This window comes from Culturomica sp. (assembly GCF_003524185.1).
GTDB classification, from domain to species: domain Bacteria; phylum Bacteroidota; class Bacteroidia; order Bacteroidales; family Marinifilaceae; genus Culturomica; species Culturomica massiliensis.
Genome location: NZ_DOED01000019.1, coordinates 1 through 52,639, shown reverse-complemented (window position 1 = coordinate 52,639; position 52,639 = coordinate 1). Strand labels below are relative to the sequence as shown.

The 52,639-nt window shown below is 41.9% G+C and carries 40 protein-coding genes, 1 tRNA gene and 1 pseudogene; 18 read left to right on the top strand and 24 right to left on the bottom strand.

Annotated elements, in window-relative coordinates; translation table 11 throughout:
• Positions 1–462: 462 nt before the first annotated feature.
• The 3 genes from hisS (at position 463) to DD657_RS07650 (ending at position 9,384) form a co-directional block, all read left to right on the top strand.
• Positions 463–1,824: a histidine--tRNA ligase gene (gene hisS, locus DD657_RS07660; RefSeq protein ID WP_021986753.1), complete on the top strand. Its 1,362-nt coding sequence runs from the start codon at positions 463–465 to the stop codon at positions 1,822–1,824.
• Positions 1,825–1,950: 126 nt separating this feature from the next.
• On the top strand, positions 1,951–3,447 hold the full coding sequence (gene hutH, locus DD657_RS07655) for a histidine ammonia-lyase (RefSeq protein WP_021986754.1): 1,497 nt from the start codon (positions 1,951–1,953) through the stop codon (positions 3,445–3,447).
• Between the two features lie 252 nt (positions 3,448–3,699).
• Complete coding sequence (locus DD657_RS07650) at positions 3,700–9,384, top strand: alpha-2-macroglobulin family protein (RefSeq protein ID WP_287049430.1); 5,685 nt, start codon at positions 3,700–3,702, stop codon at positions 9,382–9,384.
• Between the two features lie 71 nt (positions 9,385–9,455).
• Here DD657_RS07650 and DD657_RS07645 read toward each other — a convergent pair whose 3' ends face one another.
• The 6 genes from DD657_RS07645 to alaS all read right to left on the bottom strand — a co-directional run bounded on the left by DD657_RS07645 (position 9,456) and on the right by alaS (position 18,671).
• Complete coding sequence (locus DD657_RS07645; RefSeq protein ID WP_021986756.1) at positions 9,456–10,148, bottom strand: response regulator transcription factor; 693 nt, start codon at positions 10,146–10,148, stop codon at positions 9,456–9,458.
• Positions 10,149–10,207: 59 nt separating this feature from the next.
• Positions 10,208–11,776 (bottom strand): sensor histidine kinase, encoded by a 1,569-nt coding sequence (locus DD657_RS07640; RefSeq protein ID WP_068688485.1) that lies wholly within the window; start codon positions 11,774–11,776, stop codon positions 10,208–10,210.
• A gap of 199 nt (positions 11,777–11,975) precedes the next feature.
• On the bottom strand, positions 11,976–12,659 hold the full coding sequence (locus DD657_RS07635; RefSeq protein ID WP_118773609.1) for a DUF4369 domain-containing protein: 684 nt from the start codon (positions 12,657–12,659) through the stop codon (positions 11,976–11,978).
• An 89-nt stretch (positions 12,660–12,748) separates the two neighbouring features.
• Positions 12,749–14,083: a TlpA family protein disulfide reductase gene (locus DD657_RS07630; protein WP_021986759.1), complete on the bottom strand. Its 1,335-nt coding sequence runs from the start codon at positions 14,081–14,083 to the stop codon at positions 12,749–12,751.
• A gap of 125 nt (positions 14,084–14,208) precedes the next feature.
• Entirely contained in the window at positions 14,209–15,930 is a 1,722-nt protein-coding gene (locus tag DD657_RS07625) for a tetratricopeptide repeat protein (protein WP_021986760.1), read from the bottom strand.
• 107 nt (positions 15,931–16,037) lie between these two features.
• A complete protein-coding gene (gene alaS / locus DD657_RS07620) occupies positions 16,038–18,671 on the bottom strand; it encodes an alanine--tRNA ligase (RefSeq protein ID WP_068688481.1) in 2,634 nt (877 codons plus the stop codon).
• Between the two features lie 129 nt (positions 18,672–18,800).
• On the opposite strand from alaS, the gene DD657_RS07615 reads away from it, so the two are divergent.
• The 6 genes from DD657_RS07615 (at position 18,801) to DD657_RS07590 (ending at position 26,363) form a co-directional block, all read left to right on the top strand.
• Positions 18,801–19,775 carry a M23 family metallopeptidase gene (locus DD657_RS07615; protein ID WP_021986762.1) on the top strand — a complete coding sequence of 325 codons (975 nt, stop codon included), beginning with the start codon at positions 18,801–18,803 and terminating at the stop codon, positions 19,773–19,775.
• A gap of 71 nt (positions 19,776–19,846) precedes the next feature.
• Complete coding sequence (locus DD657_RS07610) at positions 19,847–20,182, top strand: MerR family transcriptional regulator (RefSeq protein ID WP_021986763.1); 336 nt, start codon at positions 19,847–19,849, stop codon at positions 20,180–20,182.
• 144 nt (positions 20,183–20,326) lie between these two features.
• A complete protein-coding gene (locus DD657_RS07605) occupies positions 20,327–21,421 on the top strand; it encodes a Nif3-like dinuclear metal center hexameric protein (protein ID WP_287049426.1) in 1,095 nt (364 codons plus the stop codon).
• 3 nt (positions 21,422–21,424) lie between these two features.
• Positions 21,425–22,267, top strand: a complete 843-nt coding sequence (locus tag DD657_RS07600) for a zinc ribbon domain-containing protein (protein WP_021986765.1) — start codon at positions 21,425–21,427, stop codon at positions 22,265–22,267.
• Positions 22,268–22,384: 117 nt separating this feature from the next.
• Positions 22,385–25,006 (top strand): valine--tRNA ligase, encoded by a 2,622-nt coding sequence (locus DD657_RS07595; RefSeq protein WP_287049424.1) that lies wholly within the window; start codon positions 22,385–22,387, stop codon positions 25,004–25,006.
• Between the two features lie 124 nt (positions 25,007–25,130).
• Positions 25,131–26,363: a PDZ domain-containing protein gene (locus DD657_RS07590; protein ID WP_287049422.1), complete on the top strand. Its 1,233-nt coding sequence runs from the start codon at positions 25,131–25,133 to the stop codon at positions 26,361–26,363.
• 95 nt (positions 26,364–26,458) lie between these two features.
• On the opposite strand, the gene DD657_RS07585 is transcribed toward DD657_RS07590, so the two are convergent.
• On the bottom strand, positions 26,459–26,962 hold the full coding sequence (locus tag DD657_RS07585; RefSeq protein WP_021986768.1) for a TlpA family protein disulfide reductase: 504 nt from the start codon (positions 26,960–26,962) through the stop codon (positions 26,459–26,461).
• 176 nt (positions 26,963–27,138) lie between these two features.
• Here DD657_RS07585 and DD657_RS07580 point away from each other — a divergent pair, with 176 nt between their 5' ends.
• A complete protein-coding gene (locus DD657_RS07580; RefSeq protein WP_227461825.1) occupies positions 27,139–28,446 on the top strand; it encodes a uracil-xanthine permease family protein in 1,308 nt (435 codons plus the stop codon).
• Position 28,447: 1 nt separating this feature from the next.
• Here DD657_RS07580 and DD657_RS07575 read toward each other — a convergent pair whose 3' ends face one another.
• Positions 28,448–28,756 carry an MGMT family protein gene (locus tag DD657_RS07575; RefSeq protein ID WP_021986770.1) on the bottom strand — a complete coding sequence of 103 codons (309 nt, stop codon included), beginning with the start codon at positions 28,754–28,756 and terminating at the stop codon, positions 28,448–28,450.
• A 162-nt stretch (positions 28,757–28,918) separates the two neighbouring features.
• Between DD657_RS07575 and DD657_RS07570 the strand changes: the two genes are divergently transcribed.
• The gene (locus DD657_RS07570) at positions 28,919–29,395 is read left to right on the top strand and encodes a methylated-DNA--[protein]-cysteine S-methyltransferase (protein WP_021986771.1); all 477 of its coding nucleotides are present in this window, start codon (positions 28,919–28,921) and stop codon (positions 29,393–29,395) included.
• 198 nt (positions 29,396–29,593) lie between these two features.
• On the opposite strand, the gene DD657_RS07565 is transcribed toward DD657_RS07570, so the two are convergent.
• The 14 genes from DD657_RS07565 to lpxB form a co-directional block, all read right to left on the bottom strand.
• Complete coding sequence (locus DD657_RS07565; protein WP_287049415.1) at positions 29,594–31,189, bottom strand: tetratricopeptide repeat protein; 1,596 nt, start codon at positions 31,187–31,189, stop codon at positions 29,594–29,596.
• An 88-nt stretch (positions 31,190–31,277) separates the two neighbouring features.
• Positions 31,278–32,222 (bottom strand): PstS family phosphate ABC transporter substrate-binding protein, encoded by a 945-nt coding sequence (locus DD657_RS07560; protein WP_287049435.1) that lies wholly within the window; start codon positions 32,220–32,222, stop codon positions 31,278–31,280.
• Positions 32,223–32,232: 10 nt separating this feature from the next.
• Positions 32,233–33,069: an energy transducer TonB gene (locus tag DD657_RS07555; protein WP_021986774.1), complete on the bottom strand. Its 837-nt coding sequence runs from the start codon at positions 33,067–33,069 to the stop codon at positions 32,233–32,235.
• Positions 33,070–33,076: 7 nt separating this feature from the next.
• Entirely contained in the window at positions 33,077–33,739 is a 663-nt protein-coding gene (locus DD657_RS07550; protein WP_287049412.1) for an ExbD/TolR family protein, read from the bottom strand.
• A 16-nt stretch (positions 33,740–33,755) separates the two neighbouring features.
• Entirely contained in the window at positions 33,756–34,361 is a 606-nt protein-coding gene (locus DD657_RS07545) for an ExbD/TolR family protein (RefSeq protein WP_021986776.1), read from the bottom strand.
• A gap of 20 nt (positions 34,362–34,381) precedes the next feature.
• Positions 34,382–35,191: a MotA/TolQ/ExbB proton channel family protein gene (locus tag DD657_RS07540; protein ID WP_068688471.1), complete on the bottom strand. Its 810-nt coding sequence runs from the start codon at positions 35,189–35,191 to the stop codon at positions 34,382–34,384.
• A gap of 232 nt (positions 35,192–35,423) precedes the next feature.
• Positions 35,424–35,810, bottom strand: a complete 387-nt coding sequence (locus tag DD657_RS07535; RefSeq protein ID WP_021986778.1) for a hypothetical protein — start codon at positions 35,808–35,810, stop codon at positions 35,424–35,426.
• Between the two features lie 136 nt (positions 35,811–35,946).
• Entirely contained in the window at positions 35,947–38,430 is a 2,484-nt protein-coding gene (locus DD657_RS07530) for a TonB-dependent receptor (RefSeq protein ID WP_118773617.1), read from the bottom strand.
• 491 nt (positions 38,431–38,921) lie between these two features.
• Positions 38,922–39,929 (bottom strand): AI-2E family transporter, encoded by a 1,008-nt coding sequence (locus tag DD657_RS07525; RefSeq protein ID WP_021986780.1) that lies wholly within the window; start codon positions 39,927–39,929, stop codon positions 38,922–38,924.
• Positions 39,930–39,933: 4 nt separating this feature from the next.
• Entirely contained in the window at positions 39,934–40,191 is a 258-nt protein-coding gene (locus DD657_RS07520) for a DUF6582 domain-containing protein (RefSeq protein WP_021986781.1), read from the bottom strand.
• Between the two features lie 106 nt (positions 40,192–40,297).
• Positions 40,298–41,494, bottom strand: a complete 1,197-nt coding sequence (locus DD657_RS07515) for a DUF4272 domain-containing protein (protein WP_118773645.1) — start codon at positions 41,492–41,494, stop codon at positions 40,298–40,300.
• Between the two features lie 72 nt (positions 41,495–41,566).
• A complete protein-coding gene (locus DD657_RS07510) occupies positions 41,567–42,217 on the bottom strand; it encodes an NAD(P)-dependent oxidoreductase (protein WP_287049401.1) in 651 nt (216 codons plus the stop codon).
• An 81-nt stretch (positions 42,218–42,298) separates the two neighbouring features.
• The gene (locus DD657_RS07505) at positions 42,299–43,054 is read right to left on the bottom strand and encodes a tRNA 2-thiocytidine biosynthesis TtcA family protein (RefSeq protein WP_021986784.1); all 756 of its coding nucleotides are present in this window, start codon (positions 43,052–43,054) and stop codon (positions 42,299–42,301) included.
• A gap of 66 nt (positions 43,055–43,120) precedes the next feature.
• Complete coding sequence (gene lpxB, locus DD657_RS07500; RefSeq protein ID WP_118773620.1) at positions 43,121–44,257, bottom strand: lipid-A-disaccharide synthase; 1,137 nt, start codon at positions 44,255–44,257, stop codon at positions 43,121–43,123.
• A 198-nt stretch (positions 44,258–44,455) separates the two neighbouring features.
• Between lpxB and mtaB the strand changes: the two genes are divergently transcribed.
• The 7 genes from mtaB to DD657_RS07465 all read left to right on the top strand — a co-directional run bounded on the left by mtaB (position 44,456) and on the right by DD657_RS07465 (position 51,109).
• Complete coding sequence (gene mtaB, locus DD657_RS07495; RefSeq protein ID WP_287049395.1) at positions 44,456–45,739, top strand: tRNA (N(6)-L-threonylcarbamoyladenosine(37)-C(2))-methylthiotransferase MtaB; 1,284 nt, start codon at positions 44,456–44,458, stop codon at positions 45,737–45,739.
• A gap of 432 nt (positions 45,740–46,171) precedes the next feature.
• Complete coding sequence (locus DD657_RS07490; protein WP_021986787.1) at positions 46,172–47,194, top strand: GDP-mannose 4,6-dehydratase; 1,023 nt, start codon at positions 46,172–46,174, stop codon at positions 47,192–47,194.
• A gap of 191 nt (positions 47,195–47,385) precedes the next feature.
• Positions 47,386–48,723 carry a Na+/H+ antiporter NhaA gene (gene nhaA / locus DD657_RS07485; protein ID WP_021986788.1) on the top strand — a complete coding sequence of 446 codons (1,338 nt, stop codon included), beginning with the start codon at positions 47,386–47,388 and terminating at the stop codon, positions 48,721–48,723.
• Between the two features lie 69 nt (positions 48,724–48,792).
• Positions 48,793–48,877, top strand: a tRNA-Ser gene (locus tag DD657_RS07480).
• A 326-nt stretch (positions 48,878–49,203) separates the two neighbouring features.
• On the top strand, positions 49,204–50,409 hold the full coding sequence (gene mef(En2), locus DD657_RS07475) for a macrolide efflux MFS transporter Mef(En2) (protein ID WP_005786079.1): 1,206 nt from the start codon (positions 49,204–49,206) through the stop codon (positions 50,407–50,409).
• Between the two features lie 24 nt (positions 50,410–50,433).
• A complete protein-coding gene (gene lnu(AN2) / locus DD657_RS07470) occupies positions 50,434–50,946 on the top strand; it encodes a lincosamide nucleotidyltransferase Lnu(AN2) (RefSeq protein ID WP_004308783.1) in 513 nt (170 codons plus the stop codon).
• A 10-nt stretch (positions 50,947–50,956) separates the two neighbouring features.
• Positions 50,957–51,109 (top strand): GNAT family N-acetyltransferase, encoded by a 153-nt coding sequence (locus DD657_RS07465; RefSeq protein ID WP_005786088.1) that lies wholly within the window; start codon positions 50,957–50,959, stop codon positions 51,107–51,109.
• A gap of 284 nt (positions 51,110–51,393) precedes the next feature.
• On the opposite strand, the gene DD657_RS07460 is transcribed toward DD657_RS07465, so the two are convergent.
• Positions 51,394–51,747, bottom strand: a complete 354-nt coding sequence (locus tag DD657_RS07460) for a nuclear transport factor 2 family protein (RefSeq protein WP_004308780.1) — start codon at positions 51,745–51,747, stop codon at positions 51,394–51,396.
• Positions 51,748–51,835: 88 nt separating this feature from the next.
• Positions 51,836–52,639 (bottom strand): annotated as a pseudogene (locus DD657_RS07455) (mobilization protein); the annotation flags it as partial.

Sequence of the window (52,639 nt, the reverse complement as noted above, 5' to 3'; positions counted from 1 at the left end):
TTTTACCAATTTTTTATGGAAAATTTTCTTTTTATTTTTAAGTTATTGATTTACAATACACCCAAAAAACCACCTGAAAACAATCAGGCAAATAAATAACCGGCAAATTTAAATTTCAGACAATCTTTACGACAAGAATATTCTGAATACATAGAAAAATCGGTTTTTTAAACCATCATTCTTTGATTTACGTTCTTCAAATTTTTCCAAATTGTCCTGCTACTATAATAAACGGTCATTACTAATATCATAAAAAATAAAGCTTTACATCATGACAACTTCTCAGTTCTATTAGAAAGACCGCAGTCAAAAAAGATATCGTTATCGATAGATGTAACCGGTCACGTTACGATAAAGTAACACGACAGGAATATTTTCCGGAATTTCATAAACACCCATCGTTCACAAACACTAAAAAAACAGTATATTTGCGGAAATCAAAAACAACTGATAGCAATAAGTATGGCACAATCACCTTCTATCCCCAAAGGGACAAGAGACTATTCACCGGAAATAATGGTGAAACGGAATTACATATTCGACACGATTAAAAGTGTTTTCAAATTATACGGTTACATGCCTCTGGAAACTCCGGCAATGGAAAATTTATCTACATTGATGGGAAAATACGGAGACGAAGGAGACAAACTATTATTTAAGATATTAAATTCCGGAAATTTCATAGCGGATATTTCTGACGAAACATTACTAGACAGAAACATTCCCCAATTGACCCATAAAATTTCTGAAAAAGGTCTTCGCTACGATCTGACTGTTCCCTTTGCACGATTTGTTGTCCAGCATCAATCGGAAATTGCATTTCCTTTCAAAAGATATCAGATCCAGCCGGTATGGAGAGCCGACAGACCGCAGAAAGGACGTTACCGGGAATTTTATCAATGTGATGTCGATGTAGTAGGGAGCGATTCTTTATTAAATGAGGTCGAATTGGTCCAAATTGTAAACGAAGTATACAAGCGACTGAAAATCAATGTACGACTCTTAATCAACAATCGAAAAATTTTGGCAGGTATCGCCGATATAATCGGTTATCCCGACAAACTCACCGATATTACAGTAGCTATCGATAAAATGGATAAGATCGGGAGAGAAGCTGTCAATCAGGAATTGCGGGAAAGAGGTATCGATGAAGAAGGTATTGCTAAATTGCAACCGATACTGGATCTAAAAGGCAGTAACGAAGAAAAACTGGCACAGCTTCAGACCGTACTGAATGAAAGCGAAACGGGACTGAAAGGAATTGAAGAATTGAGTTTGGTATTCGATTATTTGAAAACATTGAATATTTCCATCGATATCAAATTAGACCTGACTTTAGCCAGAGGATTGAGTTATTATACAGGAGCCATTTTTGAGGTAAAAGCACTGGATGCTGAAATCGGAAGTATTACGGGAGGCGGACGCTACGATGATTTGACGGGCATATTCGGTTTAAAGAATGTTTCCGGCGTAGGAATCTCTTTCGGGGCAGACCGGATTTTCGACGTTATGAACCAACTCGATTTATTCCCGGCAGACACAAAAGCAACCACACAGATTCTCTTTGTCAACTTCGGAACAAAAGAAGAAAAATTCTGCTTATCCTTGCTCCAGTCCTTACGTCAGCAAGGTATAAATGCAGAATTATATCCGGATGCTGCAAAAATGAAAAAGCAGATGACGTATGCAGATAAAAAGGGAATACCTTTCGTAGCATTGGTCGGCGAAAACGAAATACAATCCGGTACAGTAGCTTTAAAAAATATGCAGACCGGCGAACAAGAAAATGTAAAAGTCGAAGAATTAGCACATAAAATATGTTGATCCATAAAAAAGAACACAGACCTTTAAAAAGTCACGGATACGATTCCCGCTGTCCGTGACCTTGAATATCTTTTCATTCCGCGTTTTATCAATTTTTAATTATCAATCATCTATTTTTCAATTACTATGATACATTATATATCTCCCGTTCCGCTAACGTTTGAGACGATAGAAAACATTTTAAACAAAGGATATAAATTAGCTTTATCCGAAGAAAGCAAACAATTAATCAATGATTGCAAAGCCTATCTGGATGAAAAAATTGCAAGATCGGAAAAACCGCTATACGGCATCACGACCGGATTCGGCTCACTTTGCAAAATCAGCATTTCTCCGGAAGATCTCAGTCAGTTACAGGCTAATCTGGTCATGTCCCATGCTTGCAGTGTCGGTGAACCCATTCACAAAGACATCATTCGTTTGATGTTATTATTAAAAGCCCATGCATTGTCTTTGGGTAAATCGGGAGTACAACTCGCCACCGTCGAGCGGATCATCGATATGTACAATCACGATGTACTTCCGGTTGTCCGCGAATTGGGATCTTTGGGGGCATCCGGCGATTTGGCTCCTTTGGCCAATTTATTTCTACCGCTTATCAACGAGGGGACTGTTTATTACAAAGGAAAAATTCAGGATGCCAAAGAAGTTAATGAAAAATTAGGATGGAGCCCGATTGCTTTAGGAGCAAAAGAAGGTCTGGCATTACTTAACGGGACCCAATTTATGAGTTCCCATGCAGTATATGCATTATTGAAAGCTTTCAAAATTGTAAAATATGCCGATATTATCGGAGCGATCTCACTGGATGCTTACGACGGACGTATCGACCCCTTCTTACCGCAAATCCATGAAGCACGTCCTCATCCGGGACAAATTGAAACGGCAAGGAACATCCGGGCATTATTAAAAGATTCTGAATTTCAACAGAAACCCAAAGTACGTGTGCAGGATCCCTACTCTTTCCGCTGTATGCCTCAAGTACACGGCGCCTGTAAAGATACGGTCATGTATGTCGCTTCCGTCGTTGAACGGGAGATAAACTCCGTAACCGACAATCCGACCATATTCGTCGAGGACGATATGATCGTTTCCGGCGGTAATTTCCACGGAGAACCCCTGGCACTGGTACTGGACTTTTTAAGCATTGCACTGGCCGAATTAGGAAGTATTTCAGAACGCCGTACTTACCGCCTGATTTCGGGCGACCGGGGACATTTACCGGAATTTCTGGTAGCTAATCCGGGATTAAATTCCGGATTTATGATCCCGCAATACGCTGCTGCTGCCATCGTCAGCAAAAATAAACAACTTTGTACTCCTTGCTCTGTCGATTCAATTCCTTCCTCCAACGAACAGGAAGACCACGTCAGTATGGGAGGAAACGCAGCGACCAAAACGGTAAAAGTATGTGAAAACGTAGAACGTATCCTGGCTATAGAATTACTGAATGCAGCACAGGCTATCGATTTGCAGCGTCCGGGCAAAACCTCACCCTACCTGGAAGAGTTTTTAAAAGAATTCCGGACCATTGTGCCTTTCAACCAGGAAGACCGGGTTATGTATAAAGATATCGATGCAGCAACCGCATTTTTACAAGAAGGAGAATTCCATACAAACTAAATATTAAACATACATTCAATAAAAACCGTCTGACGATCTTTTCAGACGGTTTTTTCATTTTATATTATACCCATAATCCTCCCTTACAAAAAAAGAATTGCAAATCACAAATCAAAAGTAATTGAACAAATCTGTAAGCCAGTCATGACAAAAATGCCGAAGAAGTCAACGGACTTATAAAAATAATTCCATAACTTTATGGAATTCGTGTCAATTATACATCTATGCAATAAGGAAACAAAAATACAGATCATGAAAACATTACTCACTCTGATTTTTTTATCAGCTTTTTTGGGAAGCTTCGCCCAGGACAAATGGGAAACCTTATGTAAAGAAAAACCGCAAACAGCATTACAAGAAGCCCGGAAATTATTTGAAAAAGCCCGGAAAACCGATAACAGCCCGGAAATGCTTCAGGCTCTTATCATACAAATCCGGTGTCAAACGGCCATTGACAGGGATTCTATGCCCGCACTGATTCAAAAAACAGAAAACATACTACAAAACAGCAACAATCCGGAGGAACAGAGTATCCTCCATTCCTTGTTAGCCGATCTTTACTTGAATTATTACAATTACAACCGTTATCAAATCAATCAACGTACTCCGCTAGCCGATTTTATTCCTGAACATATAAATGAATGGAGCCGGAATTTATTCTATGATCAGATCAGCCGGCATGCCCTGGATGCGCTTCAACCCCAAAGCTTATTGAAACAAACGCCGGCAACAGCTTATAAACCCATACTTCTCCTGGGAAAAGATTCCCGCTCACTACGTCCGACATTACTGGACTTTATCGGTTACAGAAGCATCGACCAACTAAAACAACTGGAAAATTCTTCGACAATTTCCCAAACGGCGGTAGACAGTCTGTTGGTAGCCCTACCGTTTTTTTTACAACAGCCCCTCCCCGGTTCACTTTCCGGCTATACACTCAACATATTGAAAATATATCAACGTCTGCTTCACGCCGGCATGTCTTCCTCCAATCCAGAAGCTTTACTATGTGCTGAACTAAGCCGATTACATTACATAAAAAACTTATCTTACGGAAATGACAGTCTCTATCTGGAACGATTACAGGAACTAGTTACTCAATACGACAACCAGCCTTTAATAGTCGAGGCTATTGCTCAAATTGCACAAACTAAATTAATTGACCGAAACAACACCGATACTGAAACAGTCTATCCGGAAATAATCGCTCTTTGTCAAAAGTACATCCGGAAATATCCGACTTACGCCCGTATTAATTTACTGAAACAAATTATCCAAACCATTAACCGTCCAGAATTGTCCGTTCAATACAACGACTATATTTACCCGGGCCAATCTTTAGTGTTACAAGCATCTTATTACCGGGCCAAAGAAATACAACTCGATATCTATCGTATAAAAGAAACGACAGAAGCCTATTACAAAACGGGAAACGATTCATCCTCGGTCAACAAACAACTCTTTTTCAGTAAAAAATACACATTACCTTCCCGGTATGTAAAAAGAGATACGACTTTTCGTATTCCCATTTCCCAAAGCGGACTTTATGAAATCGTACTGCGAAGCCCTAACAGTAAAAAAATAGTTAACACATTCATTTGTAATAGCTTATTCACAGTCTCACAAAAAGACAACCAAAAAATAACATTCATCGTCAGAGATCGCATGAGCGGAGCTCCGGTGTCCGACGCCCGCATCCGTATTTTCGCCCCTATTTCCGGAAAATACAGAAATTACAGGCAAATCACGGAAATCCGTACAAACAAACAGGGACAAGCCGTTTATAACAGCAGCAAATCACAGATTAACTACGAAGTCATCAATGACCGAAATCCGAATGGTCCTATATCTTCCGAATATTATTACACACCCCAACCCAATAAGGCCAGCTATTATACCGACATTTTTACCGATCGTCCCATATACCGGCCGGGGCAAACAGTCTCATTTTACGGTATTGCCTGGACCCGGACGCCGGACAGTACATATATCGAACCCAACCGGTCGTATGAAGTGACATTATCGGATCCCAACCGGCAAATCATCAACAAATGCACGGTAAAAACCAACGAATGGGGTTCTTTCAACGGCTCATTTACCATTCCACCCCAAACATTAAACGGAGAATTCCGCTTGAATATAGCAGGAAAAGGATATGCCTATATTACCGTGGCTGAATACAAACGTCCACAACTGGAACTCATTCTCCACCCGCAAAAAGATTCCTATGCCTTCGGAGAACAAATCCGACTAACCGGTAAAGTCAAAACCTATTCCGGAGTATCGTTACAGAATATTCCCATCAGTTATGAAATTACGTTACAATCATTCTATCCCCGGCCGAATGCCTCCGAAACCGTTATTACGGGAGAAACACAATCTGATCCGGAAGGTAATTTTTCATTCAGCTTTCAAGCTCAAAAACCGGTATCCTCGTACTATATGAACTCCTATTATTACAATATAAAACTAACAGCAACCGACACCAAAGGGGAAAGCCAGGAAATCATCCAACGTCTTCCGATTCAGGATGCTTTCTATAAATTGACTATACTCGGCAAGACTTACGTCAACAAACAAGACAAAAATCACTTCTATATCCAGGCTGTTAATGCTGCAAACGAAAAAATCTCCCGGACGATTTCATACAGCATAAGTAAATTACAGCCACTGACATCCTTAAAACAATCCTATAATCCGGACAGTGCCCGTATAGAGAAAACCTTATATCGAGGGGAATTAAACACCTTAACCGATTCTCTATACGTCGATTTTTCTTCGTGGCAATCAGGAGCCTATATACTTATTGCCCAAGAAAAGACACGTGAAAAAGACACCGTTACAACTAAAAAAATCTTCTATCTTTATTCTGCTCAGGACGCCAAACCTCCTTACCTGACCTACGAATGGCTGGTTAAAAACACATTCACCGCCCGTCCGGGGGAGGATATAGAAATTAACTTCGGTACTTCTGCCCGAAACGTATATTTATTGTATGAGTTATATACCGATAAAGGTCTGATCACACAAAAGCAAACCGTACTTTCCGACACGATCCTGCGTTTAAAGATTCCGTATGAAAAAACTTACGGCAGTAACTTTTGTGTCAATTTATCTTTTGTAAAAGACGATCAATTTTTCAACAACAATGTCCGTATATACAAATCAATAGAAGATAAAAAATTAGACATACACACACAGGTTTTCAGGGATAAGCTGATCCCCGGGCAATCCGAAACCTGGGAATTTTCGATCCGGAATACACAAGGACAAGGAGAAATCGCTGAAATTGCAGCCGTTATGTATGACCTTTCACTGGAAAAATTCAAATTTCATGCCTGGGATTTCCAACCCGACTTTTATTTTCGTACCAATTGTCCGGCATGGGCTTACAAGTCAAATCATAACTCCGTTGCCTGGTTCAGCTTCCCCTATCGCCCGGACAAATATCCGGATTTTGTCTTCGACCGCCTGAATTACTACGGTTATGATTTCCATCCCCTCATAGTATACTCCGTAGAAAATATGCTTGCCGTAAAGCAAGAAGTTTATATTACGGAGTATGCCAGCGACATGGAAGCATCTCCCGCCCCAATCAGGGAAAATTCAGCAAACCTCAAAACCCGGCAAAAAAATGCCGGTCACGGACAACAGGAGGACGCCTCCTCTTCCGATGATTATACCCGGGAAAATTTTGCAGAAACGGCCTTTTTCTATCCTCACCTGGTCAGCACCGACAGCGGTACGGTAAAACTTCATTTCACCGTACCGGAAACCCTGACCCGCTGGAAATTCATCGCTCTTGCCCACACCAAAGACCTGGCCTACGGTAAGATTGAAAAAGAAATCACGACACAAAAAGAACTTTCTGTCATGCCCAATATTCCACGCTTCTTCCGAAACGGCGACCAGACTGTCCTAAAAGCGACCATTAATAATCTCAGTTCCGGAACCTTACAGGGAGAAGCGATTCTGGAACTGTTCAATCCAACCGACAATACCGTCGTGCTGCAACGCAAAACCGATTTCCGGACAGAAGCGGGGAAAAGCAGTACCGTCGATTTTGAATTCGCTATTCCACAAAACACCAGTATACTCGGTTGCCGGATAATTGCGCGTACACCTGATTTCAGTGACGGCGAACAACATCTCATACCGGTATTGCCGGACCGCATTCTGTTAACAGATGCACTAGCCTTTTATGCAACAGAAAAAGGCAAACACCGGTTTGAAATGCAACCGGCCTCCAAAACCAAGCAAGACTACCGTTTGACGTTAGAAGTTACGGCAAACCCACTTTGGTATGCAGTACAAGCCCTCCCCCGGTTACAGGAAGCGCAAAACGACAACATCACCGATCTGGCCGCTGCCTTTTATACCAACACAATCGGTCATTCCATTGTAAAATCGAATCCGGCAATTGCCACAGCCTTGAAAACCTGGAAGATGACAGCTTCTTCCAATACGTTATTATCTAAACTGGAACAAAACAGCGAATTGAAATCCATACTCCTTGAAGCAACGCCTTGGGTTTTGGATGCTCAAAACGAAACAGAGCGTATACAGTCTCTCTCTCAACTCTTTGACCTCAATCGCCTAAATGATTTACAGAACCGTTCACTTCAAAAAATGGCCGATCTACAAAACGAAGAAGGTGGCTGGAGTTGGTTTAAAGGAATGCCCGCAAGCCATTTTATGACTTACAATGTCCTGACCATTATGGCCAAAGCCAGCCTTTCGGGACAACGGGAAGCCGGTGAGAAAGAAAAGTTCATGCAAATAAAAGCATTGCGTTATATCGATCAGGAACTGATCAAGAATTTCACTGCACAAGACACAACATTAACCCATAACCGTCTGCTTTACCTCTACACCAGAAGTTTTTATACGGATATTCCTCTGGGAGATGCCCTTTCCATTCATAAATCACTTCTGAAACAATTAAACAGACAATGGCCGGATTTATCCGTTTATGAAAAAGCTTTAGCCGCCATCGTTTTGTCCCGATACGGTCAAAAAGAATACGCAGAACGAATTTTAAGCTCATTAAAAGAATACGCTACACTCCGGCCGGATCAAGGAATGTTTTGGGCCAATAACCGATCCGGCTATTATACCAATTCCGCCATACTCATTCATACCACGATTATGGAAGCTTTCCATGAAATACAGGGAAATACGCCCGATATCGACCTGATGAAACAATGGCTGCTTCGTCAAAAACAAACCCAGAACTGGGGCGACGTCCCCAGTACGGTCGACGCTATATACGCATTGTTATTAACCGGCAAACGACAGCTTGACGAACCGGAACACCTGACAATAGCCGTCGGCAAAAAAGAAGTGAGTATTCCGGAAAACGACAATGTTTTCGGATATATCAAACAAACCTATACAACCGGAGAAATAACTCCCGATATGTCCACTGTGACCCTGGATAAAATACAGGATTCACCGACCTGGGGAGCTTTGTACCTCCAATATTTCGAGCAACTGAAGCAAGTACGGAAAAAGAAAAATACAACACTCCAAATCGATAAAAAACTTTTCATTGAAAAAACAACTGCCAAAGGGAAAGAATTACTCCCCATCGATAAAGAATTACACCTGGGCGACAAGATAATTGTACGCCTGACCGTCACCCTCGACCGGGATATGGAATACCTGCATATAAAAGACCTGCGGGCAGCCTGTTTCGAACCGGTCGAACAAATTTCCGGTAATCAATGGAAATACGGTACCTGTTATTACGAGGAAATTAAAGACGGAATAACTAACTTTTTTATCCATTACCTGGCCAAAGGCAGCTATACTTTTGAATATGCCTTATGGGTCAATCAAGAGGGAACATACCAGGACGGCCTGGCAACCATCCAATGTCTGTATGCACCGGAGTTTGTCTCTCACAGCACTACGACAAATATAAAAGTGAATTAATTCTTCAATTTACCCTACAAAAATGTCCGCAAAACCTGCTGATTTTGCGGACATTTTATTTTTTTGAATACTTACTTATCTATAACCAGACGGAATCCCGAACCATGAATATTCTCGATCCTGACACTTTCGTCATCTTTAAAAAATTTACGTAATTTTGTAATATATACGTCCATACTCCGGGCCGTAAAATAATCATTAGCCCCCCAAATCTCATTCAACGCTTTTTCCCTGGTCAGAAGTCCATCCTGGTGTTTGTATAATAATTCTAATAAATGTGCTTCTTTGGGTGTCAATTTAATAACCTGATCCCCGTCCCAGGTAACCGTACGCAATTCCGTATTAAAATCATATCTTCCGATTTGAATAACTTTCAGTCTGTCCTCGCCACTGTCATGCTCACAACGGCTGAGAATTGCTTTTATCTTCAATATCAGCAACTCAGAATCAAAAGGTTTTATGATATAGTCGTCTGCTCCGATCTCATACCCTTGTTTCATATCTTCTTTCAGACTCTTGGCTGTGATATAAACGAAAGGAACGGATGAATCGATTTCCCGTATCTTCTTACCCAAAGTAAAACCGTCCATTTCCGGCATCATTACATCCAGAAGGCAAATGTCAAATCTTTCCTTACGAAACGCTTCCAATCCTTCGTTCCCATTTACACACAGCGTCACTTCATAGTCAGATAACTGAAGATAAGACTTCAACACAGAACCAAAACAAGGATCATCTTCTACCAATAATATCTTTTGTCCCATACAATATTTCCAATAAATTAGTTGGCTAATTTACTATTTAAAATTAAAAAAGCAATATATTACTCTATTCTAAAAATAATCTCGACTAAAGTTCCTTTATTCTTTTTCGAAGTAAGACGCATAGAGCCATTATGCAACTCTACAATCGATTTTGCATAACTCAACCCCAATCCGAAGCCTCTTACATTGTGCAAATTTCCACTCGGTACCCGGTAAAATCGCTTAAATACCTTCCGTTGAGCCTCTTTTGAAATACCGATACCATGGTCCTGTACTCCTATAATCCGCATATCTCCCTCTCTCCGCGTAAAAACCTCTATTTCCGGAGCTCCGGAAGAATATTTGACGGCATTATCCAAAAGATTGGATATGACATTCATCATATGTACCTGATCCACGTAAAGGATAAAATTTTCAACTTTTAACCGACAAGCCAAAGTACCTCCGGCAGTTTGTACCTGTAACATAAAATGCCCCACCGCTTCACGGATCAAATCATTCATATCCGTTTCCACACGATTCAAATGAATTTCCCGACGGTCTAATTTCGCCTGTTGCAATATACGTTCCACGTATTTATTCATCCGCTCGTTCTCGCTTTTAATAATCGAATTGAACTGCAATAACTGTTCCTTATCATTCAAAACTTTTTCTTTAGCAATAGCAGAAGTAGCTAAAGAAATAGTAGCAATAGGGGTCTTAAATTCATGGGTCATATTATTGATAAACTCGCTCTTCATCACAGAAAGTTTCTGTTGCCGCATGATAATGAGTATTGTCACTGCAAATACGATCAATAAACCGAAAACACAAAAACCGGATGCAAAGAACAACCATCCCATATTTTCAATGATAACCGGTTGCACCGATTTAAAACGTATGCCCAGATAATAATCTTTCTTAATGTAATCGTAAGGGAAAAGATCCACATAGTAAAAATTTTCAAGCTCCTTGTCCCTTACCTTATCCAACAAATCTTTTCTGGATAAGATTTCATATGTAAACGGTATACGTATGTTATATCCCCTAAAATAACTGGTAAGCAAACTTTGCAAATCTATACTCTCCAACCTCTTCTGGATTGAAACATTCTGCGGATCCTTTTCTTTGACCAACCGGATCATAAAATCCTTCAACTTCTCGTTTATCACCGAATACAGATTGGGTTCCCGGGTTGTGTCTACAGCCGAATAACCAATAGATTTAATCGTTTGAACAATAAACTCCTGGTTGCTTAACTTACGTACCCCCGAATGCGGTAACGGTATTTTCTGAGGAGCAATATAAGAACGCTCCTGATTCAAACGGTTGATATCCGTATGTAAAAAATCATACAAATAGGTTGAAGACCATCCCCCCATAACATTCCCCCCTGCCGAAGAAGCTATCAATTCATTGTAATTCTGAATTTCCCCCAATTGTTTCTGGACTTCCCGGAGATATTTCAGATAATTGATCTCTTCTACCCGGTTCACAACCCGGTTCAATACATCGTAAACCCGGGAAGAAAAACGAGTCTGCCGTTCCTGAAGAGCATACTTTATCCAAATCCACTGGACAATAACTACAGCAGAAAAAGCCGTAATCATAAACACCAACAACACCCGGATAATAATCTTTTTAATCATATCCTATTACGTATATTTCTTTGATACCGAAGTAAAGTCAAAAGGTAAAATTAATATTATTTTCAATGCAGACAAATTCACGCTCTCAACAACTGAAAAACATTTTCTAAAAAAAGAAAAAGGATGCCCACGAATGAGCATCCTTAAAAACAACTAAGTAATAAAAACGGGAAAACAAAACCACTTTCGTGGTTTATATCTATTGCAATCTTTCAGTCAACAACTGATAGATATTACTTTCTTTATTCTCGATACACATACTTTCAAACAATCTTTTTTGAACATCCGCACTATCTTTCAGCTCATCCCATATCAAAAACAAAGATAATTCCTGGCTCGGATTCATTTCAATCAACTTCTCTATATACTCAAACCGATACCGCTTGAATTTTTCCAAACGCCTCCGGTAACTTGCCAATATAAATTCACCACGACTATTAAGAACTTCCCTCCGTTGCAGATTATGAATCATTTTTTCCAATTCAGCCAAAGGCATATCATACCTTTCTTCCAAAAGCTGTTGTAAAAAAACATATTCTTCCGCCAAATCCGAGCCTGTTACTGAAATCCGACCGATATCAGCCAAACTGCCTTCAATCTGAATTTTCCGATGCGAATCGATTATAAAATCAATCGACCGTCCTTTATCCAAATTCAGCCAGACCCAAGCCGGTACACTCACCCCTTTGCTTTTCAAATCGATTTTCCCATCCACCACATCCTGCTCTGCAATTACAACAGTATCATTTGTCTGCGGCTCGATCATCGCCAATGTGATTTTTCCTTCCAACCCCTCAATCTCTCCCTTTATAACCGTTACATCAGAGTTACAAGCATATAATAATAAACCCGCTATTATCCAAAACACCTCCGACATTCTCATCACACCGTTGTTAAAAATGAACTTCTTCAGGAAAACCCACACAAATATATAAATTAATTAAAAAAAACAAAAGATTTTCCTAAAAAAGATCAATGAATCTGTTGTTTATTCAAAAAATGCAGGATAGCGCCGGAAGGCCGGGGGGCATTCGAACTTACGATTTTCCCTTCCGGATCAACCAGAATAAAACGCGGCACACTGATAATCATGTAATCCTGATTGAATTTCCCATTCTTATCTATAATAGCTTGCATGCCCCCGTATTTTTCTTTCTTTAATGCTCTCTCCCACTCCGACTTCCGATCCGTTCCGTCTATAGATACACACAAGAACTGAATATTCTTTCCTTCATATTCCTTTTCCAACAACTTTATATAAGGTAATTCTTTTTTACACGGCATACACCAACTTGCCCAGACACTGATGTACAGATACTTCCCCCTGAAATCTTTCAACCGGATCGTTTTTCCATTTCCTCCCTCCAAAGTAAAATCAGGCGCCGGCTCTCCCACCAATAATTTCTCCCAACGGCTCACGATATCCTCAATATATTGGATACGTTTGGAATCCTTACACTCGCGCCGGAAAACTTCCAGCAAATGCCCGGCTCCCTCTAATCCATTATTTTCCCACATATACCTGTATACCACCTCCGACAACAAAAAGTCACGGATATCCGGTTTGGTAAAATGAACAAAAATATAATCGGCAATACCACTTGTATAATTCTCTCCGGCATCGTATTGGTTACCCCCTTGAAAATATACATAATTCAACAAGAACTTACGATAATCACGGGTAACAAACAATTCGTCATGATCCAAAGAAAAAGTCGATAAAAAATCACTAAACATTTTTCCCGGATGATAAGATCCGACCTGATTCTGCTGCCGATAAAACGGATATACCAGGATACGCTCTCCTATGGAGTAACGAATTCTCAATTTTTCAATATCCGTAAAAACAGCATCAAAATTCTTAGCTTCAAGCAATGTGGTCTTCTCTTCAATCAAACGTTGCATTTGTTTGACAAAGTCTTCCTCTTCCAAGGCATAATAATCCTTATTGAAGAAAACAGCCATTTCCTGCTCCTTCATATAATTATTGATCCCCCCCAAGCTTCCGCTGAAATTCAAAGATCCGGAAATATTCAACATATTAACATATATCTCCAGGTCTTCACCGGGACTTAAATACAAATCGAGAGAATTCGGTAAGAAAGAGGCATAAACGCCTTTTTGCAACGGTATCGAACCTGCAAAAAAGCCATTCTCATCCAATGGAAAAGAATAAATCGTGTCATCAACCCATACAGAAACAATCGTATCTCCGTTTTCTACCCGGCCACTGACAATAACGGCATTCTTCCGGGCACAGGAAGACAACAATAAAAATATTATTATTGCACCCGCGATAATTTTCATTTAGTTTCCCCTGTTTTTATTATGAACAAATATAAACAAAGAGAAATGTAATCCGTGTTAAAAAAAACCTAATAAAAAATGGCGGCTTCGATAAAAGCCGCCATTTTATTATAATTAAAGTTCAATTACTTAACAATTGCCTGAAAGTCCGGATTCTGGAAGAATTTAGCAAATTCTATATCCGTTTCTGCCAGGTTCTTCATAGAAGAATCTTTTGCACAAGCATCTTTCAGGTTTGACATAACCATATTAGCATCATTCGTTCTGGCTCCGATAACAGCCTTCAGGTAAGAAGCCAATGCAGAATTGTCTTTGCCTTCGTTCAATTTCTTCAATGCTTCGTTGTTATTACCGTTCAGCAAATTAGCCAAAGCAGCATTTACACAGTTGCATTTTCCGAAATAATCAACAGCAGCTTTGTAATCCCCTTTCATGATAGCTACAATACCTTTGTTATAGTTTACTTCGTTACCTGCACCGGTTGCCGCACCAAACAAAACTTCTGCCTCTTTCACATTGCCGTTTTTCAATTCAACTGCACCCAAATTGTTTTTCACAATCTTATTATTTGCAGACAAACTGTTTGCTTTGTCGAAATCGGATTTAGCCTGAGCAATTTTACCCATTTCAAAAAGAATCATACCGGCATCGTTAAAACCTCTCCAATCATTCGGGAACTGTGACATTACAGTTTCATAAACAGCCAATTTATCAGCATCGTTATCGAATAAAGTAGCGGCATATAACAATTCTTCAACATCCAATTCTGAAGGATTGGATTTAGCCAGGTCTTTGATCTGTTCGTCAGATTTTCCTACACGCTCTGCATTTACAACAAATTTAGAACGTCTCAATTTCGGAAGAATCTGATCTGCAATTGCAGAGTAAGCAGAAGCGATATTTTTAATTTCTCTTTCTCTCACTTCCGGATCAGAATGCATGGCCAATACACGAAGAATCAACTCTTTGTCACGGATGCTGGAAGCTTCCATAGCCTTTTTGAATCCTTCCCAGTCTTCTGCTACCACATATTTCTTGAAGAAATCCAAATTCTTATATTCATCCATTTTGTTTTTCTTCATATTCTTTTTCAGGAAATTGTCTGAAGCACCCTCACGTTTGTTTGCTAATTTATCATTCCAGTCATAGGATCCGTCCGGAGAAGCATAAGACTGAATTTCAACGTTTTTCAGATTTACATTTTCATCCGCTTTAGCCTCCTTCAGGAATTTCTCCATAGCCAGAATTTCTTCGGATTTCACCTGATTGTTACGAATCTGGGAAGAGTTGATCAGATAATAAATAGCAGCTTCATTCTGTTCCGGAGTAATTCTTTGGAAATTATCCTTACCCAAAACAATAGCCGGATCATTATTTACCAAAGTTGCTGTAGCTACGATACCGTCAGCAATCTTAATCGGATCGAAATCAACCGACTTGGCACCTTTAGAAGCCTGTACCTTCACTACAAGATCTGAAATTCTCATAGCGTCTTCATAAGGCATCTGACCGGTGTAAGAAATTGTTTTACCAGCTTCATAAGGCACAACAACGTTATTTCCCTGAACATTTTCTCCCTGCAAAGTCTGTGAGGCAAAAGCTTTTTCACCACCTTGGTATTTCAATACGGGAGTCGCTACTGCCGTAACATTCTTGTTAAAGAATTTAGCAGGAATAGTCACGTCGATTTTTACATCAACCATATTCCCTTTCTCTTCCAATACTTCAGGTGTTACTTTATAACCTAATTCTCCAGCCCTTTTTTTCATTTTATTCAAAGGAGAACAAGAAATAACGACAACCCCTGCCAACATTAAAGTTGCAACTGATCTAAATGTCCTTTTCATAATTGTTCAAAATTTTATACTTAAAAAATCTAATTGGTCCTTGTTTTTCAGAGCAAATGTATAAAAAAATATCAAAATAACCACTCCTTATAAAAAATATTGCAGAATTAACCAATATTCAGTTTATGCTTAATCAATCTTTCTGCAAAAGCGATGGCATTATCCACTCCATCAGGGTCGGAACCACCGGCAGTAGCGAAAAACGGCTGACCGCCGCCGCCGCCTTTTATTTCCTGAGCAGCCTCCCGGACAATCTGGCCGGCATGTAAACCATATTCTTTAACCAAAGCATCGCTGATCATGACCGTCAAGTGAGGTTTACCTCCGTAAACACCTCCCAGTACCAGAACGACTTTGTCATATTCTCCTTTCAACTGGAAGGCCAGATCTTTTACCTTAGCCTGCGGAAGTTCCGTCGTTTCGAATATCAGATTGATATCCCGGATAACGATCCGCTCATTCTTCAACCGCTCTTTTACCAACTTCAGGCTTTCGGCTTCAAATCGTTCGATATCTTTCTTCAAACCTTCATTTTCCTCCAAAAGTGCCGTGACATTTTCCATCACCCCTTTATTGGATTTAAACAACTTCTCGACATCCTTCATTAAGTCGAAATAATTGACGATATATTCCTCGGCCTTATCTGCCGTTATCGCTTCAATACGTCTTACGCCGGCAGAAACGGAACTCTCACTGAGTATCCGGAAAAAACCGATTTGCCCCGTCGCAGGCACATGCGTACCTCCACATAATTCTATCGAATCTCCGAATTTGATAACCCTTACCAAATCTCCGTACTTTTCTCCGAAAATGGCAATAGCTCCCATTCTCTGCGCTTCACTCATAGCAACAGCCCGACGTTCCTCCAAAGGCAAATTCTGACGAATCAAACGATTCACGATCGCAGCAACTTCCCGCAACTCTTCATCGGTGACTTTCTGAAAATGAGAAAAGTCGAATCGTAAATGCTCATCACTGACATACGATCCCTTCTGTTCAACATGCTTACCCAATACCTGCCGCAACGCATAATCCAAAAGGTGGGTTGCCGTATGATTATTGGCAATCAATACCCGCCGGTGTAAATCAACCTTGGCAAAAAATACCTGAGTCAGATCCATAGGCAGTTGCTCCACGATATGTATCGTCAAACCATTTTCTTTCCGGGTATCAATGACCCGGATTTTTTCCTCCTCCCCAGTCAACCAGCCACTATCACCGACCTGTCCTCCGGCTTCTCCATAAAACGGAGTCAGATTAAAAACAAGATGATACTGTGTTTTTCCTTTGGTCACCACCCGGCGATAACGGGCTATACGTACTTCAATTTCCGTATTGTCATATCCGACAAACTCCTGCTCATCGTCATTGAGCAACTCCACCCAATCATCCGTGTCTACAGCAGAAGCCGAACGGGAACGTTCTTTCTGTGCCTCTAATTCTGCCTTAAACTCCCGACGGTTTACAACCAGACCCTGTTCCCGCAAAATCAATTCGGTAAGATCCAAAGGAAAACCATAGGTATCATATAATTCGAAAGCTACATTTCCCGGTACTGTCACAAAATCTTCCTCTTTCGTCTTGGCTATAATACGATCCAGCAGCTTAATGCCCTTATCCAACGTTCTTAAAAAAGCATTTTCTTCCTCCCGAATAACCTTCTCGATCAACTGTTGCTGAGAAACCAATTCAGGATAATGCTGTCCCATCACTTCAATCAGAACCGGAACAAACCGATACATAAAAGCATCTCTCTGATTCAGATAAGTATAAGCATACCGGACAGCACGCCTCAATATACGGCGAATCACATACCCCGCTTTCACATTGGACGGTAATTGACCGTCTGTTATCGAGAAAGCAATGGTCCGCAAATGATCCGCGATCACACGCATTGCGATGTCGGACTCCTCCGACGCTCCGTATTTTATCCCGCTGAACTCTGCAATTTTACCTATTATCGGAGTAAAAACATCCGTATCGTAATTGGATGTCTTCCCTTGTACAGCCATACATAAACGCTCGAATCCCATACCGGTATCCACATTGGTATGCGGTAAATTTTCCAGACTTCCGTCCGCTTTACGATTGAACTGCATAAACACCAGATTCCAGATCTCTATCACCAATGGATTATCCTTATTAACCAGTTCCCGTCCCGGTTTTATCTTCCGTTCCGCATCCGAACGTAAATCGATATGCAATTCGGAACACGGACCGCACGGTCCCATATCTCCCATTTCCCAGAAATTATCCTTCTTGTTTCCAAATAATATCCGGTCCTCCGGTAAATAATTCAACCAATATTCCCGGGCTTCCATATCCGGCTCCAGATTGTCTTCCTTATCACCTCCAAAAACAGTTGCATACAACCTGTCTTTATCCAACTTCATTACATCCGTCAGAAACTCCCATGCATAGGCAATAGCCTCCTTTTTGAAATAATCTCCAAACGACCAGTTACCTAACATCTCAAACATGGTATGATGATACGTATCATGTCCTACTTCCTCCAAATCGTTATGCTTTCCGGAGACCCTCAAACACTTTTGCGAATCCGCAACACGTTTATATTTCATACTCACATTACCTAAAATAATGTCTTTAAACTGATTCATCCCGGCATTTGTAAACATCAATGTGGGATCATCTTTGATCACCATCGGTGCCGATGGCACTATCGTATGTGATTTACTCTCAAAAAAATCGAGAAATTTCTGCCTGATTTCTGCCGACTTCATATTTATATGTTATTGTGTTTATATACTTTAAAAATAGTTTACAGCTTACAAGAGACAGCTGTATCAAGGTTGCAAAATTAGATTATTTCTTTAACTTTGCATCGGAAAACTTTAATTTTATATATACAAATGCGAAAAACAGGATATCGCTTTAACCCCGAGACACTGTCATACGATAAAATAGAAACCACTTTGCGAAAGCAATTCTGGATTCTTACCAAAAAGTTATTCTCCACCGTGTCTCTGGCTATCGTCATTTTCTTCATTGTTTCTGCATTTGTGGATTCCCCGAAAGAAAAAGCTTTAAAACGTGAAAATGAGGAAATCCTGGCTCAATATCATCTGTTAAGCAATGAAGTTGAGAAACTGGACGGAATACTGAAAAATCTGGAAGAAAGAGACGACAATATTTACCGGGTTATCTTCGAAACCGAACCGATAGACGCCTCAATACGAAGAGCCGGATCGGGGGGTGTTAACAAATACGAGCATTTAAAACATCTGGATAATGCCGAATTAATTATCAGTACCACCAAAAAACTGGATGAACTTTCCAAAGCCCTCTACATACAAAGTAAATCTTACGATGATGTCGAAGAGCTGGCAAAAAATAAAATTGAAATGATAGCTTCAATCCCGGCCATTATTCCAATATCGATGAAAGATCCCCGGGTACGTATATCTTCTGCGTTCGGGAATCGCGTACATCCATTCTATAAAACGATAAAATTTCATGCCGGAATGGACTTTGCCGGAGCAGTCGGGACACCCATCCATGCTACAGGAAACGGAAAAGTAATTTCTGCTGAAATCCGCCAGGGATATGGAAAATGTATCGTTATCGACCACGGTTTCAGTTATACGACACTGTACGGCCATCTGAACGGATACAATGTAAAAGTCGGACAAAAAGTAAAACGCGGAGATATCATTGCCTTTATCGGAAACACCGGAGGTCTTTCTACCGGTCCCCATTTACATTACGAAGTGAGAAAAAACAACGTACCGATGGACCCGATCAATTATTACTTTAATGATCTTACCCCGGACGAATACGATGAATTGGTAAATATCGCCAACAACACAGGTCAAAGTATGGATTAAAGGAGAAAAAGGTATTCCGGAGATTTCAGCCCCGAATACCTCAATTTTTCTTCGATTTTTGATAGAAAATCATGGAACCGGAAAAACAATCTTTAAAAGTATATTATTCAATCGGAGAAGTAGCCGATATGTTTCAGGTCAACACATCCCTTATCCGTTTTTGGGAAAAGGAATTCGATATCATCAAACCCCACAAAAACAAAAAAGGGAACCGCCAGTTTACAAAAGCCGACATTGACAATTTTCACCTGATCTACCATTTGGTAAAGGAAAAAGGTATGACCCTAAAAGGGGCCCAAATGAAATTAAGCGAACAGAAAGCTGAAACGGAAGCCAATTTTGAAGTTGTCAAACGTCTCCAAGCCATCAAAGAGGAATTGATCCTTATCAAAGAGCAACTGCCTTAATCTAGTTCTGATTTTTTTTACAAATCAATATACATCGGCCCGGTACTCATGTCTTACGGACAAAATACCGGGCCGTAATGAAATTATATAAAATCCGAATAAATACCTCATATTTCTAACCCTTGCGAATTAAAAATACACGAAATGACCTATGTAAAAGACATCACCGCTCTAATTGAAGCATTTGCACCGCTTAGTTTGCAGGAAGATTACGACAATGCCGGATTAATCTGTGGAGACCCCGGCAATGAGGTATCTTCTGCATTGCTTTGTACCGATATAACCGAGGCCGTTATCGATGAAGCCATCGCCGGACATCATAATCTGATCATTTCCCACCATCCGCTCACCCTGCAAGGCGTGAAAAATCTTGTCCCCGACAATTATATCAAACGATGTTTGTTAAAAGCAATCCGCAACGACCTGAACCTGTATGCAGCACACACGAATATGGACGCAGTCATCAAGGGGGTCAGCGGGAAAATGGCGGAAAAACTGGGATTAACCGACCAAACCGTATTACAGACAAACGGACGCCTATTCAGCCTGACCTTCTTTACCCCGGAAAAAGAAGCCGAAAAGGTAAGAACGGCAGTTCTGGAAGCCGGCGGCGGACACATCGGCAAGTATAGCCATTGCTCTTTTAACAACAGAGGACTGGGAACATTTTTACCCCAGGAAGGTACACACCCTTATTGCGGTGAAAAAGGACACCTGCACACAGAAGCTGAAATCCGGACAGAGATCACCGTCCCGGAATACCTGCTCCCTTCTTGCATACAAGCTCTAAAATCAGTTCATCCTTATGAAGAACCGGTTTGGAATACCGTTTGCATCGATAATGTAAATCCCTCTACCGGTTTCGGTATTGTCGGCTATCTTCCGGAAGAAACAGAAACCCGTGTTTTCCTGCAACAGTTGAAACAACTTTTCGGATGTGGAACGATCCGCCATACCGGAATCTGTTGTCCTACTGTCAAAAAAATTGCCGTCTGCGGAGGTTCAGGAGCCTTCCTGATACGCCATGCCATTCAAAGTAAAGCTGACATTTACATCACCAGCGACATCAAATACCACGACTTTTTTCAAGCCGAAAACCGGATTATTTTAGCCGATATCGGGCATTATGAAAGTGAACAGTATACAAAAGAGATTTTTTATGAGCTACTTACAAAAAAAATACCTAAATTTGCGGTTCAGTTTTCTAAGGTGAATACAAATCCGATAAATTATTTATAATATATGGCAAGCAATAACAATGAAAAACTACAGGAACTGACAATAGAAGAAAAACTGCAGCACCTGTACGAACTACAACGCATCGATACCGAAGTCGATAAAATCAGAACTTTAAGGGGAGAACTTCCATTGGAAGTACAGGACCTGGAAGACGAACTGGCCGGTTTGGAAACTCGTCTGGAAAACCTGAGAACGGAAATCGGAGAAGCAGATAAAAGTGTCGCACAGAAAAAAATCGAGATTTCTAAATCCGAAGAACTGATAAAAAAATATAGTGAGCAGTTGGATAACGTGCGGAACAACCGGGAATACGATGCTTTAAGTAAAGAAGTCGAATTCCAGAAGCTGGAAATCGAATTACAGCAGAAACGCATCCGCGAAGCTCAAAAAGCAAAATCTGAAAAAGAAGAAGCCCTTGAAATAGCTTCCCGCCAATATGAAGAGAAAAAAGCCGATTTAGAAGCCAAAAAGGCCGAATTGGAGGATATTATTGCTGAAACTCATAAAGACGAAGAAGAATTAATCAAAAAATCAGAACAATTATCCCATAATATTGAAGAACGTCTGCTTACAGCATACAAACGCATTCGTTCCAATGCCCGTAACGGGCTGGCTGTCGTCACGGTCGACCGTGATGCCTGTGGTGGTTGTTTCAATAATATACCGCCGCAACGGCAATTGGATATCCGTTCCCGCAAGAAAATTATCGTCTGTGAATATTGCGGTCGTATCCTTATCGACAAATACATCTGCGACTATGACGGAAGCCAGCAGAAAGCAGACCTCGAAACAGCCATGGAGGCCCAAAAGAAAAAAGGAAGAAGAACTAAAAAATCAGAAGAATAAAATAAAGGCTGCGTGAAAAGCAGCCTTTTTTGAATTCAGAAATTTAAAGACAGACTGATTTAGAGGATATCTCCGTACTTTTAAATTTCCGAATTTCCGAATCTTTATACTAAAACTATGATTGCTACGAATTACAATCCGAAAGAAAGTGAAGAGAAATGGTATCAGTATTGGATGGAAAACAAATTTTTCCATTCGGAAGTAGATAAAAGCAGAACACCTTACTGCATAGTCATTCCCCCTCCTAACGTCACCGGAGTACTTCATATGGGGCATATGCTCAATAATACGATTCAGGACGCATTGATCCGCCGTGCCCGCCTGCAAGGAAAAAATGCCTGCTGGGTGCCGGGAACCGACCACGCCTCTATTGCAACGGAAGCCAAAGTCGTAACAAAACTACAAAGTGAAGGTATCCGGAAAACAGACTTAACCCGTGAAGAATTCCTGAAACACGCCTGGGCATGGACAGAGAAACACGGGGGCATCATCCTGAAACAATTACGTAAATTAGGTGCTTCCTGCGATTGGGAACGTACTGCGTTCACAATGGATGAATTACGCAGTGAAAGCGTTATCAAAGTTTTTGTAGACCTTTTTAACAAAAATCTCATTTACCGGGGAGTACGCATGGTAAATTGGGATCCGAAAGCCCTCACAGCTTTATCGGACGAAGAAGTCATATACAAAGAAGAACACGGTAAACTGTATTACCTGCGTTATAAAATCGAAGGGGAAAACGGTTATGCCGTTGTCGCTACGACACGCCCGGAAACCATCATGGGAGATACCGCCATGTGTATCAACCCCAATGACCCGAAAAACCGGCATCTGAAAGGTAAAAAGGTGATCGTTCCTTTGGTAAACCGGGTCATTCCTGTTATTGAAGACGAATATGTAGACATCGAATTCGGTACCGGCTGCCTGAAAGTGACACCGGCCCATGATGTCAATGATTATATGCTGGGTGAAAAATACAATCTCCCGGCTATCGACATCTTCAATGATAACGGTACAATCAGTGAAGCCGCCGGACTATACGTCGGCATGGACCGTTTCGATGTCCGGAAACAAATCGAAAAGGATTTGCAAACCGCCGGATTACTTGAAAAAACAGAAGCCTATACCAATAAGGTAGGTTATTCGGAACGCACCAACGTGCCTATTGAACCTAAGTTGTCTATGCAGTGGTTTCTGAAAATGGAACATCTGGCACAAATCGCATTGGAACCGGTTATGAACGACGACATCCGTTTTTACCCGGCCAAATTCAAAAACACATACCGCCATTGGATGGAAAACATCAAAGACTGGTGTATCAGCCGTCAACTGTGGTGGGGGCACCGGATTCCGGCCTGGTATTTACCGGAAGGCGGATATGTCGTAGCTGCGACAGAAGATGAAGCGCTGGAACTAGCCCGAGTAAAAAGCGGCAAAGCCGACCTGTCGCTGTCAGACCTGCGACAGGACGAAGATTGCCTGGATACCTGGTTCTCCTCCTGGCTGTGGCCGATTTCCCTGTTCGACGGAATCAATCATCCGGATAATGAAGAACTCAACTATTATTACCCGACAAGCGATCTGGTAACCGCACCGGATATTATTTTCTTCTGGGTGGCACGTATGATCATGGCCGGTTACGAATACAAAGGCACTATGCCTTTCAAAAACGTATATTTCACAGGTATCGTACGCGATAAACTAGGACGTAAAATGTCTAAATCGCTGGGGAATTCTCCCGACCCACTGGACCTGATCGATAAATACGGTGCTGACGGTGTCCGGGTGGGCATGTTACTGTGCGCCCCCGCCGGAGGCGATCTGCTGTTTGATGAAAGTCTGCCGGAACAAGGACGTAACTTCACCACGAAAATGTGGAATGCTTTCAAATTGGTAAAAACATGGGAAATCGCTGACATCGCCCAACCGCAACATTCGGCTCTGGCATTGACCTGGTTTGAAAATGTCATCAATAAAGCTAAAGAAACCCTGAACACCCAATTCGAACAATACCGCATTTCGGAAGCATTGATGACCGTATACACTACTTTCCGGGACGAATTTTCTTCCTGGTTGCTGGAAATCATCAAACCGGCTTACGGACAGCCTATCGACCGGAAAACATACGAAAAGACCCTTGATCTGTTCGCAGAGCTTTTACAATTGCTTCATCCGTTTATGCCGTTCATTACGGAAGAAATCTGGCAAAACCTGAAAGAACGTAAAACAGGTGAAAGTATTATGGTATCCGTTATCAACAATGACACTCCTTACGATGAGAATCTGCTGAAAGAATTTGAATTCGTAAAAGAAATAATTGTCGGTATACGGAATATCCGGAAACAAAACAACATCGCTTTCAAAGACAGCCTGGAACTGAAAGTAAAGAAAAATGACCGTTATCCGGCAGCTTTTGCCAGCATTGTCGAAAAAATGGGTAATATCTCTGCAACCGAAACGGTAACCGAAGCAGTTAAAGGTGCGTGGAGCTTTATCGTTGATACGGTAGAATACTTTATCCCGGGCACCGGCAACGTCGATACCGCAGAAGTTAAAGCCAAACTGGAAGAAGAACTGAAATACACCCGGGGATTCCTAAAGTCTGTAATGGCAAAACTCAGTAACGAACGCTTCGTCAGTGGTGCTCCCGAACAGGTTGTCGCTAATGAACGTAAGAAACAAGCCGACGCTGAAGCTAAAATAGCTGCCATTGAAGCCCAGTTGGCTGAACTGAAATAAAAAAGTCATATATTTAAATAAATGCCGGATTCATTGAATTCCGGCATTTTTATTTCCCAATAATCCTTGCTCCAGATAGACAAAATCACTACTTTGTAAACCCGTAAAACAACCCTTTAATACCATGAAAACAGGACTTATATTTCCGTTGCTTTATGTGTTTTGCCTGACAGCTTGCCGTTCCGGGAATTCAAACTCTGCCACGCAAACGACAGCAGACTCATTACCGGTCGTTCAGAAAAACGTCATTCCGCTTAAATATTACGGACATCTCTATTGCCCGGTAATAATCAATGATTCTGTCAGAGGAAATTTTATATTCGACACCGGAGCCGATAATTTATACGTAGACAGCCTGTTTTTGGCCCGGTCTCCTCTCCCGCAGCAACAAACCGACATGGCTATGTTACCGGGAGTCGGTTCTTCCTTTCAAAAAGTAAAACTGATCCGGGATAAATACAACTGTCAATACGGTCCGCTGACACTGACACCTCCATATACCGTCACCATAAACCTGAAACCGATCCTGGGAAAATATGCGGACGGGATTATCGGAATGAACTTTCTGAAAGACTCGGTCTTTTCCATCGATTACATAAAAGAAAAAATCCATTTACTGAATCCGAAAGAATTTTCGGCTGAAGGATATGAAAAGCTTCCCATATCCATCCGCAAAAACCGGATATATATACAAGCTGCAATACAGGTAACGCCTGAGAAAAAAATCAAAGGAAAATTCCTGCTGGACTTAGGCAACGGCGGAAGTATCGATCTGACAAGCCACTGTGCCCGGGAAAACAAACTGGCACAAATCCTGCCTGAAAAAATAAAAACATATACCAACTGGGGAGGAATCGGAGGAGCTTCCTCTTCATACACCTTCCGGGCAGACACCTTCTATATCGGTAATCAAAAAATAATCAAACCCATTGCATATTATTCCAACGATACGCGGGGCGCATTATCCTCCAAAAACTACATCGGGCTCATCGGCAACAATATTTTAAATCGTTTTGACCTCATTGTAAACATTCCGGACAGTAGCCTTTACCTACGTCCCAATAAAAATTTTACCCTTCCATACAACCAAACCAGCACAGGCTTCAGCTATGTAGACCGGACAGATATTTGCAACGGATGGATCGTCAGAGCTCTTTATGAAGGATTACCCCCAGAAAAAGCCGGGTTGCAAATTAACGATATCATCATAAAAATCAACAATAAGCCGACCAAAGACCTCTCCATCGACGAGCAGGAAAAACTTTTTAAAAACCTGGGCAGTCCTTATACCCTCACCGTAGAACGCGGCAAGCAGTTCCTTGAACTCACTCTCGAAAAAGTAAATCCTAATCGTTAATAACAGACTTCGATGCTATATTTAAAAATGCCCGTCGTATTAACCGACAGGCATTTTTAAATATAAGCCATATCAAAACCGATCCCGATACGAAATCATTTCAAGGCACGTTCAATAACTTCAATCAGCTTTTGAAAAGACTCCTCACTATAACCTTGCTCAGCCAGAATAATTTTCCCATCCCGGTCAATCAGAAAATTACGGGGAATTGTAGCCGTAGCAAATAAAGAATAAATTTTCCGATCCGTATCCATACCCATCGGAAACCGATATCCGGTTTGCTTGCGGAAAGCCTCTATCTTGTCATAAGAATCCTGACGGGAAATCGGCAGAAAAACAAAATCTTTTCCCCTAAAACGATCGATAATATCTTTCTGTACCCTGGCCAGTTCCTGACGGCAAGGAGGACACCAGGTTGCCCAAAAGTTCAGCAACACCACCTTCCCCTTCAAATCCTTACTATCGATCACCGAACCGTCAAACATTTTCACCTTGAATTCGGGCATCTTCTGCCCCACCTTTACCAACGTCTCTCCGGCCTGCGCCTGTACATACGAATAAGCAGAAAGCAATAAAAATACAAATAACAATTTCTTCATATCCCATAATTATTAAAAATGACCAACTCCACAACGATTAATTCATGCCAAAAATAAAAATATTATGGAATTATTTTACCAATTTTGCATGAAAAGGAAACGGCGAAGAATTTTAAAATTTGTATAGTATTTATTTATAAGCCGGTATCCTTATATTTGATCTAAAAATCGAAAAAGTGAAAACAAGCGGTAAAAACAACACGATGAAATACGGGCTGAACGATAAACCCGGAGCATTTCCAATGCTAATGTACGGACTGCAATGGTGGATCGTTTCGATTCCCTGTGTCGTTATTATGGGAATTATCGTCGCACAACTTCACTTTTCGGAAGCTGACGGACAGATTTTTTACATGCAGAAACTATTCGGAGTCATGGGAATTGCAATGACAGCCCAGGTACTGTGGGGCCACCGCCTACCGGTAATCATCGGACCGGCCTCCGTTCTCCTGATAGGTATTCTGGCAGCCATTTCCGTAGGTACAAATGCCATTTACACATCCATTTTGATTTGTGGAGCGATCATTGCTCTACTGGCATTCGGAGGATGGTTATCGAAATTACAGGCCCTTTTTACCCCGCGTATCATTATTGTCATTCTATGCCTGATAGCTTTTACTCTCGCTCCGGTGATACTGCAACTTTTGTTCGGAAAATCCGGACACGCCCTGTTCCACCTCTTTTTTGCTTTGATATTGGCATTCGGCATGATTATCGCCAACAAAATATTAAAAGGAATCTGGAAATCCACCGTCGTATTATTCGGAATCATTGCAGGTACGCTGATATATTACAGTATAGAAGACTTACCCCTTTTCCCGGCACCGGCAAACTTAACGGAAGAAAATTTTTCTATATGGCTCGGATCGCTGGATTTTAATGCCGGTGCTATACTTTCTTTTTTCTTCTGCTTCATCGCACTTACCGTAAACGAACTGGGTTCGATTCAAGCCGTAGGACAAATGCTGGAAGCCGACGGGATGAAAAAACGTACCGACAGAGGGGTTGCTCTGACAGGATTGTCCAATATGCTATCGGGCGCCTTGGGAATCATCGGTCCGGTCGACTATTCCATGAGTCCCGGTATTATTGCTGCCACCGGCTGCGCTTCCCGGTATACCCTGATACCTGCAGGCCTGGGGTTACTCGCCTGCGCATTCTTCCCGGGATTTATTCAGATACTCAATTGTATTCCGCCTACCGTCATGGGAATCATCCTACTGTACCTTATGTCGTCTCAATTATCGGCAGGTATGCAAATGTTGAACCGTAACAATGCCGTATCGGATTTCAATAGCGGTATCATTATCGGATTTCCCCTTATGGTAGCTTTGTTATTGTCATTCGCACCACACCAGGCAATTGAACAAATCCCGGCCTTTATACGCCCCATTGTCGGAAACGGATTCGTCATGGGAGTAATTTTCGTCCTGCTACTGGAACATTTGGTCTTTCCACATAAAAAAAACAAAATACAAGCCTAACTTATAACAATTTCCAAAGGCATTGCTCCAGATCGACACAACCGTTTTTCTTAAAAACGATTCCTTCTGCCTCCAGTAGCTGACGTTGTTCCGGCCAATGCGGGACAATCCTTCCCTGACTGTTTACGACCCGGTGACAAGGCAAATAAAGCGCCGTCGGCGCTAAAGCCATCGCCTGTCCTACCATTCGGGCATGTTGCGGAAAACCGGCCAAACGAGCCAGCAAGCCATAAGTACAAACACGCCCATAAGGAATCCGGGCAACAATATCATATACTTCTGCATTCAATTTCTCCCGGCTGACACGCATCTCTAAATTTTTTATTTTTTCAAAATTAAAAATAAAATTCAAACAAACGATGAGTATATTTGTCCCGAAGCAAACAAAGAAAGCAAATAAGTAAAATCAATCGTAAACCAGAAACATTATTCCCAATTTAAAATTTACAATCTAAAATTCAAAATCTTTCCTATGGAATCTACCTACTTCTATGAAGGTCCGATCGGACAATATTGTCTTTGTGAAACAGATGGAAAATTAACCAGACTATGGTTGGGTAACCGTATTTCAATGGCAACTCCCGGTAAGAACATCGAAGAAACCCCTCTCTTACGGGAAGCCCATAAACAATTAAACGCCTATTTCAACCGGGAACTTCAAACGTTCGACCTGCCTCTTTTTCCCCAGGGAACCGACTTTCAATTAAAAGTATGGAATCTGCTTCGGGATATTCCCTACGGCACAACCATCACCTATGGCGAGTTGGCCCGTCGCACAGGAGATCCGAAAGCCTGTAGAGCCGTAGGATCGGCTAACGGGCACAACCCTTTACCGATTTTTATTCCCTGCCACCGGATTATGGGAGCCGGAGGTAAACTTACAGGCTACACCGGAGGTCTGGATATAAAAATCAAATTATTGCAAATCGAAAGAATATATTTAGGATAAACCCGGTATTCCCGATGATTCAAATTACAATCTGTCGTCCCGGTAAAACCAGTATCCTTCGCCGAAAATGTAACAATAATGCAACAAACTTTCAGGAAATAACAGCAAACAGTAATGTATCTTCGTAAAACAAAATACGACCGGATGATTCGGTCATGTCGCAAAAACCATCCGGGTCGTATCGTAATTATCTCCAAGTCACTTGAGTTCCTGCAAAGCCTTTAACGCAACTTCATCGTCCGGGGTAACCTGAAGTACCTTTCCAAAATATTCCTTCGCAGCCGGCAGGTCTTCGTGAATATAATTATAATAAGCCAGATACTTATAACTTTCAACCAACTCTCCGGCATAACGTTGAGGATTACTTTGAGTTATCTCTATAATCTTTTCGTAATAAGGTTTAGCTAAACCTTGTGTAGATTCAGGATCCAATTGTGAATTGGTTCTGGCCCGCCAGAAATAACCGACATAGCTGGAAGGAACAGCCTCTGTCAACAAGGTAAACACAGAATCGGCCAAATGCAACTCCCTTTGGCGTGTTTCCGGAATAGAATCCGCATTCCCCAAACTATAATAACATTTCCCGAATTTCAACAACTCTTCGGCAGACAATTGTTTTTCCTCCCTGAAATACTGTTCATAATTCTGCAAAGCATTCGCATAATCCTTCATCTTCATTTGTAAATCGGCCATTTCCAAATATAGCGTATTCTTTTCCTTATCGACAGCCAACGCTTTCTGATATTGCTTCAAAGCATTTGCATAATCCATGATTCCGGCCAGACCTTTAGCATAACAAACATAGTCCTGAGCAATCAAATCCTCCGGAGATGTCGTTTCAACAAACTTACGTATCCACTCTACCCCTTCTTCTCCCGGTTTAGTCTCTGCATAAATATAAGCCTGTAACCGTCTCCCGACGATATTATCCGGCTCTGCGGCAACAACAGTCTCCAATACAGGTAATGCCTCCGCATACTGTTCATTAAAATACAAACAACTGGCATAATGCAACATGTGCTCTGTTGTCTGTAAGCCGGTATTCATATATCGGGCATACGCCTTTACAGCCTTCCCATAATCCCCGGCCATCCGGTGAAGCTCTCCTTTACAATAATAACTCCCCGGAAAATCCGGAAAATTTTCAATCGCTTTATTTACGGAAGCCAATGCCGAAGCTTTGTTCGTCGGACCATAAACAGCTGCCTGCTTCAAATAAGCAGGAATACAGGAAGCATCGTAGTAAATAGCCATATCGTAACACGTACAAGCTTCGCCGGGCTGTTTTTCCTGTATCAGCATATCCCCCTCGACCAGATAGATTTCCGGATTTGTTGCATCGTATTTTTTGGCCTTTTCTATTGCAGTCTTTACGGCATTCTCGTCGCGGACATATAAATAAGCCCGGGCAATAGCCAATTCCACGGCGACGTTTTTCCTATATCCTTTCATTCCCTCCGCTTCTTTAAACTGACGTTCAGCAGCCGTTGCATCATTCTTTAAACTCAACATTCCTTTTCCTACATAATTTAAAGGATGAGAAGGATGGGTCTTTATACCTTCCTCAAAATAAAAAGCGGCAGAATCGGCTTTTCCCAACATCAGATAACTGCTTCCCAGGTAATAGTAATTTTCAGCGTTATTCCCTTCTGTACTCTGTAACTGTTTCAAAAAAAACAGTTTTGCGGGTCCGTACATACCTGCTTCGTAAAAATAAACTCCGGTCTTATTATCTGCAGCTTTCGATATAAAAACTACACTTAACCCTAAAATAATCCATATAATCCGTTTCATCGTTTTTAATTTTTATAAGTTATCTGCAAAACCTGCCATCCGGATGCAAGACTTCCGTCCATCAGGCTCATCCTAAATTGTAATTTCATCATTCATCCGTTATATTTACAATATTTACAGGCATTGTTGCCGGCAGCAATCCATTCTTCAGCACAATCCTCTGTCCGCGGCTTCCCGCCAAAAACGAAGCCAAGCCGGTAGGCAAACCACTCCGGGGATCGTTCAATAAAATATAAATACTCCTCCGTAACGGATATTGTCCGGTATACAGATAATAAGGATAAGGCTGAAAACTGTTGCGGGCATTCGGTAACATTGCACTCCCGACACGCATTACCCGTACCCTATTTAAAAATTCCATACTCAACGAATCCCGGTCGTCACTGATCCAATTCACACCGATCACACCAAGTGCATCCGGCGTACGGGAAACATAATCGACGACGGCCCGGTTGGAACCGGCAGCAAAACAATTCTCCGACAGTGAATCCCCCTGCAAAAGAGAGTCCAGCATATAACGGACAGTACTGGAATTCGGATCGTCGAAAGCCACCCGGATATTTCCCCCTCCCATCCGGCCATACAAGTCTTTCCACCGGAGAATTTTACCTGAAAGAATTTTCCGGAGCATATCCGTATTGACAATCGTATCGTTATTCTGCAGATTCACGATCAAAGCAATTCCATCCGTTGCAATCCGTATGACCTGCGGGAAAAACTTACGACTATGAAAAGATGCCATTTCTTCTGCCGTCAACGGCCGGGTAGCAACAGCCAACCGGACACTGTCCGCCAACAGCAGGTTGATCGCCCGGGTCTCATTGGTATAAGCGGGTACGATACCTGCTGCGGGGGTCAATGCCTCAAAAACAGCCAATTCAGCATCCAATAACGGGAAAAGAGTTGCGTCTACAGCAATCCGGATAACCCCGCTGTTCAAGGTATCCTGATTTACAGCCGGCTTGCTTCTGCATCCCCACAACATACCAATCAGTATAATCACCCCAACAAACAGATTTCCCTTACCAATCATCATAACATCGCTAATTTTGATTCAACTTAAAAGTAACCGGTAAAGTAAAACTTGCAGACACGGGAACACCTCTCTGCTTTCCCGGTATCCATCTCGGCATTTTCTCCACCATACGAACCGCCTCTTTATCCAAAGCAGGATCGACAGAACGAACGACGACAACATCCCGGATAGCTCCGTCTTTCCCGACGACAAACTGAATATACACCCTGCCTTCTATACCGTTTTCCTGGGCCGTAATGGGATATCTCAACTCCTTGTGCATCCACCTATGCAAAGCCTCCATTCCTCCCGGAAAGGCAGGCGGTTGCTCCACCACTTGAAACACCTCGTCTTTCTCTTCCTCCTGAACGATCACCTTGTGTTCTTCCAATTCTGCAATATCCTTTCCATGCTCCTCATCGTTCCCTTTCACATCCGCAACAGAAATAGCTGCTTTCGTTTCAGTCACCTCCTGTTGTGTTTTGATCTCATCCTCATCCCTCACCTGCTCGTCCGCCTTAATAACAGGAGCCGTAAATTTTATGGTACTCTTCAAAGCCGGAGGCGGTGGAGGGGGAACTTCAATCTGTATCTTATTTTCCTCCTTTACTTCCGGTTCATCCATTTTTAAATCGGACAAAGCCGTTACCGATACCATTTTTTCCGTATTTTCCACCGGACGGATAAAACGGATAAATGCCGGTAAAAGCAACGCAACAATTACACATACAACCACAATCAGATATGCAGTAATGTGGCGCCGCGGAGATGTCTTACGAAGCTTATAGGCTCCGAAATCCTTATTTTTTCCCTCAAATACCAATTCGCACCATTCGGGGGAAGTCCATTTGATATCTTTTGCCATAATCTTCCTATTTAGACTTATTAACCGGGTCCTCCCGGACGACATACCCATCATGTGTCAGATTCTCCAACAGTTGTAAATCCCCGGGAGTAATATCTACAATTGCATATCGCCCGATATTACATATCTGCATTTCATCCAACACATCTATCAAATTACTGTAATCGGCAAAATCCGTAGCTTTTATCAACACAACCGGAGAATTCTTATCTTTCTTCAACTCGGCAACCTCCTTTTCAAACTCTTCACCGGTAATCTCCAGATTCAACTTTTTTTGCTTCAGTTTTTTCACTTTTTCTACTACATCCCTGTTCCGTCCCAATAAAACAGAACGCAATCCGGAAGAGGAAAAATCCGTAGCCTTTACTAAATCCGGATCTTCATAATTAGCTTCCCCGAAATAGTAAAACACCTTACTATCTTTCCCAAGCAAGACGGTCACTGCCGTAGAAGCCTTCACTTTATTCTGCTCCTGTTCATTCTGCACATCCTTACGCGGCATACTGATCTCCATGGTTTGGGGTTTTATAAGAGAAGTACAAAGCATAAAAAAAGTTATCAGCAACATATTCATATCCACCATGGGGGTAAAATCTACCCGGATATTGAATTTTTTCTGCTTTCCCTTTTTCCTTACTCCGTCATCTCCTTTTACCTGTATCTCAGACATAACGTTTTTCTTTTAATTAAATTTCAGGCATATTCTTCAGAGAAGTGATCAGATTGTATCTGTTCTCCCTCAAATCCTGAAGCGTATTCATGACATCCTTTATAAAAGGATACGGAGTATGATGATCTGCTTTAATAGCAATAATCAAATCCTTATTTACCTCACGGGCAAATTTCACCCATGATTTAAACTGGTTATCCGTACTATCGCAAGGAATCCCGTAATTCATCAAAATACGGTCCTGTTCTTCGGGAGCCAGATTCAAAAATTGTTTCATACCCTGTATAGGAACTCCGAAAGAATTACTCAGACTGAATTTTTTTACCTCTGCATCCGTAAAAGTAACTCCATACTGCTCTCCCATTTTTTTCAACACCTCGGCCCGGTTCTGGGGTTTATCCAATCCCAGAAACACCTTACCCCCGGGTTCAACCAGTACCTGCAACACATTCGTTTCAGGAATTTTTATCTCCGAAACGGAAGCAGGCGTATTTACCGATACCGGTTCCTTTTGCACAAAAGTCGATGTCAGCATAAAAAAGGTGAGCAGCAATACCGTCACGTCACTCATAGCCGTCATGTCTATGAATGTCGATTTCTTTTTTATTTTCTCGTTTGCCATAACGCTCGGTTTTATAACGGTCAGTGTTTCAACGTAAACGTTTGTACAATGTAAGAACCGATTTCATCTATACTATGAGTAACTCCGTCAATTTTACTGGTATAATAGTTATAAGCAATAACGGCGCATGCTCCGGTCAATATACCGAACGCCGTATTTACCAAGGCTTCCGATATACCTGTTGACAAAGCTATCGAATCGGTTCCTCCGGCAGAAGAAAGGGCGGCGAACGACTTGATCATACCGATCACCGTACCGAGCAATCCCATCAAAGTCCCCAGTGTCGTAATTGTAGCAATAACGGGTAAATTTTGCTCCATCCCCGGTAATTCCAGCATCGTAGCCTCATCCAACTCTTTCTGTATCGCCAATTGCTTCTGTTCCATAGTGAAATTAGGATTGCTGTTTATTGCATCGAATTTTGACAAAGAAGAAAGAATCACATTAGCAACAGTACCCTTTTGCTCCATACAGGCTTTACGTGCACCTTCGATATTCCCGTCATCCAACAACAATTTGACGTTCCATACAAAATCCTGTAAGTTTTTCCGGCCCCGGGTTTTCCGTAAAGCGATATAACGTTCCACACTCAATGTCAACACCGTAAACAACAACGTCTGAATAACAGGCACAATTACACCACCCTTATATATCGTTCCCAGCAAATTACCCGGTAAAGGATGATTATTCGGATCATTATTCATAAAATTCGACGGATTACCGAATATAAAATGGTAAACGGCCAATGCCAATATAAAGCACAGTACAATAATCGGAAATGCCGAAATACCGAACCTTCTTTTCTTATTTTTATTTTCACGATTTTTCATGACGATAGTATTTTAGTTGTTTATAAACGTTTCGGACAAGAATTTTAACGATAGCTGATGCAACCTGTAAAATACAGGACACATTACCATACAAATTATAAATATTGTTAATAATAAAGGTCTGATATTTACGAGTCTTTCTGCATATGTTACAACACAAAGCTTCGCAAATTACCATCTCCGGACTCCTCCGCATGATATTTTTCAGAATCCCTTAAGAAAATCAGGAAAGTCAAATTATGATTTGCCGTAAACAATAGATATAGAATCCACTCATATACCGCGTTCCCAGAAGAGCGCGAAAACATTTCTCTGCCGGTATTAATCCGGCAGACAATAATGCATTCCTTACAAGGATAACCTTCACCGCAAACAGAGAATGTTGATTTTTCAGATTACTGAATACACTTTCATTCCCACTGGAAGCAAAAGTACGCTCCATATAGCCCTGTATATCGGGCAAAGAAACATTAAACAAAGCCTGATCATCCACAAGCTGATGATCGGCTATGAGAGAAAGAGAAAGTTCTTCCTGAACCGAATCTTTCCGGATATCCGCTGCAGTCATACACAAAAGAAGCAGCAAAATAGAAAAACCATATAAAATAAAATGTCTCATTTCTTCTCATCAATGCTATATCAAAAATAGATAATATTTATTACTTAATCAATTATTTTCATTAAAAATCACAATGCCGGGAGCAGAATTCTGTTCCCGGCATTCCAAATAAATCAAACCGAATTATAGAATGAAATTAAAAGCCTTCATCCATACCATTCATCATGTTATTGTTTTGATCTTGCTGTCCACGTTGCTGCGGACGGTTACGTGAAGCTTTCATATTCCCGAAACTATACGTTAGCGTAAAACCGACGGTACGCCCGGTACGCCAATTTTCCGCATATTGAGTAAAACCCGTTCCGGAAGTCTCTGTTTTCCATTTCCGGGTATTGAAAATATCCCGGGCATTCACACTCAAACTGAGTTTTCTGTCCCAGAAAGCTTTACGTACACCGGCATCCACCGAATAATTAGCTTTACGATACCCCTGGGCAATGATCCGCTTCGAATTATAGCTGCCGGTCACCTGCAAAGAGAAAGAAGCCGGAAGAGCCACATTCGCAATCATCTTGGCATCCCATGAAAAATCTTCGTTGGCTTTTCCGATCACAGGCGCCTGAGCTCCTTCGGGCAAATAAGAAAACCCGTCCAATTTATTATAATACAAATTTACCGTCGTCGTCAAATCCAATATCCGGGCAAAATTATTTTTCAACACCAGTTCTGTCCCCGCAGATTGGGATTTCGCCACATTTTCATAAGTACTTTTCATGATATTACCATCCAGATAACTGATGCGCTGGATAACATCGTTCGTACTCCGGTAATAAGCCGATATGGATAAAGTATGGCTTTCCCAATTTTTAATATAATTCAATTCATAAGCATTCGAAAACTCCGGATCCAAATAAGGATTACCGTAAGAAATGTTTGTCGAGTCTGTCACATTCACGAAAGAATTCAATTGACGCCCCCAGGGTCGGGAAATACGACGGGTATAATTTACTTGTATCTCGTTTCCGGCAGGCAATGTATAGGTCAGAAAAACACTGGGAAAAAGACTGAAATAATCATTTTTGTAAGGAGATACTTCTCCCTTCGATTGTCCGAATCCCAACGAACGGGTCTCAATATGTGAATATTCCCCTCTCAATCCGGCCTGAAAACCGAATTTATCGAGCCGGCCGGAATAAGTTGCGTAAAGGGCCTGTATATCCCGGTCGTAATAAAACTTATTATACAATTCTTCATCCGGCAGTTCGTCATCGACCGTCGTTCCCGAAAAAGTCTCTACCGGACTTTTCTCTCTGGACATCGTCCCTTTATATCCGGCTTCAAGTTTACTGTTCTCTGAAAAAGCATTTACGTAATCCGCCTGAAGTTCCCAGCCATTCGAGCGCATATCACTTTCCTGCCGCTGATATGAGAAATCCTCTCCCCCGGCATCATATTGAGAACGCTGCTTATAAATACTCGTTCCGTCCATATTCCAGGGATTCCAGGAAGCCGTAATATCCAAATTACTGGTTTTACTGAAATCATGCTTATATCCCAACTCCACATTTCCCCCCTTCATCTTATTTTTGGAATCGGTAATCCGTTGCCGCTCCGCAAAAGAACCGGGGATATTACTGCTATAATTGATCGTTGTCGTCTGATTACGATCGCCGAACATACCGAAAGCTCCGATATTGAAATGATCCTGCTTCGTCAAATGATAAGTCGCTCCGGCCCGGACAAAAACAGGTCCTCCATGACCGTCATTCTCCGATAACTGATTCAAAAAAGAAACGGGATTACCCTCCGCATCCAGATTCGTCCGGTTGGAAATTCCGCCTCCTTCCGTAACCCGGCGCCGATAACCGATATTGGCATAAGCATCTATTTTCCCACTGCTGTAATTGATATTTCCGCTGGTATTCCAGCCGCCACGGGTATCGACTCCTGCTTGTAAACTACCGAAATACCCGGCTTTCCGGTCTTCCTTCAATACAATATTAATAATTCCCGATGTACCCTCCGGACTATATTTGGCAGAGGGATTGGTAATAACTTCTATCCGCTCGATACTCTCTGCCGGCATCTGCTCCAATATCTGCGCCCGGTTATCTGCCGACAAACCGGAAGCCTTCCCGTTGATCCAAACTGTTACACTCGTACTTCCACGCAACGAAACCTCCCCCTCGTTATCCACTTCCACTGAAGGAATATTACTCAATACATCACTCGCCGTACCACCGGTAGACGAAATATTCTGATCGACATTGAACACTTTCTTATCGATTTCAAACTTCATCTGGGATTTCTGTCCCAAAACTTTCACCTCTCCCAACACCTGTGAATCCGGCTCCAACTCAATCATTTTAAAATCGATATTCCCGTTTTTCGAAGAATATGTAAAATTCTTCTCATACGTCCGGTAACCGATAAAAGAAATACTTAATGTATATTCCCCATCCGATAAACGACCGATCTGAAACTCTCCGGAATGATCCGTTACGGCCCCGGTCAGCGGAACTGTCGTACCGGCCTTACGTACACTCACATTGACAAATTCCATCGGTTCTTTGGTCTTTGCATCGATCACGTTTCCCCGAACACTTCCCGTAGCTTCTACAGATGCACTCGACGGTAGCATCCACACAACAAACAAAATAATACTGACTAACTTTTTCATTTTTCTTATAACTATTATACTCCCCTTATAGTTTTATGTCTTAAATTTTCATCCCAGACACAACCATTGACCAATTCGGAAGCCAAAGGTTTATTAATTATAATATAAAATGGATTTTTTTAAATAACATTAAGAATTCTCCAAATATTCTCTGCCGACTAATGTCGAAGCTTTCCTGTAAAATCATGAACCTAATCTCCAAAATCCTGTCTGATAATTTACGATTCAGTCATTACAGAAAAATTACTGTTTATTTGAATCTAAAATCTTATTAGAAAATCAACTCTTTTTACTCCTATTCAAAGCGTAAATCCGAATCATCAATCACTTGTAAGCTGACTTACGGAATAACCAAAAATCTCTCCCCAGGCTTGCCCGTACCCAAATCGTAAATCAAAAATTACACAATGAGTCCGTCCCAGTGTGTTATTTTTTTCATACCCATTTTACAATTTAAAATCTAAAATCTAAAATTTAAAATCTCCCTCCTCTCATCCTTCATCCAAATACTCTTCTTTGAATATCTGTACACAAAGCGCAAAAATAGCCAATAACAAAGGCCCGAATATCACCCCCATAAAACCAAACAAAGAAAGTCCGATCACAACCCCGAATATGGTAATCAAAGGATGAGTGTCTGCCATTCTCTTTACCAGGAATGAACGAATGACATTATCAGCATTGGAAACAATAATAATACAATAAAGAGATAAGCCGATCGCTGCCCCCCAACTTCCGGTAGTTCCCAGATACAAAGCCAGAGGTATCCACACAACTGCTGTCCCGACGACAGGAATAATCGTTGCAAAGCATGACACAATCCCCCACAAAACAGGAGCAGGAGCACCGAAAATAACATATCCCAGCATAGCTATAGCCCCCTGAATAATCGCCAACAGAGGAACCCCGATAGCATTCGATTTAACAACCATATTGAATTCTTTCAGGATATCCCGCTTGTTTCTCCTGTTAAACGGCAAAAGATCGGCAATGTAAGATTCCATTTTCCTTCCTCCGATCAACATAAAATAAAGTACAAAAAGCAATACAACTACATTGATGACAAAACTGGTAATGCTCCCCATTAAAAATTGCCCGAAACGCGGCAACAAAGATATGGCTGCATTGATATTGGCCTTACTCAACAAGTCGTATCCCGTTTTTTCCCGGATCAAATCGGAAACTTTATAAATAGGATCGATTATACTCCTGGGCTCCAGATTGACATCCTGCAACTTATCGATCATCAGCCAGATAATCAATCCCAAAGGAATCAAAAAAATCAAGATGGTTTCCAACAATATCAATATGGCCATAATACTACGACGCATATGGTGGCGTCCGGAAAGATATATCATCTGATCCCGGAGCAAAATATAAACCGTCATCGCTCCCAGTATACCCCCCAAAAAAGGAGTGATCTCCCAAAAGATAACCACCCCTAAAAGCAGAAGAATAACCACCAGCGAATATTTCCAATATTGCTCTTTAACACCCATGACATCAGGATTTTTCAGCCCATTCCAAAATGGTCTCACTCTTTACTTCTACTCCGAATTTTTTAGCCTTTGACAAAATCCGGCGAGCCAATTCCTGCTTTTTATCGTCAGGGGCATATCTGAAATAAGCCTCGGCAGCCCTGACATGGGCGGCATCCGGTATCGGAAATTCCCGGGTTTCCGGAATTCCGAAATCAGAATCTTTCAATTCCTTTCTCTCTTCGGCACTCAGGCGATCAGAATGCACAGTCCTATCGTTCATAATCAGTTATTTTTTATTACTATCTGATTATAAACGATAAATATTCACCAAAAGATTAGATTTTCACAATATTTATGATCGTCAGTATACTGATACGGTTTTCCGGTCAGGTATGAGGACAAATATCATCCCATGCCGTATCTCCTTCAACTCCGGTCAACCAATCGAAAACATAATGCCGCTCCATCACAACACCTCCGTCCAAAGCTCCCGGAGCCTCCTTCCCATGTACACGGGCATCCACACAGGCCCAATCGTAACGCAACGTCAAATCGGCAGCATCCAGTATTTCGGCATCCGTACGGGGTATCCCCTTGGAAAGCAAATCGTCTATTCCTTTATGTTGCCAGAACAAACCGGCTATGACAGGGACATCACAGATCTCGGAAGGATAAGGCAATTCCTCTACCACTCCGGCAGCCCAAAGAAGCACCGCACAGCATTCGTAACGCCATGCAAACTGTATACGCTGACGTTCTTCCGATTCGGCATCCTGTATATAAGCCATCTCCATCGGTGTAAGAAATGCCTCAATACCGTATATTTCGTTCATCTTATTTACATACAAAAAAGCTTCTCTCCGATCCGGATTTTCGGCCAGCATCACTTCCGAATATACGGCCACGGCAAACAATGCAGCAGCCCGCTGTAACATTTCCTTTCTGCTCCTGACACAAGCATCCTGCTCCGTCACAGCACAACGCAAATGCGCGGCATACGGAATTCCCTGCTCCTTTAAAAGCGCAATTGAACGTGCTTGCCGCTGTTTATCGGCCTCCGTGTCTTCTGAACGCCCGCAATCCAACACATCTGCGTTACCGATAGGCGTAAACTCTTTCAGATCACTCTTTCCCTCAATTGAGAATACCAGCTTCCCCTGACCATTATAGATATGCATATTCGGATATAACAGAAAACCGTTCACCTCCTGTGCCAGATCGAAAAATGTATTGACGATATAATTGGTACGGGCAGCATTATCATCCGTCTCGAAAACAATGCCGACCACACAATTGAAACAGGCGATCTGACGAAGGATATTTTGCTTGACTTCCTCAGAATCAGCTTCTGCCTGCGAAAAATAATCCGCCATACCTTGCACATGAGAAGCGATAAAATCCGGTTTACCCTGCCGGTGGCTCAAATTCAATACAATAGAAGTATCGTCCTGTAAAAAAATAACGGTACGGTCATCTTCTGTCGAAACAGATTTAGCCACCCCCTGAAACAATTTCCGGGCACCCGCAGGTATCCGGTCAGGATCACCGATTACCGTATATAACGTAAGATTTACCTTGTCCATACTCATTCAGATTTTGCTTCGAAGATAACTCTTATATTTTATTCCGGCAACCACCCCTAACCGATATCGTTTTTAATAACCGACAGTCATTCCTTCCCGGTGATGCGTTCCCTGCTCCAACTCATCAATCAGGGCAACTGAAAAATCCGCAACTGAAATCCGGCTATCCCCATCCTTATCTACGATTAAATCATCTTTTCCCAGCCGGAAACGACCGGTTCGCTCTCCGGGTTCCAGGTTGGCAGCAGGACTGAAAAACACCCAATCCAATTCTTTTTCAGGCAATAAATAATTTGCATAAACTGCTGCTAATCCCTTTATTCCCGGCAATAAATGTTCCGGCACCTCCCCGCTATCAAGCAGACGGACTCCGGGCCGCACATACAATCTTCCTGCACCCCCGACCACCAATAGCCTCTTTACGCCGGATTTCCTCACCCCCTCGATAATCGCCTTATACCCCTGAAGAGTATGCTCGTATATATCCGGATCTTTCCAACCCGGATTATAAGCACTGATGACAGCATCCATTCCCACCGCCAGCCGAGCTACTTCCACCGAATTGGTTACATCTCCTTTTACTATTTCCAGATTATCATCCTCAATATTCAAATTTTCAGGATGCCTGACAACAGCCTTTACCCGATATCCCCTGTTCAAAGCCTCACTCAAAAGAGCCGAACCGACATAACCGCTGGCTCCGATAATAACGATATTCTTCATGATTTTTTTCAGAGTCTACGAAAAAGAAAGGCTATCGGTTACTGCTTTCACCGATAGCCCTAGACAGATATTCCGCATATCCTACGGCAAATATTCTTCCTGTATATTTTTCATCGCTGCAAACAGATTATTCCGGACATGCGGCGAAAAAGTCTCCATCTGTTTCAACAACTTACCGACGGCATCCCGGTTTGTTGCCTGTTCGTAAGGACAGTTCTTTTTCTGTTTCCGGAAACCCCGGTATTGAGCATAGCGCACAGTTTCCTCATTCGTAAGATAAATAAATGGACGTATCAAAGTAAAACTGCCTCCGAACATTGATAACTTGGGAGGCATACTGGCTATCGTACCGTTAAACATCATACTCATCAGCAAACTTTCCACCGCATCATCCCGGTGATGCCCCAATGCCAGCTTTTGACATCCGTGTTCCCTGGCTATTTCAAACAATGCCTTCCTGCGATTCCACGAACAGACAAAACAAGCCGGTTTCCCGGAATCTTCCCGGACCTCTGCATCAATCACACGAAATACCACTTCAACCCCCAAACGATCACACAATTGCTTTATATATTCACCATCGACCTCATAGGCCACATTTTTCACAGCAATATGAGCCGCCATAACCGTATAACGATATTTCGGATCACGTGCCCTCAAAGCCAATACCTCCAATAAAGCCAACGAATCCTTCCCTCCGGATACGCCGACCAAAATCTTGTCTCCGTCGTTTATTAACCCATAATCATAAATGGCTTTTCCCGCTTTCCGGAAAAATTCGCGCATAAACACTTTTTCTTTCTTCTTCTCTATGGGTGAAGACATCTCTTCCTGCATATACATTGTATTTATTTATCTGATCTGTGCATTTACCGGTATTCACCGACACCATTTATCATCCCTCTATCGCCGGCTACATTTCAAATCATGTACCATCAAAGCCGCAAAACGATCAGAAGCTCCGGATTGCCCCATACGCTTCTCCAACTCATCGTAATCGGCAAGCATACAGGACCGCTCCGGTCCCTCCCCGACAACAGCCTTCAGTTCCCGAAGTAAATTTTTCTCGTTCAACTTTTGCATCAGCAACTCTTTCACCACCTCTCGTCCCATAACCAGATTGACCAGCGAAATGTACTTTACCTTAACAAAAAGTTTGAACAGAAAATAGCTGAAAGCCCCTCCTTCTCCGCTGTAACATACCACTTCCGGTATCTTTAACAAAGCCGTTTCCAAAGTTGCCGTACCGGAAGTCACTAAAGCCGCCCGGGATTGTTGCAATAAACGGTAAGTCTGCCCATAAACGATCGGCACACCACCACCCTTCATATAAGGAGCGTAATCCTCAGCCTTCATAGAAGGCGCTCCGGCAATCACAAATTCATATTCCGGAAAATACTTTACCATCGATAACATCTTCGGTAATACATGCTTCAACTCCTGAGCACGGCTACCTGCCAAAAGAGCTATAATCGGCTTGCCGGATAAACCGTTTACCTCTACAAAATCATGAAAAGACTCCTCCTGCCAAGGTCTTTCGCTGATAGCATCCACCAAAGGATTCCCGGCATACTGCACGACGTAGTCGTACTTCCGGTAAAAATCTTCCTCAAAAGGAAAAATAACATACATCCGGTCGACATACGCCTTGATTTTTTTCACACGCCCTGTATTCCAGGCCCACAACTTCGGCGAAATATAATAAAATACTTTAAAACCGGCAGCTTTGGCAAACCTGGCAATACGCAAATTAAATCCCGCATAGTCGACCAGAATCAATACATCCGGCTTCCAGTCCGCAATATCCTCACAACACAAACGGATATTTTCCTTTATTTTCCCTAAATTCTTTAACACGGTAAGAAACCCCATAATAGCCGTATCCTTATAATGCCGCACAATTGTACATCCGGCCTCCTGCATCAAATCTCCTCCCCATCCCCGGAATACGGCTTCCGGATCGTTCTTTTTCAATCCCTTGATCAGATTTGAAGCATGTAAATCTCCCGATGCCTCCCCGGATATGATATAATATTTCATTCGGTATTAAAAATTATATTCTTTTTATGTGTTATCGCTCCTTATCCCCCCACTTCTTTTCCGATACTTTATTTCGCAAAGGTAAAAAATACCCTCAAAATAATTACTTTTGCATCCAAATTAAGTCCGTATGCCCGATTATCCTCAGATAAACCGGAGCTTACTTTCACCACGGATTTTATAACCTTATAAGCCGGTATGATTTTAGCAGGAAAAAAAGCAGCCTATATCACCCTCGGATGTAAACTGAATTTTTCGGAAACATCGACAATAAAACACAGCCTCGAAGAAGCAGGTGTCACCACGGTAGGGGAAAAAGACGGAGCAGACATCTTCGTCATCAACACCTGTAGCGTTACCGATATGGCCGAACACAAAGGCCGGCAACTGATCCGTAAAATCATCCATCACAACCCGCAAGCCTGTATTGTTGTGGTCGGTTGCTACGCCCAGTTGCGAGCCCGCGAAATACTGCAAATCGAAGGTGTTGACCTGGTATTAAGTGCCGCCGATAAATTTAAAGTACGCCACTACCTCGAACGATACGATGAACCCGCGACAGACGATCCTCACTCTTGCGACATATTTAAACTCTCGGCTTTCGATCTGGCTTATTCCTTCGGCGACCGCACCCGTAGCTTTCTGAAAATACAGGATGGATGTGACTATTTTTGTACCTACTGTACGATCCCGTTTGCCCGGGGAAAAAGCCGTAGCGCAACAATCCCGCAAGTATTACAGGCTGCCCGGGACATCGCTTCCAAAGGCATACGTGAAGTGATTCTTACCGGTGTAAATACCGGAGACTTCGGACGTGAAACCGGAGAAACATTCTATCGGTTACTACAAGCCCTGGAAGAAGTATCGGAAATCGAACGTTTCCGGATCTCTTCCATCGAGCCCAATCTATTGACCGAAGATATCATCGCTTTTATCGCATCCTCAAAACGTTTTATGCCCCATTTTCATATTCCTTTACAATCCGGAAGCAATGAAGTGTTACGCCTGATGAAAAGACGCTATAACCGCGAACTCTTTGCAGAAAAAGTCTCCCTCATCCGCAATCTATGCCCTGACGCATTCATCGGTGTCGATGTCATTGCCGGAATGCGGGGCGAAACCGATGATTACTTTGAAGATGCCTGCCGATTCATTGAAACCCTGGATATTTCCAGATTGCATGTATTCCCTTATTCCGAGCGTAAAGGCACCAAAGCCCTTGATATCCCCGGCAGCGTCCCTCCCCAGGAAAAGCACCGCCGTGTAAATGCCCTGATCCGGCTATCCGATCGTAAACTTAATGCATTTCACAAACGCTTCGAGGGACAGGTACGCCCCGTACTGTTCGAAGACAACAACTCCAGAGGATACATCTGCGGCTTTACGGACAACTATATCCGTATCGGACTCCCGTATGACAAAACATTGGCAAATCGTATCATCCCGGTCCCCCTTACCCCGGACATCATGAGAGAAGAATAAAACCATATCAATCGGGATATTTTTCCAGAAATCGGGACGATTTATATGTACAATCCAAAATTGTAAATTCAAAATCCACAACTTATATGTACTATTTTTTTACATATCTTTTGTTATATTCAAATTATTTACAATCACATGCTTATGAATTATAATTATTGTAGCTAATTAACAATATTTAATTAGCAACATGTCACTAAAGAAGTATCTTTGTAGCAGAAAATTTTTCATAGTTTGTTTCTGTTTAGGGTTAGTAGTTATAAGTGGCCGGAATCTCGGCCACTTATTTTTTATTCTTACACTACTTAGTAATACACGATTTTTTTTACAACAGCAACAACAAAACAAATCATAAATCGAAAATCGGAAATCAAAAATAATCCTAACTTTGTCCGAGTTTTAAATGATTGAAAACTTCGTTCAGATTCAAATATGTACATCTTCATTACAGGAACAGCAGGATTTATCGGTTCATTCCTGACAGAAGCGTTGACTTCTCGCGGACACCGGGTTTACGGTATTGATTCCATCAACGATTATTATGATATCAATCTCAAAAAAGCCCGGTTGGAAAAATGCGGCATCTCTCAGCCTCAATACGGCCGGGAAATACGATCTGTGACATTACCGGGCTATATATTCCGGCAGATGGATCTGTGCGACAAAACACAATTGAACGAAATCCTGGCCAACAATCATTTCGACTGTATGATCAATCTGGCAGCCCAGGCAGGAGTCCGCTACAGTCTGAAGAATCCGGAAGCTTACATCCAAAGCAATATCTGCGGTTTCCTGAACCTGCTTGAAGGCTGTCGCAACCACAATTGCCCTCGCCTGATCTATGCCTCTTCCTCTTCGGTATATGGCAATTCACAAAATGTACCGTTCAACGAGGCTGAACAAGTCGATCACCCCGTAAGCATATACGCCGCTACTAAAAAAAGTAACGAACTGATGGCCTATACCTATTCTCACTTATACAAAATCCACACCATCGGCCTTCGTTTCTTCACGGTATACGGCCCTTACGGACGTCCGGATATGGCACCCATCTTATTCGCCGGCTCCATTGCTGCCGACCGTCCCATCCGGATTTTTAACAACGGAAAACTGGCCCGCGACTTCACCTACATCGACGACATCATTGAAGGTATCGTCAAAATTACAGAGCATCCGGAACAGGCAAGCGAAGACACGGCCGGTATCCCCGCAGTCATATACAACATCGGGCACGGTTCCTCCATGCAACTGATGGATTTTATCCACATCCTGGAACGAAACTTAGGCAAAGAAGCTCAAAAAGAATATGTCGGCATGCAGCCCGGCGATGTCTACCAAACCTGGGCCGATACCCGTAAATTGGAACGTGATTTTCATTATAAACCGACGACTTCCCTCGAAGAAGGCATTACCCGGTTTGCACAATGGTATAAAGAATATTATAAAAATCTATAACTCTGTTTTAAAACAAGGGGTACACCGACGGAATTTAAACGGAAATTAAATTCCGGAATTATTGTATAAATACCCCAACAGCCGGTTAATCTTCCCGTAAGACAACAATTAAATCAAGAAAAACGCCAAACACCTCCCTTCTCTCAGAAATATTTTCCTACTTTTACAACATTAATTAACACTTCCCAAAGATGAATAAAGATCTCTTCAAATCTCCGATACGGCGTTTCATTGAAACCAAGATCAACGGTGGAGCCATTTTACTCTTTGTAGCCCTCATTGCCATGATCATTGCCAATTCACCTTTTAGAGAACATTATAATTCTTTATTCGCCCAGGAAGTCGTACTCCAATTCGGTAATTTCAGTCTTTTCCATAGCCACGGCAACAACATGAGCTTTCTGGCCTTAATCAACGATGCCTTAATGGCCGTCTTTTTCTTTTCTGTAGGTTTGGAAATCAAACGGGAAGTTCTGGTCGGCGAGCTCTCTTCTCCCCGGAAAGCCATGCTTCCGGTTGTAGCAGCTTGCGGTGGAATGATTATCCCGGTACTTCTGTTCTTACTGTTTAGCCCTGCCGGAGCTGCAGCCAAAGGAGCTGCAATCCCAATGGCGACAGACATCGCATTTTCCCTGGGCGTCCTTTCCTTATTGGGGAAAAAAGTACCGTTGAGTTTAAAAATATTCCTGACAGCTTTTGCCGTAGTAGACGATATCGGCGGTATCATCGTTATCGGAGTATTTTACAGCAGCCAATTGGTACCCGAATACCTGCTGTGGTCCCTGCTCTTTATCGCCGTTCTTTATATCGGAGGACGCTGGGGCATCTCCAGCAAATTATTCTATATCTTCTTCGGTATCATCGTATGGTATCTTTTCCTGAATTCCGGAATACACCCCACCATTGCGGGAGTTATCGTAGCTTTTACCGTCCCGGCACGTCCCAAACTCGACCTGTCGCACTACACGGCCGACATCCGCAGAAGCCTCGAAAGTCTGCCGGGGCAGGACATGCACCATAACCGTATTCTGACCAATTCCGAACTCTCTATACTCAAACACATCGAAGCGGCTTCCGACAAAGCCATCAGCCCCCTGCAATCCCTCGACGACAACCTGCACCCGCTGGTCAATTACATTGTCATGCCTCTTTTTGCCTTTGCCAATGCCAGCATCTCTTTCGAAGGCTTCAGCCTCGCATCTGTCGAAGGAGTAACCCTAACCGTATTCTTTGCACTGGTATTCGGAAAACTGATCGGTATATTCACCTTCACCTGGCTGGCCATCAAAACCGGTCTACTCAGTATGCCTGAACGCATGAACAACAAAATCCTTTTCGGTGTATCCCTGCTCGGAGGCATCGGATTCACCGTATCCCTGTTCATCGCCAACCTGTCATACTCCGGAATCCCGGACATCGGTAACAACCTCCTGAACCAAGCCAAATTAGGCATCATTTCCGGTTCGGTATTTGCCGGTATCTGCGGCTTCTTCGTCCTCAACCGAATACTGAAACCCGAAAAATATTAAAATATTTTTCTAAAAAAAACACCATTCTTTTGATAATATCAAAATTCCATCTATATTTGCATCGCTTTTGGAGAGATGGCAGAGTGGTCGATCGCGGCGGTCTTGAAAACCGTTGAAGTGAGAGCTTCCGGGGGTTCGAATCCCTCTCTCTCCGCAACAAACGCTGAAAATCAGCAGATTGCAAAACAAACACCCAGTTTTACACCCAAGAATGTAAAGTCGGTGTTTTTGTTTTATTTAAGATAATACAACCACTACATAATAAAAGAGTAGCGATATTAAAAGAATCCGATGAGAAAAGACTAATATTTATCTATCCATTCAGTTTGATTTTTCAGGACTTTACATCGTCCTGAAAGTATTTGTTATTGTATTCCAACGTCAGGAGTGGATTATAATACAAGTTTTTTGTGTGGATAGAATTTCGTTTTGCTTAATGTACGAAAGTACTTATCTATAAACGCATGAAATATTAGCACAATGAATCATTGGAAATCAACTTTGGCCGTGATAGGAATAGGCCAACTCATATCTATTTTAACAAGTACGATTGTTGGCTTCTCCATTATTTTTTGGATTAGCAACGAATTTAAATCCCCGACAGCTTTATCTCTGGCTATTTTAGCTGGATTTTTACCACAATTTGTATTAGGCTTGTTTGCCGGGGTCTATGTTGACAGATGGAATCGAAAGAAAACGATGTTTTATTCGGACTTGTTCATCGCGTTCTGTACCCTATGTCTTTTTATTGTGATAACCAAGGGTTATAAAGACCTTTCTTTTTTTTATCTATTGACTGCTTGTCGTTCAATAGGCAGTACGTTTCATGCACCTGCTTTACAGGCAAGCATCCCTCTACTGGTTCCCAAGCACCATCTTGTCAGGGTATCAGGTTTGTACCATTCCATTCAATCCTTCAGTGAGGTGATAGCTCCCGTTGTAGGGGCAAGCCTCGTTGTTTGGCTTCCCATACAGTATATTCTGCTCATAGATGTGATCGGAGCTGTTGCTGCTTGTCTGACCTTACTTTGTGTCCAGATTCCTTCTCTTCAAAAAACGAAAGTTCTTCCAGATTTCAAAAAAGAACTGACGGAATGTTGGCATACCTTGCGGCGTACAATGGGCATTTTGCCTTTATTCGTATGCTTTACGCTGGTGACTTTTGTCCTTATGCCTGTTTTTACGTTATTTCCTTTTATGACGCTTCTGCATTTCAACGGAAACATTTTGCAAATGGGAGTTGTGGAAATGGGTTGGGGCTCAGGGGCATTGTTGGGCGGTTTAGTACTTGCCTGTAAGGCTTTGAAAAGCAAGCAAACATTAGTGATGCATACGGCTTATGTGATATTGGGATTGTATCTGATTAGCGCCAGTTATTTACCATCAAGCGCATTTATAGGTTTTGTTTGCCTAACATTTACAGGAGGCATAGCCTATTCCATTTACCATGCGCTTTTCATCGCTATTATTCAGCAGAACTTGGCTTCGGACATGCTTGGACGGACTTTTTCTCTCATCTTTAGTTTGAGTACCTTTCCATCAATGCTGGGTATCGTAGCTTCAGGATATTGGGTGGAAGCATGGGGTATCACATCCGTCTTTATGATCAGCGGATGGGTTATCTTTCTGATTGGAGTGGGTGCAAATTTTATTTCTTCAATCAAGCAGTTGGATAATTACGCATAGTATTATTTATTAAAGAATTATTATATGACAAAGAAAGAACACACTACGATTACAGAGTTATTTCAAGTTTTGGACTTGTTGGAAAGCCTGGACATGCAGTTTTGGTTGGATGGAGGCTGGGGAGTGGATGTCTTGTACGGACAGCAAACCCGCTTGCATAGAGATATTGACATTGATTTTGATGCCAATTATACAGACCAACTCCTTGATCTTTTGCAGGAGAGAGGATATCAAATTGAAACAAATTGGTTGCCCACCCGTGTGGAACTGTATAGCAAAGAATTAGGCTATATTGATATCCATCCTTTTGTCTTGAATGCGGACGGCACTTCCAAACAAGCCGACTTGGATGGAGGCTGGTATGAATTTCAACCGGACTATTTTGGAACAGCAGTCTTTGAAGGCAGAAGCATCCCTTGCATTTCTGCAAAAGGGCAACAAGTATTCCATTCGGGCTACGATTTAAGAGAGAAGGATATTCACGATTTATCTATAATTAAACAATGTATAACAACAATGAGCCTAACAATTAGATAAGAACAAGAAAATGACAGAAAAACAAATTGTCTGGTATATCTTACTTACAGAAGTAAAGATAGACAGTGACACCCAGTCTGTCACATCCCTGAGTGTAGCTCCATTGGCAGTCTTGCCGGAATTCCAGCGTAAGGGAATTGGGGGGGGGATGTTGATTCAGTAAGCCCATCAGAGGGCAGCACTTTTGGGTTACGGCACAGCAGTCGTATTGGGGCATAAAGAGTATTATCCTCGATTTGGCTATCGCAAGGCTATCGATTTAGGAATTGAATTTCCTTTCGAAGTCTCTCATGAATATTGCATGGTGGCTGAATTAATACCTGGAGCTACTGAGAATGTGAAAGGTATGGTTTGTTATCCAACTGACTTTAAATAGTTTAACAAGTAAAATTCATTATATAACTCGGACTGGGTATTTCAATTTCCCAGTCCGTATTCTGATAGTACTTATTCAATTGGAAGATTGTGTTGCTTCAAGAATGAAAGTTTATCCCAATACCCTCTTTGAAAGACGATTTTGTTATCTTTTACATGAAAAAATCCGCATCCACGAAGTCCAAGAGAGTCTTTCCATTCCATGATAGCCCATTCGCCATCTTCAAAAATATTTTCCACCATACAAACCATTTTAGCAGTGGCAAATTCATTCACAAACATTTTGTAGATTGATTCTTTACCTATTATTGGTTCGTTTGCGACTTGATGATTTACTGCATTAGTAGCATACAGCTCTGCTATATGATAAGCATCTGCTTTGTTAAAGCAATCTATCCATTTTTCCAAAACTTCTTTAGGCTTCATTTTTTATAAATTCTTAGGATTTTGATTCTGTAATAAAAACAATCTGTTTGGATGCATAGATACTTGATTTTATTAATAATAGGCTATTCTATATTCTAAATCCTCTGGATTTTTGCTCTCTCTGCACCGAGTTACGTAGATTCTGCTGTAACTTTTCCCATTGTTCCTTAAACCATTGTACTATGGGTTGTCGGTTTATGGTCAGCATAAGCTTACCACTATCCATCGGATGTTTCTCAACCCTAAAAATATCATTCTTGATGTCAAATTTCCACCTGTGTTCTTCGGAATAAATTTTGCCACTACATTGTATGGATTCTTTCTTTGTCAAGAGGTTTTCTATCATGTCTTTGGTAAACCCGATAACAGCGCATAATTTTTCCATTCTCAACATCTCTTTGAACATGGGAAACCATTTGTGGGCTTTTTCAAGCAAGGTGCTCAATCGTGATATTTCCTTGTCTTTGGCTTCAAGTTCTTGATTATGTATTCTTTGAAGATTACGAATTTGTCTGCTATGCTGTTCCTGTATTTGTTGTATCTGAATTTTTAATTCATCAGTAGCTTTGTCCCGTTTGGTAATTTCCTGATGTAGCTGCTCGATGTGATGTTCCAGTTCTTTCAGCTTACCGCTTCCGAAAAGAGAACCTACACCGCTTGCTATGGCGGTAGCAGCATTGGTGGCTGTTTTCTTTAGTTTGTCCGTGCGTATCTCTGCTTTTACCTGTTTGAGTTCCTGTTCGGCAAGGCTTACTTGTTGTTCCTTGTGTCGCTTGGTTTCCTCTATACGTTGCAGTTCGGCTTTCTGCTTCTCAATGATGAAATCATTTCGTTCCAGATGCTCTTTACCTGTGACAGCTTTTGCCTGTCCACGTTCCATCAGGAGAATATC

Excerpts from the sequence above, each read along its gene's own strand:
- hisS (WP_021986753.1), top strand. The coding sequence starts at position 463 with ATGGCACAATCACCTTCTATCCCCAAAGGGACAAGAGACTATTCACCG.
- hutH (WP_021986754.1), top strand. The coding sequence starts at position 1,951 with ATGATACATTATATATCTCCCGTTCCGCTAACGTTTGAGACGATAGAA.
- DD657_RS07650 (WP_287049430.1), top strand. The coding sequence starts at position 3,700 with ATGAAAACATTACTCACTCTGATTTTTTTATCAGCTTTTTTGGGAAGC.
- DD657_RS07645 (WP_021986756.1), bottom strand. The coding sequence starts at position 10,148 with ATGGGACAAAAGATATTATTGGTAGAAGATGATCCTTGTTTTGGTTCT.
- DD657_RS07640 (WP_068688485.1), bottom strand. The coding sequence starts at position 11,776 with ATGATTAAAAAGATTATTATCCGGGTGTTGTTGGTGTTTATGATTACG.
- DD657_RS07635 (WP_118773609.1), bottom strand. The coding sequence starts at position 12,659 with ATGAGAATGTCGGAGGTGTTTTGGATAATAGCGGGTTTATTATTATAT.
- DD657_RS07630 (WP_021986759.1), bottom strand. The coding sequence starts at position 14,083 with ATGAAAATTATCGCGGGTGCAATAATAATATTTTTATTGTTGTCTTCC.
- DD657_RS07625 (WP_021986760.1), bottom strand. The coding sequence starts at position 15,930 with ATGAAAAGGACATTTAGATCAGTTGCAACTTTAATGTTGGCAGGGGTT.
- alaS (WP_068688481.1), bottom strand. The coding sequence starts at position 18,671 with ATGAAGTCGGCAGAAATCAGGCAGAAATTTCTCGATTTTTTTGAGAGT.
- DD657_RS07615 (WP_021986762.1), top strand. The coding sequence starts at position 18,801 with ATGCGAAAAACAGGATATCGCTTTAACCCCGAGACACTGTCATACGAT.
- DD657_RS07610 (WP_021986763.1), top strand. The coding sequence starts at position 19,847 with ATGGAACCGGAAAAACAATCTTTAAAAGTATATTATTCAATCGGAGAA.
- DD657_RS07605 (WP_287049426.1), top strand. The coding sequence starts at position 20,327 with ATGACCTATGTAAAAGACATCACCGCTCTAATTGAAGCATTTGCACCG.
- DD657_RS07600 (WP_021986765.1), top strand. The coding sequence starts at position 21,425 with ATGGCAAGCAATAACAATGAAAAACTACAGGAACTGACAATAGAAGAA.
- DD657_RS07595 (WP_287049424.1), top strand. The coding sequence starts at position 22,385 with ATGATTGCTACGAATTACAATCCGAAAGAAAGTGAAGAGAAATGGTAT.
- DD657_RS07590 (WP_287049422.1), top strand. The coding sequence starts at position 25,131 with ATGAAAACAGGACTTATATTTCCGTTGCTTTATGTGTTTTGCCTGACA.
- DD657_RS07585 (WP_021986768.1), bottom strand. The coding sequence starts at position 26,962 with ATGAAGAAATTGTTATTTGTATTTTTATTGCTTTCTGCTTATTCGTAT.
- DD657_RS07575 (WP_021986770.1), bottom strand. The coding sequence starts at position 28,756 with ATGCGTGTCAGCCGGGAGAAATTGAATGCAGAAGTATATGATATTGTT.
- DD657_RS07570 (WP_021986771.1), top strand. The coding sequence starts at position 28,919 with ATGGAATCTACCTACTTCTATGAAGGTCCGATCGGACAATATTGTCTT.
- DD657_RS07565 (WP_287049415.1), bottom strand. The coding sequence starts at position 31,189 with ATGAAACGGATTATATGGATTATTTTAGGGTTAAGTGTAGTTTTTATA.
- DD657_RS07560 (WP_287049435.1), bottom strand. The coding sequence starts at position 32,222 with ATGATTGGTAAGGGAAATCTGTTTGTTGGGGTGATTATACTGATTGGT.
- DD657_RS07555 (WP_021986774.1), bottom strand. The coding sequence starts at position 33,069 with ATGGCAAAAGATATCAAATGGACTTCCCCCGAATGGTGCGAATTGGTA.
- DD657_RS07550 (WP_287049412.1), bottom strand. The coding sequence starts at position 33,739 with ATGTCTGAGATACAGGTAAAAGGAGATGACGGAGTAAGGAAAAAGGGA.
- DD657_RS07545 (WP_021986776.1), bottom strand. The coding sequence starts at position 34,361 with ATGGCAAACGAGAAAATAAAAAAGAAATCGACATTCATAGACATGACG.
- DD657_RS07540 (WP_068688471.1), bottom strand. The coding sequence starts at position 35,191 with ATGAAAAATCGTGAAAATAAAAATAAGAAAAGAAGGTTCGGTATTTCG.
- DD657_RS07535 (WP_021986778.1), bottom strand. The coding sequence starts at position 35,810 with ATGAGACATTTTATTTTATATGGTTTTTCTATTTTGCTGCTTCTTTTG.
- DD657_RS07530 (WP_118773617.1), bottom strand. The coding sequence starts at position 38,430 with ATGAAAAAGTTAGTCAGTATTATTTTGTTTGTTGTGTGGATGCTACCG.
- DD657_RS07525 (WP_021986780.1), bottom strand. The coding sequence starts at position 39,929 with ATGGGTGTTAAAGAGCAATATTGGAAATATTCGCTGGTGGTTATTCTT.
- DD657_RS07520 (WP_021986781.1), bottom strand. The coding sequence starts at position 40,191 with ATGAACGATAGGACTGTGCATTCTGATCGCCTGAGTGCCGAAGAGAGA.
- DD657_RS07515 (WP_118773645.1), bottom strand. The coding sequence starts at position 41,494 with ATGGACAAGGTAAATCTTACGTTATATACGGTAATCGGTGATCCTGAC.
- DD657_RS07510 (WP_287049401.1), bottom strand. The coding sequence starts at position 42,217 with ATGAAGAATATCGTTATTATCGGAGCCAGCGGTTATGTCGGTTCGGCT.
- DD657_RS07505 (WP_021986784.1), bottom strand. The coding sequence starts at position 43,054 with ATGCAGGAAGAGATGTCTTCACCCATAGAGAAGAAGAAAGAAAAAGTG.
- lpxB (WP_118773620.1), bottom strand. The coding sequence starts at position 44,257 with ATGAAATATTATATCATATCCGGGGAGGCATCGGGAGATTTACATGCT.
- mtaB (WP_287049395.1), top strand. The coding sequence starts at position 44,456 with ATGATTTTAGCAGGAAAAAAAGCAGCCTATATCACCCTCGGATGTAAA.
- DD657_RS07490 (WP_021986787.1), top strand. The coding sequence starts at position 46,172 with ATGTACATCTTCATTACAGGAACAGCAGGATTTATCGGTTCATTCCTG.
- nhaA (WP_021986788.1), top strand. The coding sequence starts at position 47,386 with ATGAATAAAGATCTCTTCAAATCTCCGATACGGCGTTTCATTGAAACC.
- DD657_RS07465 (WP_005786088.1), top strand. The coding sequence starts at position 50,957 with ATGACAGAAAAACAAATTGTCTGGTATATCTTACTTACAGAAGTAAAG.
- DD657_RS07460 (WP_004308780.1), bottom strand. The coding sequence starts at position 51,747 with ATGAAGCCTAAAGAAGTTTTGGAAAAATGGATAGATTGCTTTAACAAA.